The 57,671-nt window shown below is 42.0% G+C and carries 54 protein-coding genes (2 of these 54 cut by a window edge); 23 read left to right on the top strand and 31 right to left on the bottom strand.

The features are described from left to right. On the top strand, positions 1 to 324 hold the final stretch of the coding sequence (locus ABIC84_RS02345) for a cysteine desulfurase family protein (RefSeq protein ID WP_429262555.1). It extends 813 nt beyond the left edge of the window; 324 of the gene's 1,137 nt are visible here — the last part of the coding sequence; its start codon lies beyond the left edge, outside the window; the stop codon is at positions 322 to 324. A 124-nt stretch (positions 325 to 448) separates the two neighbouring features. On the opposite strand, the gene ABIC84_RS02340 is transcribed toward ABIC84_RS02345, so the two are convergent. Next, positions 449 to 754 carry a GIY-YIG nuclease family protein gene (locus tag ABIC84_RS02340; RefSeq protein ID WP_429262554.1) on the bottom strand — a complete coding sequence of 102 codons (306 nt, stop codon included), beginning with the start codon at positions 752 to 754 and terminating at the stop codon, positions 449 to 451. A gap of 235 nt (positions 755 to 989) precedes the next feature. Next, on the bottom strand, positions 990 to 2,465 hold the full coding sequence (gene rpoN / locus ABIC84_RS02335; RefSeq protein WP_426586923.1) for an RNA polymerase factor sigma-54: 1,476 nt from the start codon (positions 2,463 to 2,465) through the stop codon (positions 990 to 992). Between the two features lie 177 nt (positions 2,466 to 2,642). Here rpoN and mscL point away from each other — a divergent pair, with 177 nt between their 5' ends. Further along, positions 2,643 to 3,053 (top strand): large-conductance mechanosensitive channel protein MscL, encoded by a 411-nt coding sequence (gene mscL, locus ABIC84_RS02330; protein ID WP_429262553.1) that lies wholly within the window; start codon positions 2,643 to 2,645, stop codon positions 3,051 to 3,053. A gap of 71 nt (positions 3,054 to 3,124) precedes the next feature. On the opposite strand, the gene ABIC84_RS02325 is transcribed toward mscL, so the two are convergent. Next, positions 3,125 to 4,003, bottom strand: coding sequence for a ChaN family lipoprotein (locus tag ABIC84_RS02325; RefSeq protein ID WP_429262552.1), 879 nt, complete (start codon positions 4,001 to 4,003; stop codon positions 3,125 to 3,127). 372 nt (positions 4,004 to 4,375) lie between these two features. Here ABIC84_RS02325 and rpmH point away from each other — a divergent pair, with 372 nt between their 5' ends. The 4 genes from rpmH (at position 4,376) to tsaB (ending at position 5,973) form a co-directional block, all read left to right on the top strand. Beyond that, complete coding sequence (gene rpmH, locus ABIC84_RS02320; RefSeq protein WP_110583460.1) at positions 4,376 to 4,534, top strand: 50S ribosomal protein L34; 159 nt, start codon at positions 4,376 to 4,378, stop codon at positions 4,532 to 4,534. 76 nt (positions 4,535 to 4,610) lie between these two features. After that, entirely contained in the window at positions 4,611 to 5,015 is a 405-nt protein-coding gene (locus ABIC84_RS02315; protein WP_429262551.1) for a ribonuclease P protein component, read from the top strand. Between the two features lie 13 nt (positions 5,016 to 5,028). Beyond that, positions 5,029 to 5,271 (top strand): membrane protein insertion efficiency factor YidD, encoded by a 243-nt coding sequence (yidD, locus tag ABIC84_RS02310; RefSeq protein ID WP_429262550.1) that lies wholly within the window; start codon positions 5,029 to 5,031, stop codon positions 5,269 to 5,271. Between the two features lie 9 nt (positions 5,272 to 5,280). Further along, positions 5,281 to 5,973: a tRNA (adenosine(37)-N6)-threonylcarbamoyltransferase complex dimerization subunit type 1 TsaB gene (gene tsaB / locus ABIC84_RS02305; RefSeq protein WP_429262549.1), complete on the top strand. Its 693-nt coding sequence runs from the start codon at positions 5,281 to 5,283 to the stop codon at positions 5,971 to 5,973. Here tsaB and ABIC84_RS02300 read toward each other — a convergent pair. Both ABIC84_RS02300 and ABIC84_RS02295 read right to left on the bottom strand, forming a co-directional pair. Next, positions 5,970 to 7,424 carry a DUF5723 family protein gene (locus ABIC84_RS02300; RefSeq protein ID WP_426586913.1) on the bottom strand — a complete coding sequence of 485 codons (1,455 nt, stop codon included), beginning with the start codon at positions 7,422 to 7,424 and terminating at the stop codon, positions 5,970 to 5,972. The genes tsaB and ABIC84_RS02300 overlap by 4 nt on opposite strands. A 136-nt stretch (positions 7,425 to 7,560) precedes the next feature. Continuing rightward, positions 7,561 to 9,150, bottom strand: coding sequence for a hypothetical protein (locus tag ABIC84_RS02295; protein WP_429262548.1), 1,590 nt, complete (start codon positions 9,148 to 9,150; stop codon positions 7,561 to 7,563). Between the two features lie 86 nt (positions 9,151 to 9,236). On the opposite strand from ABIC84_RS02295, the gene ABIC84_RS02290 reads away from it, so the two are divergent. The 6 genes from ABIC84_RS02290 (at position 9,237) to ctlX (ending at position 15,934) form a co-directional block, all read left to right on the top strand. Next, positions 9,237 to 9,626, top strand: coding sequence for a DUF423 domain-containing protein (locus ABIC84_RS02290; protein ID WP_090527050.1), 390 nt, complete (start codon positions 9,237 to 9,239; stop codon positions 9,624 to 9,626). A 6-nt stretch (positions 9,627 to 9,632) separates the two neighbouring features. Continuing rightward, positions 9,633 to 12,122: a replication restart helicase PriA gene (priA, locus tag ABIC84_RS02285; RefSeq protein WP_429262547.1), complete on the top strand. Its 2,490-nt coding sequence runs from the start codon at positions 9,633 to 9,635 to the stop codon at positions 12,120 to 12,122. Positions 12,123 to 12,183: 61 nt separating this feature from the next. Further along, entirely contained in the window at positions 12,184 to 12,957 is a 774-nt protein-coding gene (locus ABIC84_RS02280) for a helix-turn-helix domain-containing protein (RefSeq protein ID WP_429262546.1), read from the top strand. A gap of 66 nt (positions 12,958 to 13,023) precedes the next feature. Then, positions 13,024 to 13,338 carry a hypothetical protein gene (locus ABIC84_RS02275; RefSeq protein WP_429262545.1) on the top strand — a complete coding sequence of 105 codons (315 nt, stop codon included), beginning with the start codon at positions 13,024 to 13,026 and terminating at the stop codon, positions 13,336 to 13,338. 142 nt (positions 13,339 to 13,480) lie between these two features. Continuing rightward, positions 13,481 to 14,926, top strand: coding sequence for an arginine deiminase family protein (locus ABIC84_RS02270; protein ID WP_429262544.1), 1,446 nt, complete (start codon positions 13,481 to 13,483; stop codon positions 14,924 to 14,926). Between the two features lie 90 nt (positions 14,927 to 15,016). Then, a complete protein-coding gene (gene ctlX, locus ABIC84_RS02265; RefSeq protein WP_429262543.1) occupies positions 15,017 to 15,934 on the top strand; it encodes a citrulline utilization hydrolase CtlX in 918 nt (305 codons plus the stop codon). A gap of 327 nt (positions 15,935 to 16,261) precedes the next feature. Here the strand turns inward: ctlX and ABIC84_RS02260 are convergent, their stop codons facing one another. From ABIC84_RS02260 to ABIC84_RS02230, 7 genes are all read right to left on the bottom strand, one after another. Further along, positions 16,262 to 16,783 (bottom strand): tetratricopeptide repeat protein, encoded by a 522-nt coding sequence (locus ABIC84_RS02260; RefSeq protein WP_090527040.1) that lies wholly within the window; start codon positions 16,781 to 16,783, stop codon positions 16,262 to 16,264. 342 nt (positions 16,784 to 17,125) lie between these two features. Then, positions 17,126 to 17,371: a hypothetical protein gene (locus ABIC84_RS02255; RefSeq protein WP_091162656.1), complete on the bottom strand. Its 246-nt coding sequence runs from the start codon at positions 17,369 to 17,371 to the stop codon at positions 17,126 to 17,128. A 34-nt stretch (positions 17,372 to 17,405) separates the two neighbouring features. Next, complete coding sequence (locus ABIC84_RS02250; protein WP_429262542.1) at positions 17,406 to 18,155, bottom strand: ABC transporter ATP-binding protein; 750 nt, start codon at positions 18,153 to 18,155, stop codon at positions 17,406 to 17,408. Further along, positions 18,152 to 19,021, bottom strand: a complete 870-nt coding sequence (locus ABIC84_RS02245) for an ABC transporter permease (protein WP_426586896.1) — start codon at positions 19,019 to 19,021, stop codon at positions 18,152 to 18,154. Before ABIC84_RS02245 ends, ABIC84_RS02250 begins: the two co-directional genes overlap by 4 nt. Beyond that, a complete protein-coding gene (locus ABIC84_RS02240; protein WP_426586894.1) occupies positions 19,022 to 19,996 on the bottom strand; it encodes an ABC transporter substrate-binding protein in 975 nt (324 codons plus the stop codon). Positions 19,997 to 20,244: 248 nt separating this feature from the next. Continuing rightward, positions 20,245 to 20,889, bottom strand: coding sequence for an HAD family hydrolase (locus tag ABIC84_RS02235; RefSeq protein ID WP_426586892.1), 645 nt, complete (start codon positions 20,887 to 20,889; stop codon positions 20,245 to 20,247). A 71-nt stretch (positions 20,890 to 20,960) separates the two neighbouring features. Next, positions 20,961 to 21,119, bottom strand: a complete 159-nt coding sequence (locus ABIC84_RS02230) for a hypothetical protein (RefSeq protein ID WP_429262541.1) — start codon at positions 21,117 to 21,119, stop codon at positions 20,961 to 20,963. A 253-nt stretch (positions 21,120 to 21,372) separates the two neighbouring features. Here ABIC84_RS02230 and ABIC84_RS02225 point away from each other — a divergent pair, with 253 nt between their 5' ends. Then, on the top strand, positions 21,373 to 21,675 hold the full coding sequence (locus tag ABIC84_RS02225; RefSeq protein ID WP_426586888.1) for a hypothetical protein: 303 nt from the start codon (positions 21,373 to 21,375) through the stop codon (positions 21,673 to 21,675). Positions 21,676 to 21,754: 79 nt separating this feature from the next. Here ABIC84_RS02225 and ABIC84_RS02220 read toward each other — a convergent pair whose 3' ends face one another. The 5 genes from ABIC84_RS02220 to ABIC84_RS02200 form a co-directional block, all read right to left on the bottom strand. Then, the gene (locus ABIC84_RS02220; RefSeq protein ID WP_426586886.1) at positions 21,755 to 21,907 is read right to left on the bottom strand and encodes a hypothetical protein; all 153 of its coding nucleotides are present in this window, start codon (positions 21,905 to 21,907) and stop codon (positions 21,755 to 21,757) included. 165 nt (positions 21,908 to 22,072) lie between these two features. Next, positions 22,073 to 22,480, bottom strand: a complete 408-nt coding sequence (locus ABIC84_RS02215) for a DUF983 domain-containing protein (protein ID WP_091162649.1) — start codon at positions 22,478 to 22,480, stop codon at positions 22,073 to 22,075. A gap of 4 nt (positions 22,481 to 22,484) precedes the next feature. Beyond that, a complete protein-coding gene (locus ABIC84_RS02210; protein ID WP_426586884.1) occupies positions 22,485 to 23,369 on the bottom strand; it encodes a helix-turn-helix domain-containing protein in 885 nt (294 codons plus the stop codon). Positions 23,370 to 23,459: 90 nt separating this feature from the next. Next, a complete protein-coding gene (locus ABIC84_RS02205; RefSeq protein ID WP_426586882.1) occupies positions 23,460 to 25,217 on the bottom strand; it encodes an ATP-binding protein in 1,758 nt (585 codons plus the stop codon). 275 nt (positions 25,218 to 25,492) lie between these two features. Continuing rightward, a complete protein-coding gene (locus ABIC84_RS02200) occupies positions 25,493 to 26,443 on the bottom strand; it encodes an aldo/keto reductase (protein WP_429262540.1) in 951 nt (316 codons plus the stop codon). A gap of 151 nt (positions 26,444 to 26,594) precedes the next feature. On the opposite strand from ABIC84_RS02200, the gene hscA reads away from it, so the two are divergent. From hscA to ABIC84_RS02180, 4 genes are all read left to right on the top strand, one after another. Next, a complete protein-coding gene (hscA, locus tag ABIC84_RS02195) occupies positions 26,595 to 28,451 on the top strand; it encodes a Fe-S protein assembly chaperone HscA (protein WP_429262539.1) in 1,857 nt (618 codons plus the stop codon). A gap of 37 nt (positions 28,452 to 28,488) precedes the next feature. Further along, positions 28,489 to 29,481: a hypothetical protein gene (locus tag ABIC84_RS02190; protein WP_429262538.1), complete on the top strand. Its 993-nt coding sequence runs from the start codon at positions 28,489 to 28,491 to the stop codon at positions 29,479 to 29,481. A 64-nt stretch (positions 29,482 to 29,545) separates the two neighbouring features. Continuing rightward, positions 29,546 to 29,785, top strand: coding sequence for a hypothetical protein (locus ABIC84_RS02185; protein WP_429262537.1), 240 nt, complete (start codon positions 29,546 to 29,548; stop codon positions 29,783 to 29,785). Beyond that, positions 29,785 to 30,078: a type II toxin-antitoxin system RelE/ParE family toxin gene (locus ABIC84_RS02180; protein WP_429262536.1), complete on the top strand. Its 294-nt coding sequence runs from the start codon at positions 29,785 to 29,787 to the stop codon at positions 30,076 to 30,078. The genes ABIC84_RS02185 and ABIC84_RS02180 overlap by 1 nt, the downstream gene beginning before the upstream one ends. Positions 30,079 to 30,124: 46 nt before the next feature. Here ABIC84_RS02180 and ABIC84_RS02175 read toward each other — a convergent pair whose 3' ends face one another. Beyond that, positions 30,125 to 30,412 carry a hypothetical protein gene (locus ABIC84_RS02175; protein WP_090527010.1) on the bottom strand — a complete coding sequence of 96 codons (288 nt, stop codon included), beginning with the start codon at positions 30,410 to 30,412 and terminating at the stop codon, positions 30,125 to 30,127. A 111-nt stretch (positions 30,413 to 30,523) separates the two neighbouring features. Here ABIC84_RS02175 and ABIC84_RS02170 point away from each other — a divergent pair, with 111 nt between their 5' ends. Continuing rightward, complete coding sequence (locus tag ABIC84_RS02170) at positions 30,524 to 31,666, top strand: hypothetical protein (protein WP_429262535.1); 1,143 nt, start codon at positions 30,524 to 30,526, stop codon at positions 31,664 to 31,666. Here the strand turns inward: ABIC84_RS02170 and ABIC84_RS02165 are convergent. Together ABIC84_RS02165 and ABIC84_RS02160 are read right to left on the bottom strand one after the other, a co-directional pair. Next, positions 31,663 to 32,247: a riboflavin synthase gene (locus ABIC84_RS02165; RefSeq protein WP_373613396.1), complete on the bottom strand. Its 585-nt coding sequence runs from the start codon at positions 32,245 to 32,247 to the stop codon at positions 31,663 to 31,665. The genes ABIC84_RS02170 and ABIC84_RS02165 overlap by 4 nt on opposite strands. 86 nt (positions 32,248 to 32,333) lie before the next feature. Next, a complete protein-coding gene (locus ABIC84_RS02160; RefSeq protein WP_175489979.1) occupies positions 32,334 to 32,831 on the bottom strand; it encodes an SRPBCC family protein in 498 nt (165 codons plus the stop codon). A gap of 86 nt (positions 32,832 to 32,917) precedes the next feature. On the opposite strand from ABIC84_RS02160, the gene ABIC84_RS02155 reads away from it, so the two are divergent. Further along, the gene (locus ABIC84_RS02155) at positions 32,918 to 33,379 is read left to right on the top strand and encodes an NUDIX domain-containing protein (RefSeq protein ID WP_429262534.1); all 462 of its coding nucleotides are present in this window, start codon (positions 32,918 to 32,920) and stop codon (positions 33,377 to 33,379) included. Here ABIC84_RS02155 and accC read toward each other — a convergent pair. The 5 genes from accC to ABIC84_RS02130 all read right to left on the bottom strand — a co-directional run bounded on the left by accC (position 33,376) and on the right by ABIC84_RS02130 (position 40,261). Continuing rightward, a complete protein-coding gene (gene accC, locus ABIC84_RS02150; RefSeq protein ID WP_429262533.1) occupies positions 33,376 to 34,860 on the bottom strand; it encodes an acetyl-CoA carboxylase biotin carboxylase subunit in 1,485 nt (494 codons plus the stop codon). The genes ABIC84_RS02155 and accC overlap by 4 nt on opposite strands. A 597-nt stretch (positions 34,861 to 35,457) precedes the next feature. Then, complete coding sequence (locus ABIC84_RS02145) at positions 35,458 to 35,943, bottom strand: c-type cytochrome (protein WP_413319130.1); 486 nt, start codon at positions 35,941 to 35,943, stop codon at positions 35,458 to 35,460. Between the two features lie 421 nt (positions 35,944 to 36,364). Continuing rightward, positions 36,365 to 37,357: a Hint domain-containing protein gene (locus tag ABIC84_RS02140; protein ID WP_429262532.1), complete on the bottom strand. Its 993-nt coding sequence runs from the start codon at positions 37,355 to 37,357 to the stop codon at positions 36,365 to 36,367. Between the two features lie 118 nt (positions 37,358 to 37,475). After that, positions 37,476 to 38,645 carry a pyridoxal phosphate-dependent aminotransferase gene (locus ABIC84_RS02135; protein ID WP_429262531.1) on the bottom strand — a complete coding sequence of 390 codons (1,170 nt, stop codon included), beginning with the start codon at positions 38,643 to 38,645 and terminating at the stop codon, positions 37,476 to 37,478. A gap of 32 nt (positions 38,646 to 38,677) precedes the next feature. Then, entirely contained in the window at positions 38,678 to 40,261 is a 1,584-nt protein-coding gene (locus ABIC84_RS02130) for an FAD-dependent oxidoreductase (RefSeq protein WP_429262530.1), read from the bottom strand. A 434-nt stretch (positions 40,262 to 40,695) separates the two neighbouring features. Here ABIC84_RS02130 and ABIC84_RS02125 point away from each other — a divergent pair, with 434 nt between their 5' ends. Together ABIC84_RS02125 and ABIC84_RS02120 are read left to right on the top strand one after the other, a co-directional pair. After that, positions 40,696 to 41,052, top strand: coding sequence for a BlaI/MecI/CopY family transcriptional regulator (locus ABIC84_RS02125; RefSeq protein WP_426586857.1), 357 nt, complete (start codon positions 40,696 to 40,698; stop codon positions 41,050 to 41,052). A gap of 11 nt (positions 41,053 to 41,063) precedes the next feature. Next, complete coding sequence (locus ABIC84_RS02120) at positions 41,064 to 42,920, top strand: M56 family metallopeptidase (protein WP_429262529.1); 1,857 nt, start codon at positions 41,064 to 41,066, stop codon at positions 42,918 to 42,920. A gap of 115 nt (positions 42,921 to 43,035) precedes the next feature. On the opposite strand, the gene ABIC84_RS02115 is transcribed toward ABIC84_RS02120, so the two are convergent. From ABIC84_RS02115 to ABIC84_RS02090, 6 genes are all read right to left on the bottom strand, one after another. Next, on the bottom strand, positions 43,036 to 44,121 hold the full coding sequence (locus tag ABIC84_RS02115; RefSeq protein WP_429262528.1) for a DNA topoisomerase IB: 1,086 nt from the start codon (positions 44,119 to 44,121) through the stop codon (positions 43,036 to 43,038). A gap of 666 nt (positions 44,122 to 44,787) precedes the next feature. Then, positions 44,788 to 47,064, bottom strand: coding sequence for a GH92 family glycosyl hydrolase (locus ABIC84_RS02110; RefSeq protein ID WP_429262527.1), 2,277 nt, complete (start codon positions 47,062 to 47,064; stop codon positions 44,788 to 44,790). 67 nt (positions 47,065 to 47,131) lie between these two features. Further along, positions 47,132 to 49,249 carry an alpha-L-fucosidase gene (locus ABIC84_RS02105; protein ID WP_429262526.1) on the bottom strand — a complete coding sequence of 706 codons (2,118 nt, stop codon included), beginning with the start codon at positions 49,247 to 49,249 and terminating at the stop codon, positions 47,132 to 47,134. A 17-nt stretch (positions 49,250 to 49,266) separates the two neighbouring features. Further along, positions 49,267 to 51,561 (bottom strand): family 20 glycosylhydrolase, encoded by a 2,295-nt coding sequence (locus tag ABIC84_RS02100; RefSeq protein ID WP_429262525.1) that lies wholly within the window; start codon positions 51,559 to 51,561, stop codon positions 49,267 to 49,269. 12 nt (positions 51,562 to 51,573) lie between these two features. Next, the gene (locus ABIC84_RS02095; protein WP_429262524.1) at positions 51,574 to 54,246 is read right to left on the bottom strand and encodes a glycosyl hydrolase 2 galactose-binding domain-containing protein; all 2,673 of its coding nucleotides are present in this window, start codon (positions 54,244 to 54,246) and stop codon (positions 51,574 to 51,576) included. Between the two features lie 256 nt (positions 54,247 to 54,502). Further along, positions 54,503 to 55,942 carry an alpha-L-fucosidase gene (locus ABIC84_RS02090; RefSeq protein WP_090526982.1) on the bottom strand — a complete coding sequence of 480 codons (1,440 nt, stop codon included), beginning with the start codon at positions 55,940 to 55,942 and terminating at the stop codon, positions 54,503 to 54,505. 182 nt (positions 55,943 to 56,124) lie between these two features. Here ABIC84_RS02090 and ABIC84_RS02085 point away from each other — a divergent pair, with 182 nt between their 5' ends. Both ABIC84_RS02085 and ABIC84_RS02080 read left to right on the top strand, forming a co-directional pair. Continuing rightward, complete coding sequence (locus tag ABIC84_RS02085) at positions 56,125 to 56,724, top strand: RNA polymerase sigma-70 factor (protein ID WP_090526980.1); 600 nt, start codon at positions 56,125 to 56,127, stop codon at positions 56,722 to 56,724. Positions 56,725 to 56,818: 94 nt separating this feature from the next. Then, on the top strand, positions 56,819 to 57,671 hold the 5' portion of the coding sequence (locus ABIC84_RS02080) for a FecR family protein (protein WP_090526978.1). Its footprint extends 245 nt past the window's final position; 853 of the gene's 1,098 nt are visible here — the first part of the coding sequence; it begins with the start codon at positions 56,819 to 56,821; its stop codon lies beyond the right edge, outside the window.

Here is a 57,671-nt window from a genome sequence, read left to right as displayed (position 1 = left end):
GAGCAACTGGTTGCTAACGTACCCGGTGTAAGCTTTAACGGCGAAACCGACCCCGAAAAAAGTTTGTATACAGTATTGAACGTGGCTTTCCCCGAGATGGAAATGAGCGATATGCTGCTGTTTAATCTTGATATTGCCGGTATTTCTGCTTCGGGTGGAAGCGCCTGCAGCTCAGGCAGCGATATTGGTTCGCACGTGTTAACTGCTATCGGGGCCAGTTCTTCAAGGCCATCGGTTAGGTTCTCGTTCTCAAAGTATAATACAAAAGAGGAAGTTGATTTTGTAGTAGCTAAAGTTCGCGAGCTTTGTGCTGTGAATGTATAAGTTGAAAGTACATATAATAAAAACGCCTTAAGGACTCGGTTCTTAAGGCGTTTTTATTAAAAGACGTCATTGCGAGGTACGAAGCAATCCCCAACCGTACAGAGTCGCTTCGAAAATCAGTTAGTTATTCTTTTGTTAAATCTTCATACAGATCTTTCCATTCAGGATTCAATTGATTGATAAGATCAACTTTCATCTGTCTATTTCCACCTTTTAGGGCCTTTTCAGCAGCAATAGCCTCTTCGATATGGGAATAGAAAATATAATACACCAATTTATTACAGTTGTATTTAGCAGTAAAGCTTTGGGGATAAGTTTTGTTCTTGTGATCCCAGATCCTGCCGATAATATCTGATGTAACCCCCGTATATAACACTGAATGCGTTTTATTTGTGACGATGTAAGTACATCCGCCGCGTTGCATAACCATTTAATAAATATATTCTTTAATATTTTGCTAACGCGAAAAAAGTATGATTTCTCTGCCAATTGGGGATTGCTTCGTGCCTCGCAATGACGTGGTGGAGAATGGCTTTGATAGTTTTTTTGTAAGTCGGGGATTACTACGTGCCTTATAATGTCGTGATTACAAGGTGTTGATTATCAAATATAATTTTCACACATCATTGCGAGTAACAGATGTCTTTTGAAGAATCTCTAAAAAGCTACAACTCCTTCCTCAACCTTGCTACCGGGATGTTCATTTGTTCGCGGTATTTGGCTACGGTACGGCGGGCTATGTTGTAGCCTGCATCTTTGAGTATTTCGGTCAATTTTTCATCAGCAAGCGGATGACGTTTATCTTCTTTGCCAATATGTTCTTCCAAAATCTTTTTAACCTCTTTATTGGATACTTCCTCACCGCTTTCAGTTTGGATGGCTTCGGAGAAGAAGGATTTTAACAGGAAGGTACCAAATTCCGTTTGTACATATTTAGAGTTGGCTACGCGCGACACTGTTGAAATATCCATACCAATACGGTCGGCAATGTCCTTCAGGATCATTGGCTTCAGGTTTTTATCATCACCGGTAAGGAAAAACTCATACTGATACTGCATAATGGCATTCATGGTTTTAAGCAGCGTTTGCTGGCGCTGTTTAATAGCATCAATAAACCACTTGGCCGAATCAAGCTTTTGCTTTACAAATTGCACTGCTTCCTTCAGTTTTTTATCTTTTTGGGAAGCCTTGTCATAATGCTGAAACATTTCCTGGTATGAGCGGCTTACCCTAAGTTCGGGCGCGTTTTTGGAGTTGAGAGTGAGGATGAGCGTGCCATCGTTGTTAGTGATATGAAAATCTGGGATCACCTGCATTTGCTTGGTGTTGATCTCGTTTGAATCGCCGGGTTTGGGATTGAGTTTTAAGATCTCATTAACAACGGCACGTAACTCAGCCGAGTTCATACTCAATGATTTTTCAAGCTTATCGTAATGTTTGCGGGTAAACTCATCCAAATAATGTTCAACAACTTGTATGGCTTTTTTTACGATCGGGTCGCTTGCGTCTTTTTTTCTAAGCTGGATCAGCAGGCATTCCTGTAAGCTGCGCGCGCCTACCCCAGGGGGGTCAAAGCCCTGGATCACCTTGAGCATCTCTTCTACTTCGTCATCCTCAGCCAATACATTTTGTGAAAATGCAAGGTCGTCAGTTAGCGACATAATGGGACGGCGCAGATAGCCGTCGTCATCCAGGCTGCCTATGATCTGCTTGCCGATCATGAAATCTTTATCACTCAGGGGAAGCAAGTCTAACTGTGCTTGCAGACTTTCAAAAAACGAACTTTGCACGGCAATAGGGATCTCTTTACGCTCATCCTCGTCATCACCATTTTGATCATAGCGTGATCCGTAATCATTTACGTTGTCTTCCTGCAGGTAGTCGTCAATATTAAATTCATCCATCTCGCCCTTTTCCTCATCGTTGTTATAATTATCTTCGTCGGGGTCGCGGTCGGGATATTGTTCTTCGGGCTCGTTTAGGTTGGTAAGGCTCAGATCTTCAAGTGCGGGGTTTTCTTCCAGTTCTTCTTTTATCCGGGTATCAAGCGAAACAGTAGGCACCTGCAGCAATTTTATAAATTGTATTTGCTGGGGCGAAAGTTTTTGTAAAAGTTTTTGTTGAAGGTTCTGTTTAAGCATAATTAAGATGTAGCCAAAAATACATCAAATTAATATCAACTAAAAATTACTTGAGGTATCTGCTTTTAAAGTTGTTAAATGTTTTAAGCATGCCAATTGTTTTAGGGCGAACAAAAAATCTATATAAATAGATAGTTTGAGTAATATTATTAACTTTAAGTAACCAAACTTTAATTTATGGCAATAGTAAAAGAGTTCAAAGAATTTGCAATGCGGGGCAACGTGGTTGACCTTGCTGTAGGTGTTATCATCGGTGCTGCCTTCGGTAAAATTGTTACGTCCCTGGTTACGGATATTGTAATGCCGCCAATAGGGTTAATTACCGGTGGGATTGATTTTAAAGATTTAAAGATACACCTGAAAGCCGCGGATGCCGTTGCTAAAACCCCGGCTGTCGATATCAATATAGGTAACTTCATCAATATCGTAATCGAATTTTTAATTGTTGCCTTTAGTATATTTATAATTGTTAAAGGCATTAATGCCCTTAAAAAGAAAGAAGAGGCCGCCCCGGCAGCACCACCTGAACCAACTAAAGAAGAAGTTTTACTTACCGAAATCCGCGATTTACTGGCTAAGAAAGCTTAATGGATCATAGTTCACGGATCATGGTTTTTTTCCATAATAGCTATGATCTATGAACTGTCAACAATGAACTGTCAAAAAGTTTTTGGCAACTTAGGATCAGTTAAAATAATATAGTCGGCCATGCCGGCTAATTTGCTCCAGTCGGGCTTGTCAAAACTATCATCCATGTAGGTTGCTATGTTAAGCACGCGTAATTTGGGTGCGTATTTTTTAAGTTGGGCTACCGCGCCCAGTTTTTCTTCACTGTGAAAGCCGCCGTTAAGCTGCAATACTTTAAAGCCGGAATGGTTTTTCAGGAATTTCGCTATCGACCAGCCCATCGTAGCATCCCAAAGGTTTTGCGATTGGTAAATCTGCATGCCCGGCATTGAGGCATGACCTCCCATTATTTTAGCAAATTTATCATAATAAGCTCCGGTAGCGGTATCGATAGGCAGCGGCGCAAGATAGCTTTTAGCCTGGGCATCAAGCTGCTTTAAAGCGTCAAGTCCGCCGCGTGTAACCATGTTGGTATAGCGGGTTGGGGCGTTGGCTGCTATTACCGGCAGATGATTGGATTTGGCAAGTTCAACAAGCGGTTTGTAATCCTTATAGTTAGGCCAGGTACGCGCATCTGTTACCAGATTTTTTTCGCGAATAAGCCCCGCGAGATATTCATTCAGCACCAGTTGACAGTCAGTTTGAAACATCTCCATGGAAAGCGCTGTTTTCTGCGGATATTTTTCCGAAAGCTTTTTGAACAAGCTAAACTCCAGATAGTGCGCCGTTGAATCATTATGCTCTTCGCCAAAGAAAAGCACATCAGCATTGGCCATGTCATTAACAATATCGTCGGGCGTGATGATCTTTTGTGCCGATGTGCTGTAAATTTTATAATGTGTTGCAGGTAGCTCCTGCGCTATGGTAACAGCCGATAGAAATATGAATATTGCGGAAAGGATTACTTTCATTTGCTGTTGAATTTACACTTTGTTAATGACTCAGCCCTGCTTATTCAGCGTTTTTTAACAAATGCCGTAGTTCGCGAGTGCACATTGTTGCAAAATCTGAATCTGTAACAAATAATTAATGTTTAAATTTAACTTTTTAATATGATTTGGAATGACAGCTTAGCGCTATTATTTAGTTCAGATAATGAACAGGATTTTGAATTTAATTATTGCGCATGCAATTAGTTTTTCAAAAAAAGAGCCGCTGATTCGTGGCTACCGGGCGGCAGCACACATGTTATTATAAATAAGAAAAATAGTGTTTGAATTATTAAATAAAATAACTACATTTGCGCTCTTGTTTTAAAAAGACGAATAGAATAAAATATAGCCATGAAAAGAACGTTTCAGCCTTCTCAAAGAAAAAGAAGAAATAAACACGGTTTCCGTGAACGCATGTCAACTGCTAACGGTAGGAGAATATTAGCAGCCAGAAGAGCTAAAGGCAGAAAAAGGTTAACTGTTTCTGACGAAGGCAGGCACAAAGCATAATTGAGGTTGCCCTACCCTATTTACAAGGGTCTGGAACCGCTTATCTGCTTTATCCTTCGGTTCAAAAATGGCAACTATGTATACTTTTAAAAAAGAAGAACGGTTATGTAACAAGAGGCTTATTGACAAGCTTTTTCATAACGGTTCTTCTTTTTTATGTTATCCCTTCCGGGTATCCTGGCTTGTCAATCCCGAGCCGCAGCCCCATCCTGTGCAAATTCTTTTTTCCGTTCCCAAAAAGCGTTATAAGCACGCCGTCGACCGTAATTTGGTAAAACGCCTGATGCGCGAAGCGTACAGGCTCCACAAACAGCAGCATCTTTATCATATTCTGCAGCAAGCGGATAAAAAGATAATTGTTTCGGTAGGCTATGTAGGCAAAGAAATTGAGCCATACCCTTTCATCGAAAAAAAAATGCTGAGGATGCTTGCCCAACTTTCCGGTGAGTTAACTGCTGCAATACCAGTCACGGCTAATTAACATGAATGGGCTTATGGATACAATCGCCAGGTTTTTAAAGGCAATAGTTGGGGGAGTTTTCATCATCCTGATCAAATTTTACCAATATTTTATATCGCCGCTTTCGGCTGCATCATGCCGGTATACACCCACCTGCTCACAGTACGGTGTTGAAGCCATCAGGAAGCATGGTGCTTTTAAAGGTGGTTGGTTAACCATAAAGCGCATTGCCAGTTGTAATCCCTGGGGTGGTCATGGGCATGATCCGGTACCATAAATTTATAATATGAGTCTTATACTTCAAATAGAAACAGCAACAACATCCTGCTCGGTAGCACTTGCCCGAGATGGCAAGGTTTTGGACTTTAAGCAAATAAACGCCCGTAATATCCATGCTGAAGTTATTACTTTATATATCAATGAATTACTGAATAATTTGGGAGTAAGTTATAACGAGCTTGACGCTATTGCTGTGAGCAGCGGTCCGGGGTCATACACCGGTTTACGGATAGGCGTATCTACCGCCAAAGGATTGTGCTTCGCCCTTGATAAGCCTCTCATAGCAATTGAAACACTTGAGGCTATGGCTCATGGCGTTATTAACAGCCCGGGGTTTGCTGCTGATGGTAATATGCTGTTATGCCCTATGATAGATGCCCGCCGAATGGAGGTTTACACCGCATTATTTGATGCAGCCGGCAACAGAGTGCGTGAAACAGCGGCTGATATTATAGAAGGAAACAGCTTTGCCAACTATTTGAAAGACCATCAGATCCTGTTTTTTGGTGATGGTGCCGAAAAATGCAAAGGTGTTTTAAGTGAAAGCCCCAATGCCTTGTTTTTGGATGATTTTGTAAACTCAGCAACATATCTTACCCAAAAAGCAGCTCAAAAATTTGCTGATGGCGCATTTGAAGATGTAGCTTATTACGAGCCTTACTACCTTAAAGATTTTATAGCCGGAAAAAAAGCGCTTTAATTATTAGTTTTAAAAATGCGGCCAAACAAACGGCCCAAAAATCCTTTTTCGCCCATTGGGATATAGCTGGAGTTCATGGGGTGTTCAATTACCCGTCCAAATTTAAGTGAAAAGCCCAAGAAGATATCCGCCCCGCTATAGTTGCCCACTCTATTTATTTGATTGGTATTATTTAAAGCGGCGAAGGTAAGGCGGCCTGTGTTTAGTAAGCGTTCGGAGCCTATAAAAAATTCGACATTAGGGGATTTTACCATAATTTGTGCGCCCAGATTAAATAATTTATAATCGTCATAAGTGGCCGTTAAGGTAGCTATCAGGTTGTTTTTTTGTACCGAGTTAACCATTGCACCGGTAAAACCGGAAAAGAACATTTCTTTTTGGGCTACAACCGTGGGAAAGTACCTAAATGTTTTTTCATCATCAAGCCAATAGCTTTTGGATACGCTCAATTCGGCTTTGGCATTGGTTTTTGTATTAAATGAGGTAACTACTCCGTTGGCTCTGAACAAGTCATATACAGCATTATATATATTCTCATCACGATGCTGAGATGTAATATCTGTTATATTTATTGTGTTATTAAAATCAGTAATGGTTGAGCGCTTGTTCCAGTGAATAAAGCCAAGGTCTTTTATATTTCCTTGTATCAGGATCCCATCCTCTGTTCGGTAAGTTGCCCCCATTGATATCGATGCGCCGGGGTTACGAAACGTTGGTAAAAAGTCACGCCCGTCCAGTCTGCCCGGCACATAGCTCCTGTAATACCGTCCCCTCATATAAACATCTGCATTGTCATTGTCAGGATTTGCCGCGTCCCGGTTAATTTGCAGGCTCGATTCCTCCACATCTATTTTGTTATACTGAACACCAGACAGGTAGCTCAGTTTAAAACCTAACGACAGTTGCTTATTAACCTGCTCCCGGTAAATATAACTTAACTGGTCGTACATCTGCACTCTATAATGATTGTTGAATATATTATCATAATTATCACGCGCAAAATTTGACGGTCCATCAAGAAAAGCTATCGATTCATCGGTGACCAGGCCTTTACTTTCTACTTTAGTTTGGGCCGAAAAGCCCATTTCAACATTACCGTTTAAGCTGGTGAAAAACTTGAGCATTACCGCATAGGCATTGGCATTTGCATTAAAATGATTTAAAGCATTTTGGCCAATCCGCAGTGATGAGGTATTATAATACGAAGGGCTTGCAAATGCACGGCTTTTTAGCGGCCGTTGTACGTCCCCCGTTATATAAAAATTAGCATCGAAATTAGGGATAAAAAAATTGAATGCTACCCCCCGGCTCGAATCAGGGATAAAGGCTCTTTGTGAAGGATTTTCAAATGAATCGTAAAGCGTGCCAGTATTATACTGCGAAAACTGTTGAGCCGATACGGATAAAGAATAAAAGATAAAGAAAAGAATAGTAAAGAAGATCTTATTCATAATTGGCTCACATATCTTGCCTCGAATTTTCTTAAAGAAAAGAACTCAAGGCTGATTGTCTGTAAATTTTTTACAAATTGCTTTTTGTAATGTTTTACGAAATTGGGCGGGTATTGTTGTGTAAACGTAAACAAATTTATTTTTTTACTGCACTTGTATCCGGCACATTCAGGCGCATGCAAAAATTGGTATAAAAGTTTTTGTCGGATGCGGTGAGCTGGAAGGCTGCACCATAGTAATTTTTCCAACCGGGGTCGCTGTTTTCAAAAGCATCGTAAAAAGACCTTTTTAAATCGCGTTTTAATACAGGCTGCATGTTTTTAAAGTTAATAAAGAAGGCCACATTGCTCCTTTCGGCCAGCAAATTATCAAACTGGGTATACTGATCGGTTTTGCCTATGAATTTGCGATTGAAGTAAGTGTCGTTATAGCTTTCCAACTCGGATATCGACGTGGCAAGTATGAGATAATTATCAATGATCATAAAGTAAGGTTTTCGGAAAATGCTGAAAGCATCGCCCAATAAAAAGAACGGCAGTTTTTCATAATTAAACTGGCCAACTTTATCAGTAACCATATTACTGATGTTCATCATCACCGGAAAAAGCTTTGAGCCATCTTTAACAGAAATGATGGCAAATTTTTCAAAGTATCGCGTTGTTACAATCGCGAACTCGTTACCAAGCAGCTTTTCAAACTCAGGTTTTACAAACAGCCCTGCTTCTGATTTTACCTTGTTCAAAAGTTCATTCTTTTCCCTGCCCACTCCCGCTTTATCGTGCCATTGTGAAAGGTCGGCCTCAAACTTTTTAGGATCTGAAACGGCGAAACTTGTGCTGTAGGCAGTTGTAGCCGGGAAGATATCTTTTAAATGATTCTCGACAGGTTGCTGGGCCGAAAAAATGTTTAAATAACTGGTTGCATTATTTCGTTTAGTGGTAAACCCGTTAAACATCAAAGCATCGCTTTTATAATTCAAGTTCAATGCCGCATAGGCCGGCAGCATTCTAAAGCTCTTAAAAAGATCGGTAGTTTTATTAAGGAACAGTTGATCAAAAAACGGATTAAGCTGGTTGTAATTAATATAAAGATTGGCAAGTGAATTGGCATTTTGCTGCTCAGGCAACGGTACAAAGCCATTATGGCCTTTATCCTGCTGGTAGATGGCGCTATGATCAACCAAATCTTTTGAAAAACTGCCCGAAAATATATTGTCGCCGGTTTTAATGAGGTAAAAATGTTTGTCGAGCGGCTTGACATATATATTATAACCCTGGCTTGCCGCTATCTGCATAGGCGCTATTTGTAAAGCGTTTTTGGCACTGCCTGTTAAATGATTAAACATAGTTGCTGAAAAAGCTTTTGATGCCGAAGTAGTTACAAGCAAATCTATATTATCATTATTTGTAGGATGAAGGGAAACGAAAATGTTTTGGCCTGCAAAAAACTGATCAAGCTGCGGAGAGGCAATGAGCAACTTGCGTAAGGTATCAAGTTCATGTAATTTGGCGGGGCCAACAAAAGTGCTTAAGAGCTGGTTGCCGGCAAAAATATCATAAAATCCCTTTTCATTACCAAACTCAAATACTGCCACCGCATTATCAGGAATAGCAAGCATAACCTGCCCGGTACGCACTCCCGGGGGACTTAAATTTTTAAAATATAACACCGTTATCAGCACGGTAGCTATAATCAAAAATATAGTGGTTACTATCAGTCGTTTCATAGCAGGGGGCGTGCAGCAAATATAGAATTTTACCCCACGGCGTTAAAGTAATACTTTCAATTGGTTAACTTAGCTTTTTATATCGCATGAACAAACAAATAATTATTACCGCTTCGTTTTTAGGTATGCTGGCCGTTATAACCGGCGCTTTTGGAGCCCACGGTTTAAAAGCATTGCTTGCTCCGGCCCAGCTTGAGGTTTGGCATACTGCTGTACAATACAACTTTTATCATGTATTTGCCCTGCTTTTTTTAGCGGTTTTTGCGCGCGAAAAGAGCGGGGGCTTAATATCAGCAGCTTACTACCTGTTCACTTTCGGCATTATATTCTTTTCAGGTTCGCTGTACCTGTTGTCATGTCGCGATCTGCTTGGCTGGAACTGGCTTATAGCCATGGGGCCAATTACACCCATTGGTGGTTTATTGTTTATTTTGGGCTGGTTGATGCTGGCATTAGCTGCTATCCGCAACAAATAATAAACGATGTTAGAGTTTGCCGAAATTGAACATACCGATCGTGAAACACTTTTTGCCGAAGTGATTTTGCCATTGGCTATTTCAAAAAATTACACCTACCGGGTTCCTTATGATCAAAACGATGCTATTGCCATTGGCAAAAGAGTGGTGGTGCAGTTCGGCAAAAGCAAGCTTTATACAGCTATTGTTAAAGAAATAGGTAAACTGGCGCCCGAAAAGTACGAAGCCAAATATATCATCGAAATCCTGGATGACCGCCCGGTTGTAACCCTTAAACAGCTCGAATTTTGGCAGTGGCTGGCAGATTACTATATGTGCAACATAGGCGAAGTTATGAACGCCGCGCTGCCATCGGCACTGAAGCTGGCCAGCGAAACCCGCATCATGCTTAACCGGGAATACGAGATAGATAAAACCACGCTTCACGATAAAGAGTTTTTAATTGTTGAAGCCCTCGAAATTCAGCCGGAGCTTACTATAAGCGATATTACCAAGCTTTTGGGGCAGAAAACTGTAATGCCGATATTGAAGCTGATGTTTGAAAAAAACATCATCAACATATCCGAAGAGGTAAACGAACGTTATAAGCCCCGCAAACGCACTTTTATTACGCTTAACCCGGTTTATAACAACCAGGATAATCTGAGGGAGTTATTCCCGATATTGGAAAAGCGCGCGCCTAAACAGGCCGATGCCCTATTAGCTTACATCAAGCTTTCCCGTCATCAAAAAAACATCACCAAAAACGAACTTATTGAAGAAAGCGGTGCAGGTGAATCAAGCATTAAATCGCTCATTGAAAAAGAGATCTTCTTTTCGGAGGACAGGAGCGTTAGCCGTCTGCATTTTGAGGAAGAAGGAGAAGAAGGCAATAACTTTGAATTAAGCGAACAACAAACGGAGGTACTTCAAAGTATCCGCGGGCAGTTTAAAGAAAAAGATGTAACGCTGTTGCATGGCGTAACCTCATCAGGCAAAACACAATTATATGTAAGGCTGATAGAAGAGATAGTTCGTAGCGGAAGGCAGGTACTTTACCTGCTGCCCGAAATTGCACTTACAACACATATTATTGAAAGGCTACGGATGTATTTTGGTGCTGATATCGGCGTTTATCATTCGCGCTTTAATGACAATGAGCGGGTAGAGGTTTGGCAGAAAGTTTTAAGCGGAGAGTATAAGATTGTGCTCGGCGCGCGGTCATCCGTGTTTTTACCTTTTGCCGATCTGGGATTGATCATTGTTGATGAGGAACACGAAACATCATACAAGCAATTTGATCCGGCGCCGCGTTACAACGCACGCGACGCCTCGATTTTTTTGGCTAACATGCACCAGGGTAAAGTGCTTTTGGGTTCGGCCACGCCATCTTTTGAAAGCTACTATAACGCCCGCACTCATAAATACGGCTTTGCAGAGCTTACCGAACGCTTTGGCGGCGTTGAGCTGCCCGATGTACAGGTGGTGAGCATCGCTCATGAAACCAAACAAAAAACTATCCAGTCGCACTTTACCAGCGTGCTGATGGAGGGCATTAAGCAGGCGCTTGAAAATAAAGAGCAGGTAATTTTATTCCAAAACCGCCGTGGATATGCTCCCATCCTGATGTGCAAAGTATGTGCTTATACCCCAAAATGTATCAACTGTGATGTAAGCCTTACTTATCATAAAAGTAGCGGCAAACTGCATTGCCACTACTGCGGTTATAAGGAAGATACACCATCCATTTGCCCCGCCTGCGGATCTACCCATTTAGAATATAAAGGCTTCGGTACCGAAAAAATTGAAGATGAACTGAGCGTTTTATTGCCCGAAGCCCGGATTGCCCGGATGGACCTGGATACTACACGGTCACGAAATTCCCTGCAAACTATCCTCAACGATCTGGAAGAAAAAAGGATAGATATCCTGGTTGGTACCCAGATGGTAGCCAAAGGGCTTGATTTTTCAGATGTGACACTGATTGGTATTATTAATGCTGATAGCCTGCTGAAATTCCCTGACTATAGGGCAAATGAGCGTGGGTTTCAATTGCTTGCACAGGTAAGCGGCAGGGCCGGCCGCCGGGGCAAGCAGGGCAAAGTAATTGTGCAAACCTATGATATTTATCACCGGGTGTTAAAGCAGGTGATTGATAACAACTACGCCGATCTTTATTTTACCGAGATGGAAGAGCGGAAAAGCTTTAAATACCCTCCCTTCTACCGGATCATCAACCTCGATATCAAGCATAAAAATCCCGATGTGCTCCATAACCAGGCCGAATATCTCGGCGCGCGTCTCCGGGAGCATTTCGGCGAGCGGGTGATTGGCCCGGAGCAGCCGCTCATCAGCAGGATCCGCAATTATTACATTAAAAGCATTATGCTCAAATTTGAGAAGGATGGGATCTCTATTATAAAGGCAAAAACTGTTTTAAGGGACGTGATCACTCAGTATTATACAACCAAACTTAGCACGGGCAGTATTGTACAGCCCGATGTTGATCCGTATTAATACAATCTTGAGTCGCGCCGGGCGGGAATTTTCTGATTAACAAATTCTGTATCTTAGTTAAATGCATATTGAACGCTTTACGCCCGGCGAAATACTAAAGCCTTTTATACGGCAATACGTTTTTATCGAGACTGCAAATGATCTGGTTAATCGTATTTTGCCCGATACATCGCTGGTAATGGCGTTCAGGTACGGTGGCAAGATCAGCGATATTACCCAGGCACATAGCAGTAAACTTCCCTCCTCTTTGATCACCGGCTTAAAAAAATCGCCGAGGCTAATTAATTACGCACCAGGCACAGGCAATATGCTGGTATTATTTAAAGCAGCCGGAGCGGCAGCGTTTTTCAAAAATCCACTTCATGAATTGTTTGAGGCAAGTGTTCCGCTTGATAATTTTATTGCACCGGATGAATTAGCGTTAATTGAAGAACAACTGGCAGAAGCACCCAATAATCAGCAAAGGGTAATCATCACCGAACAATTCCTGCTTAAACATATTGAGAACCACAAACAGGACCAGCTGATCATATCTGCCCTGCAAAAGATCCGCTTATCAAAAGGCATGATCAAAATTAAGGACCTTGCCGATACTCATTATATAAGCCAGGATGCGCTTGAAAAACGCTTCAGGCGAGTGGTTGGTACTTCGCCAAAGCAGTTTTCCAATATTATCAAGATCAGGTCGATACTTAATAGTAAACCTAAAAACGGTTCGCTCAGCCAGGTAGCTTTAGAAGCGGGGTACTTTGACCAGCCGCATTTCAATAAAGAATTTAAACTGTTTACAGGATTAAATCCCACCGATTTCTTTAAGATACCGCAAGCCTGGTAAATCAATGATTTTTTACAAGTATTGAGCTTCCATTATTCCGATTTTTGAAGAAAAACAAGGATTATCATGAAACAGATATTTATAGATCAATTTATTGTTCCCGCAACAGCTCAACAGGAATTTAAAGAACGAATGAAAATCAACAGGGACTTTATTAAAAAACTTGAGGGATTTATTGAAGACCGTGCCTTTGAGCGCCATGATGACCAAGGCAACCTCATTTGCATTACAACCGCCATTTGGCAAAACGAAGATGTTTTACAAAAAGCTAAAGAGGCAGTGCAGCAGCTGTATCAGCAACAGGGCTTTGATATGAAGGCTATGTTGCAAAGGCTAAACGTAAGCATGGAAAGGAACACTTACCGGGAGATTGCCGATTAGAAAGCAGCAACATATAATCGACACATAAAACGTTTTATATTGAATTAAAAGAACAGGCAAATATTAACCGGCCTAATTTTGCCGGGTAAGCCCGTTTTGTAATTTAATTTCTGATAGATTTGTGTTACGATTATAGTGTTTTATGACAATAACCAACTCCGATTTTAAAATAGATGTAACCTCCGAAATTGGCACACTCCGCACATTGCTTATTCACAGCCCGGATAGCGGCCTGGGCAAGGTTGTGCCTTCAAAGGCGCAGGACTGGCTTTTTGAGGATATAATCCACCTGGATACGGTACGCAGGAATGAATATGATTACTACGTAAAGCTGTTGCTCTATTTTCTTGATCCGGGTAAAATAAAAGGCAAGCTGCATCAAATTGATGATGAAGCTACCCGCCGTTCATTTTTTAAACCTGATAATGCTGGCTTCCATTCATCAGATAAGGTTATCGAGATCCAAACCCTGTTAGCCGATATTTTACAACAACCGGATATACGTAAAAAACTGGTAGCTGCTGTATGCGCGGTTGAAAGCTGCAATTACCGTTTACAACAGCAACTTACCGATACAGACCCAGTTGAGCTGGCCAAGATCTTTATTTCGGGCTCGTTAACAACCGAAGAAATGATCTTTGCCCCTATCCCCAATCTTATTTTTTCGAGGGATTTGGGTATAGCGGTTAATAATCATATGCTGCTCAACAAGCCGGCAAAGAAAGCCCGTTTCCGCGAAACTTTGCTGATGCGTTACATATTTTTCAATCATCCGCTGTTTGAAGCTTATCGCGATAATATTTTGGAGATCCCTGAAACCGCGCAGCATTTTTTACGCCCGGGCGAAGACGCGGAAGGCCGCACAACTTTAGAGGGCGGCGATGTGATGATGGTAAGTCCTGATCATTTAGTGATTGGCTGCAGCGAGCGGACATCTGTCAGCGGGGCTAATGAAGCTATCAGGCTGTTGTTTGAACATGATGTAGTGAAGAAGGTAACCATCGTAAAAATCCCAAACAAGCGTGATTATATGCATATCGATACTGTATTCACACAGGTAAAGCGCGATACCTGGGTGTTGCTCCGCTCGCTTGCGGTGGCCGAAGCCCCGATTGAGGAACGGGAGCCGATATCATGGTTTGCCGATAAAAAACAAAAAGAACGGGCGGAAATTGTACAGTTTGAAAAAGATGAAAAACCAAGGCTATTTGGTTGTATTGAGGACCTGCTTTCCGACATCAGCGAGAACGATCTCAAAAGCGGTGTAAAAACAAAGTTTATTTACTCGGGCAACAACACCTTTCCCTTTGATGCCCGTGAACAATGGACAGACTCCTGCAACCTGCTTGCACTAAAAGAAGGCGTTGTTGTTGGATATGATCGGAATGATAAAACTGTAGAGGCTTTTAAAGAAGGTGGCTTTAATGTGATCCGGGTAGCCGAATTGCTTCAAAAATTTGAGAATAATGAACTTGACCCGCAAAGTTTAACCGATACGCTGATATTAATGCCTTCAGCCGAGCTTTCCCGTGCCCGCGGTGGTTTCCATTGCATGAGCATGCCGGTATTCAGGGACGCTGTAATTTAATTTATCATTGAGTCATTGGGGCATTAAGTCATTGCTTCGCATGATTTAAAAAAAATGACTCAATGACCTAATGAAATAATGACAAAAACCATGAGTCAATCAACATCACATATATTAATGATCCGCCCGGTTAATTTCGGGTTTAACGAGGAAACCGCTGCAAGCAATGCTTTCCAAAACCCTGATGCCGAAAAAAATGGCGTACAGGAAAAAGCCTTGAGTGAGTTTAATAGTATGGTTAGCATTTTGCGCCATAATGGTGTAGATGTTACCGTTGTAGATGACACCCCACAGCCCTATACGCCCGATTCGATATTTCCTAACAACTGGGTATCTTTTCACAATGATGGCGGCGTTTTCCTTTACCCCATGCAGGCCGAAAACCGCCGGCTTGAACGCAGGGAAGATATCATAACTGACCTGGAGGATAAATTTAAAGTAGCCCATGTAATTGACCTAAGCCGTTTTGAGCATGACCACCGCTTTTTGGAAGGTACCGGCAGCATGGTGCTTGACAGGGACAATAAGATAGCATACGCCTGTTTGTCTCCTCGTACCGATAAAGAAGTCCTTAATTACTTCTGTGAGCAATCGGGTTATCAGCCCATTAGTTTTGAAGCTGTAGATGAAAAAGGCAAAGCTATATATCACACCAATGTGCTGATGTGCATCGGCAGCCGGTTCGCGGTAATCTGTTTGGATAGTATCCCTAACCCGCACGAAAGGATAACGGTTATCGAATCGTTAAAATCATCGCACAAAGAAATTATTGAAATCACTTTTGAGCAGATGAACCAGTTTGCGGGCAATATGCTGGAGGTGAAGAACAAAGCCGGTGATACTTTGATCGTGATGTCGCAAAATGCTTTCAGCGTTTTGACTGAAGCGCAGCGTTCCGCTTTACAACAGTATGGAGAGCTGGTTTATACTGATATCAATACCATTGAAACTAATGGCGGCGGCAGCGCGAGGTGCATGATGGCTGAGGTGCATTTACCGGCTATTTAAATTCATCTATTAACAGCGTACAACGCTATCAGATACTTGAAGAGGAAAACAATCACAGCTACAACTGCGAGTAATAACAATTGCTTCACTAAATATTTAGGCATGGCTAAATCACGATTAAGATGTAAAGAGGACAATTTAATTAATACAACGCAATTTATAGCCTCTGCACATTTTTCACAAAAATTGTGTCTTTATTGTATAACAGCAACTTACGACAATAGCTTATCTTTAAACATACGTTATTAATTATGATTTTTTTCTAACGAACAAGCCCCTTTATTAGGGGCTTGTTCGTTAAGTATCCAATTAAACAGCTATTTAAGTTTATTCTGTAATGAAATAGAGGTAAGCCTGTTTTTGCTTCATTTTTGAGCGTACGCGTTTAAAACTATCTTCAATGTCTTTACGCTCGTCTTTTTCGGTCACTTCCATAAAGGCTTCCTGGTAATAACCTAAGGATTTATTCCAGTCCTTTTGCTTTTCATAAAATAAACCAAGCAGCTCAAAGGTGCGGGCCTTGTTCACTCCCGGTGTGGTTAAAGCCTGGGCCGAAATTGTTGAAACCAGCTTATCCATTCCCAGGAATACTACCAGGTCAAGATAATGGGTATAATTATCCGGAAAAGATGGCTCCAGCTCCATACAGGTTTTAAAATGATAACCTGCGGTTTGGTAATCCTGGATCTTGTAATAGTAGATCATCCCCAACTGGTAATGTGCCCTTGCAAAAAATGGCTCATCTGTAATGATCTGGTTTAATATGTTTAAGCCCTTAGGTGTCTCTCCGAACGATAGTTCATCAACAGCCTGGAGGTACTTTTCTTCTATTGAATAATAATTGTCCATATAAAATTTCAAATTCAGTTAAGCTTACGTTTATGTAAGGCTTAATGTTATACTAATGTGGTAAATGCAGGATCGGTTCGGGTGCTTCAAAAGCACTACACCGGAGTAGAGAAGAGAATTATCGACACAAAACCCTTCTGCTGTGACACCATGGGCCACATTATTGTTGAGCAGATTGATTTATTAAACAGCATCGGTTTGTACTTTATGAATACAAACTTACAATTATTGAACGAGAAAAGCAAGAGAGGAAGTGTTCATGCACAGCCCAATACCCTGTGCATGAGGTTTATTGACTTTATATGACTTGAAAAAGCAATGTGAAAAAATAGCAGCCTAAAATCAAGCTGCTATTGCGTTTTGTTTAACTGCCTCAATCAGGAAGTTGTTTTTTAATTCTTTTTCAGAGATCATGACGCTGAAATCATCAAACTTAACGCCGTGTTCAAGCGGGTAAAGTACATAGCCGCGTTTAAGGGCATCATATGCGCCAAGTTCAAATATTTCGTCGTGCTTTTTGCCTTTTATTTTCGCACCGCTTACTAACTGGTAAGCGTCGGATATGGTTTCAAAATTATTATTTTTCATAGTACGGGTAGCTATACAATTACTTTGCCAATTTTTATGCAAACCAGTCGAACAAGTCGCTTTGTTTTAAAGAAGCTTTGCTCGCGTCAGATAAGTCGTTAATAATCAACCCCTCGCCCATTTGTATTATTCGTGTGCCATAATTAAAAGCGTCCCTTAAATTATGCGTGATGAATACAGCCGTCAGGTTAAAATCACGGATCAGTGTATCAGCCGTCCGCATTACTACATCGGCCGAACGTGGGTCGAGGGCTGCCGTGGGTTCATCGAGCAGTAAAACCTTGCAACTGTCCATTACGCTCATCAACAGGGTAAGCGCCTGCCGTTGTCCTCCGGATAAGGTGCCCATCGGCTGGTCTATCTTATCCTGCAAGCCCATACTAAGGCCGGCTACTTTTTCCTGCACCTGTTTTTTAAAAAAATCGTTTACCCCAACGGATAAACCTTTTCTTTTTGTGCGGATCGATGCCAACCGAAAATTATCTAAAATACTAAGATCTGGCGCAGTACCACTCAAAGGGTTTTGGAATACCCTCGCGATCCATTGACTGCGTTTATAATCAGGCAGTTTGGTTACATCGACGCCATCAATGCTTATTGCACCCTTATCAGGCAATACACTGCCGGCAATTAAATTAAGCAAGGTGGTTTTGCCTGAGCCATTCGAACCAACGATCACCAAAAATTCACCGCTTTGTATCTCCAGCGTAACGCCATTAACCGCGTTTACCTGGTTAGCCTTACCTTTATTAAATATCTTATGTATGTCGGTTATCGTTATCATGATGATCTTAATAAAGATAAACGCGGCAGGCTTACAATTACCAGCACAAAACCGGCAGTTACTATTTTAAGTAATTTAGGATCGACACCTACCGAAAGGGTAACCGCCAATACCAGCTGAAATATCACCGCCCCTGCTAATACCAATACCAGGCTTAACCATACCGAGGTAAGTTTAAACCAATTGATCAATGTTTCGGCTATGATCACCGATCCTAACCCTACTATTACAATTCCAATGCCCATGCTGATATCTGCAAAACCCTGGAACTGGGCTACCAGGTAACCGCTCAAAGCCGTGAGCGCGTTGGCCAAAGCCAGCCCGGTGATTTTCATCCTGTCGGTATTTACACCTAACGAACGAATCATTGATTCACTGTTACCTGTAGCCCGCATGGCTATACCAAAATCCGTTTTGAGCAGGTAGCCGATCAAAAAAGTGATCACGATAACAAAAATGGCCAGGATCCAGAATGTATTTTGATTGGGATCGCCCACAATATTTACTATAGTAAATAACGAAGGCAAATTGATAAGCGGTAAATTCGACCGGCCTAAAACAGTAAGGTTAACCGAGTAAAGTGCTGTCATGACCAGGATGCCGGCCAGCAGTGCATTAATCTTTAATTTGGTATGGATAATACCGGTAAGCGCGCCCGCTGTTCCTCCTGCCAAAATAACGGCAGGTAAAATAACATAGGTGGGCTGATGATTGGTCAACAATACAGCAGTTACCACACCACCAAGCGTATAAGTGCCATCGGTAGTGATATCCGGAATATTAAAGATCTTCATGGATATATAGATCCCCAGCGCTATGGCCGAAAAGCATAGGCCTTGCAGTAAAGCGGTAAGGTAAAAATCCATTTATTTTACAGGCTCAAAATTTGGCGGAATGGTAATATTGTATTTTTTAGCAGCAGCCGGGTTATATACCCTCTTTCTGATCTTTACCATTTCAGGCTGCAGGCCATCGGTTTTATGGGTTTTAAGAAATTGGGCTGCCTGCTCCCCTGCCTGGTATCCCCATTGATAAATATCAGCCCCAAAAGCAGCTACGGCGCCTCGTTGCACTAAGCCTGCTTCGCTTGTAAAAATCGGGATGTTTTTTTGATTACAGTTTTTCAGGATGGTTTCAAAAGATGCAAAAACGGTATTATCCGGATTAGCAAAAAAGGCGTCGATGTTTTTACTTAGCAGCGACTGCGTAACCAACTGCGCATCGGCAGATGTATTTAACGGAAGCGCTACAATATCAACATTCAAGCCCGCGGCCAATGTTTTAATACGGGTTAAGGCATCTGCCGATTGCGGTTCCGACTGGTTATAGATCATCCCGATAACCAGCTTCGCGCCTTTGGGCTTAAGCAGCTTGGGGATGATACTGAACGAAGTATCAATATAATTAAGATCCTCTACCGCGCCAAAAAGGTTGGCAGGAGCTTTACCGTTGGCATCAACAACCTTCATACGTTCGGCAGTTGGCGATACCATAGCAAAAACCGGGATATATTTTGTTTTTTGAAGCGCCGTTACGGTTGACAGCGTTGTACACGTTGCCAGCAGGTTAACACTATCAGTAACAAAGTGGTTAACTATCTGTGTAAGCGTTGGGATATCGCCCTGGGCATTGCTGTACTCAATCTGCACGGTTTTCTTTTCTTCGCTGAAACCATTTTTGCTCAGGGCATCTGTAAAACCTTTACGGGCCTGAGATATGGTGGCATCTTCAAAAGCATCAACAAAACCAACTACAGGCACCTGCATTGATTTGGTTTTGGGTTTACAGGATACAAAAAAAACAAGTAATATGGCTACCGGCAGATATTTGATAAACTTCATTTTACTAAATTAACTTTTTAGCAGTAAAGCTGAAAGTACAAAGGCAAAAGCCGAAAATTGTTTTACAATAGGATTATCATTATACGAAAGCTTACAGCGGAACGCACAAAGCCAAAAGCCAACGATCCGATTACCAAGTCGTTTAATTATATATAATACTTGATAGCATGTATATTATTGACTGCATTACCTTTCCAGGCAATTGGCCTAACAACTATTCAAACCCAATGTGATAAAAACACATAAGTTTAAAGCAGCTCTTTAAGCTCGGCAAAGTTACTGATGGTTGCTACCATGCCATCGGGTACAACGCCAAAACCATAATTTGCAAAAATAAAAGGTACACCGGCTTGCTTGGCGGCATTATAATCACCCATGGTATCACCTACGTAAACCGGGGCTTTCAATTGGTGATCGTTAACCACATCTTTGATATTATCGGCCTTAGGGTTTCCTTTTGTGCCAAAGCACTGGTGTCCAAGAAAATGACCATGCAATTGGTTCAGATCCAAAAACAGTTCGATGTAACCATTTTGGCAATTGCTTACAATATAAAGCTTATAGTTTGCGGCAAGATATTTAAGCGTTTCTTCTAACCCGGGGTACAGCTCCCCTCCTTTGGTATGTAATATTTCCAGCTCACTTACAGCACAAAGTGATTGTACTTCTTTACGTTGCTCTGCATTAAGCTCAGGGAATAATTTATCAAAAATGGCGTCATAGGTCATCCCTGTGATCGAACGCACACGTTCCTGCGTCATTTCCTCTTTAATATATTCTACCTTACTGATAGCCGCCTGCCATGCAAGGGCCACATTAGCGGTACTATCCCAAAGGGTACCATCAAGATCAAAAATTATGCTGTCGTATTTGTTTTTAAGCGAGTTATTCATATCGCCGGCAAAAATAAGTTTTTTTACCCCTGCCGGCTATCACATTGATGTTAATTTATAAAGGAAAATGGTCATTGCGCAGCAATTACCATTTTCAAATTATTGAAAGTATCGGCAATATAAACTTTTCCTGCGTCAACAGCCAGCCCGTAAGGAACCGAAAAGCTTGCTTTGGAACTCTTTCCATCTGCCAGGTCCCGAAAAGACCGTACCTGCAATTGCCGAAACATTATCGAATGCATCAACACCCGTTATGAAGCGACCACAAGGTAAAAGGTTTTAATTTTTTTTAAAGAAATATCAACGTTATATCAAATTTTCTTTCTACATTTAACTATTCACCTGTGTCTATTAAAAATTGCGTAAAACTACGTACGCAAAACGGTGAAATCCCTGATTACTTTTTATATAGCGTTGGTTATTTTTGGAGCATAATATGTTTCTGAACATCCGGAGGCATCTTTTAAAACTTATACCTTGCTTATGAAATTATTTTACCATTTTCTTGTTTTGGTTGCAGCATCTCTAATTTTGGTAGCTTGTGCCAATATGTTTGCCTCAACACCCGAAAAAAAATTCGACAAACCTGCGCAACGCAGCGGCATCTACTTAGGCAAAGATTCATTGTATAATTCAGAAATAAACACCCGGCTCACATTCTCGGATTCTTATTACTATGATGTTTTAAACCGATATGCGATCGGCAGCCACCAGGCCTGGCACAAAATCAATAACAATTTATTTTTTGCTGCAAATTACCTGGGCCTTAACCCAATCGAAAAGTAATTTAGTTTAATAGTTAGTTAATTAGTTAGAAACAGTTGTAAACAGTCGCCGCAAAACGCTCCGACTGTTTTTTTTATGATCAGAATTTGGGAAATGAGCCCAGGCCAAAAAATATCGCGAATAAAGGAATAGCCAGCAAAAAGTATGCTTTTGCCAATTGCTTGTCATCGGCATTCCCTACTACAAATACATTATATAGATCGGCTTTCAGTGATTTAAGTTTCGCTTTCATGATAATAGATTTTAAGTGATTATAAATAGCTTAATTTCAAATACTTATTTAATTTATATAAATCAAGCTTGTTATTATTATGACTGTAGCTGCAGGTTTTGGTTTAAATGAAAATGCCCTTAATTTTTCAATCAAGGGCATCTGTATGTATCTCAGTCAATTAAATTATTTCGTTTTATCCTCGCTCATCTCCGGATGATAATGTAAGCCCGGTGTAAGCCAGTGCAAAAGCATCACTCTTGAATACCTGAAATTAAATGGCGCTAAAACTACCGCTACACCTAAAATAATAGTTACATACAACCAGGGGTTACTGCTACCTGTTAAAACGCTGATAGCAACTGCCAGTGTAACCATCTCGGCAACGTTAAGCGCGTAGCTGGCAAACATCGCCACATAAAAATAGCCTGGTTCACGCTCATACACCAGGCCGCAGTGTGAACACGTTTTATGCATCTCCTGTCCTTTAAATTCATACATGCCGGTAGCAAACAGGTCGCCGCGCCTGCAACGCGGACATTTGGCGTTTACAAAGGCAGACCAGGCGGATAATTTATATTTAGGGGTTTCCATAATGTTATGATTTATTGTTTAAGGTTTTTTTTCTGAACTCTTCGGGGGTAATGCCCTCAATTTTTTTAAAGAACTTGGTAAAATAGGAGTTATCGCTAAAATTAAGGTTAAAAGCAATCTCGCTGATATTAAGCTTCGGATTAGTTAATAGTCTTTTTGCTTCAAGCAAAGTACGGTTACGGATCACCTCTCCTGCCGACAGGCCAAGTACATCTTTACATACCGCGTTTAAATGATTGGGGGTGATATAAAGCAGTTCTGCATAATCTTTAGGGAGCTTCACATCGATATAATGCTGCTCAATCAGTTTTTGAAAGTTGCGGATCAGGGTTTGATTATAACCCTGTTTCCCGAAGTTATCAGCCTTTCCCCCGCAACGGCTTATGAGGATAAATATCTGCAGCATAAGTAGTTTAACCATATCGCTGCCTAAAGCGGCCGGTTTTTCAACCTCGGCTAATATTTTCTCAAAAAGGGAAATTATCACCGATAACTGATCCGCTGGTAAATCAATCACTTCATCCTTCGGGTTACCGTTCAAAAAGAAAAAATTGTCAAAATACCCCGACCGCAATAAAAACGATTGGATAAAGGAGCTTGAAAAGTTAATAATATAACCATCGATAAAACCTTCAAAATCCCATGAATGCACCTGACCAGGAATCATAAAGTAAATCTGACCCGGTTTTACCTCAAAGCTTTCAAAATCTATGGTATGCGAACCACCACCATCAGTAAACAATACCAGGTGGTAAAACGAGTGGCGGTGCGGAAAGAAAAGGTTTTTGTGGGCATCCAGGTAAGGCGCAAACCTGCTGATCAGGACCTCATCCTGCTTTATATCATCGGCAAGTGTGCAAATATCAATTGTTGGAATGCTTTGTAACATATTACAAAACTACACACAATACTATCTTCCTTAATGGTACTATTTTTATTTTGTATGGTACTAATCAACGATTGACAAATTTTTGATAAATCAAGTCCATTTTTGGATGATATCTTCCAAACGCTCAAAAGTAAAAGGTTTACTTACAAAATCTTTCATACCGGCTTGGGTGCATTCACGCTCATTTTCGCTAAGCACATTGGCTGTCATGGCAATAATAGGCGGAGCGCCTTCACCGTGCTTGGTTAATATATGGCGGGTAGCCTGTAAACCATCCATTTCGGGCATTTGAATGTCCATAAATATCAAATCGTAGTTACACTGCTCAACCATATTTACAGCGGCCAATCCGTTTTCGGCAATATCAATATTATAACCAACCTTTTTAAAAATCTTACTGGCTATCAACTGGTTCATTTTATTATCCTCCGCTAATAAAATGCGTAACGGACGGTATTGAAAAGCTTCCTTTTCATCTTGCTGCATCTCCGGTTCGGTAATGCCATGCGTAACATGTAAGGGCAAGGTAAAGCTAAATAATGAACCCTGGGCTTCCTTACTTTCTACCCAGATCCTGCCGTGCATCATCTCTACAAGTTTTTTGCAGATGGATAAGCCCAGCCCCGTGCCGCCGTATTTGCGCAAAGCTGTAGTATTTACCTGCGTAAATGGTTTAAATAACTGTGCTAATGCCTCTTCACTTATCCCAATACCATCATCTTTGATACTAAAGGTTATGTCCTGGACGTTGCTCCTGATCTCAGATGCCGTGACGCGTAAACTTACCGAACCTTCGTCGGTAAACTTAATGGCATTTCCGATCAAATTAACCAGGATTTGCTGAAGCCTGCCCTCATCTGCAATTACATAATTTGCCACATTAGCATCAACATCATAGGTTAAGCTTAGGGCTTTGTGAAGGGAAGTAATGGCCGGTTCGGTAATTTCAATAACTGTTTTTATGCAGTTACGCAAATGCGTTGAAACCGGGTGAAGGACCAGTTTATCGGCTTCGATCTTTGAAATATCAAGAATATCACTAATGATGTTGATCAATAAATTACTGCTCGATTGCAAAGTTTGAAGCAGTTCCTGCTGCTCGGGCTGTAAATTAGTACGTGATAGCAATTGGGCGGTACCGATGATACCGTTAAGAGGTGTGCGAATTTCGTGGCTCATATTGGCCAGAAAGTTCGATTTGGCAAACGTAGCCGCCTCAGCCTGGTCACGTGAGGCCGAAAGCTCAATTTGTGAAGCTTGTAACTCTTCACTTTTACGAACCAGGTCACACTTATCGGTTTCGTGACTTTTTTTAATAAAACCTACAAGCAGCCCAACAGTCAATATGTTTACTACAGCCGAAGTGATGAGGTCAGATTCCTTTGACGCGGTACTATCATAAGCCTGTACTAAACCCGGAAAACGTTTTTCAATAGAGTAGCACCCTAAAAATATAGCTATTAACGCGCCAATAAAAATATAATGGTATCGCTTTTTTACAAGCAGGGTTATAAGTACAATAAAAAAAACTCCCGAAAGCGTTGTTGATCCCGTGATACCGCCATTGTAAAACCAGCCCGGAATAATTGCGGCCAACCCTAAGCAAATGTAAATGAGGGTTGCATCCTCTTTGTACTTTACGAACCTGCTCCTGTAAAAAGCCCAGCCCGACATCAGTATCACAAAAAGCTCCACAAGCTCAAGCTTATAACTTAAGCCTAAAAACAAATTGCAGATTAGCGAAAAAACGCTGCTGACACAAATGAATAATGAGAGCGCATTAAACAGCTTATTCTCCAGCGACAAATCAGGCATCCCGTAGCCAATAATCCGCTTCAGCTTTTCCATTTAAAATAAAAAATTAATTAGAGAGAACTCTTTATACTCAAAAACAGGGAGTTCGGTTTAGTAAATAAACTATTTTTTAGGAAATATTTAAAACTTTAGTGTTTAAAAAAGTAAAAAACAGGATATTATTGTTTAATAATTAATTTAAAAAATCAATGTAATTATTAAGTAATCCAAAGTAAGTGATTGGAATGCTAATCAGGCAACTAAAAGCAAACAGCGCAGCTTTCATTTAAAAAGCGCGCTGTTATATATAGTGAAATATAAATTAATATTTAATAAACACTGGCGATATTCAGCATTTCAATAGCTTCATTATTTAATTTCAAAGCAGCTGATTCCACAAGATCATTAAGCTGCTCCAAACTGGTGGCACTAACAATAGGTGCTGTAATACCGGGCCTCGCAATTAACCACGCCAGTGCAATTGCCGACTGACTGGTTTGATACTGCCCGGCAAGGTCGTCCAGGGCTTTTAATATCCTGTAGCCTCTTTGGTTAAGATATTTCTTAACCATCCCCGCGCGGCTGCTTCCCTTCAGGTCGGCTTCCGAACGGTATTTGCCGCTTAAAAAACCGCTGGCCAACGAAAAATAACTGATCACCCCAAGGTTTTGCTCTTTAATAAAGGGCTCGTAAGTGGTTTCATATTTTTCCCTGTCGAACAGGTTATATTCGGGCTGAAGCGTTTGATAAGCTATCAGGCCTTCTTCAATACTCGTTTTGAGCGACTCATGCAAACGTTCGACAGACATATTGGAAGTACCTATAGCCCTCACCTTACCATCCTGCACCAGTTGATCATAAGCACGCAGGGTTTCTTCAACCGGGGTTGAGGGATCGTCGTAATGGGTTTGATACAAATCAATGTAATCGGTTTGCAAGCGCTTTAATGAAGCCTCGGCCGATTTAATAATGTAATCCTTTTTAAGCCCTTTGCTACCCGAATCCATTTCGGCCCCTACTTTAGTGGCTATAACTACTTTATCGCGTTTGCCGCTTTGCCTAAGCCAGTTACCAATTTCGGTTTCCGACTCGCCGCCTTTATTGCCCTCAACCCAGCGCGAGTAAACATCAGCGGTATCGATAGTATTAAACCCGGCATCTACAAATGCATCCAATAAAAGGGCTGTATCTTTACCTTTAACAGTCCACCCAAACACATTGCCGCCAAAAACCAATGGCGCTGTATATAGTTCAGATTTGCCCAATTCACGCTTTTCCATATGTGATTATTTTTTATAAAAAGATGAATTAAGCTGTATTTGTTTGTCAGCTATATGAAATAACCTGGCGCTTATTTGTAATAAAACTGAATTAAAAACGACAATGCATCGCTTAAAACTAAGTACATTTGCCCTTTGTTAACTTAATATAATGGCTAAAGTTTCTATCAACCTGGCAACAGGCTCATTACAAAAAGAAGAGATCATTGTAGGCATCGATCTGGGTACCACCAACTCGCTGGTAGCATTCATTAATCCTGATAAAAATCCGCAGGTAATTAATGATGCCGGTAAAGGTGTATTGGTTCCATCTGTAGTTCATTTTGGCGATGCCGGCGATGTGCTGGTAGGTAATGAGGCAAAAGAATTCCTGATAACCGATCCTCAAAACACCATTTTTTCGGTTAAACGTTTGCTGGGCCGCAGTTACCACGATATTGAAAACTACAAAGACTTTTTTAGCTATAAAGTAATTGATGATGATACCGAAAGCCTGGTAAAGATCAAGGTAGGTGATAAATTTTACACCCCTATCGAGCTATCGGCCCAGATATTGAAAGAACTTAAGGCACGCGCCGAACATGCCCTTAAAACCCCGGTTAACCGTGCGGTGATCACTGTTCCGGCATACTTTAATGATTCGCAGCGCCAGGCCACCCGTGATGCTGGCAAACTTGCAGGGCTTGACGTGTTGCGGATAGTTAACGAACCCACTGCGGCAAGTTTAGCTTATGGCATAGGCCTCAACCCCGAAGAAACAAAAACCATAGCTGTTTATGACCTTGGCGGCGGCACCTTTGATGTATCCATATTGCAAATACAAAACGGCATTTTTGAGGTACTATCTACCAATGGCGATACTTTTTTAGGCGGTGACGATTTCGACCGCATTATTGTTGATTACTGGATTGAGAAAAACCAGCTTAATAAAGCCGAAGTACTTGCCAATACCGAACTGGCGCAGCAATTACGCTTAAAAGCTGAAGAAGCAAAAAAAGCCTTCGCACATCAAAGCCTGGTTAATGATAAAATAGGCGATATCTGGTGTACGCTTGACCGCACTACTTTTGAAGAACTGATATTACCTAAAGTACAGCAAACCATCACCAGTTGCCAAAACGCGCTCAAGGATGCTAAACTAACCATCGACCAGATTGATAAAGTAGTTATGGTAGGCGGCTCAACACGTACTGCTTTAGTTAAACGGATGGTTGCTGAGTTTTTCGGTCGCCCGGTGCATGATGATGTCAACCCGGATGAGGTGGTTGCTTTGGGCGCAGCTATACAGGCCGATATTTTAGCCGGTAACCGCAAGGATATCTTATTACTTGATGTTACTCCCCTATCCCTGGGCATTGAAACTATGGGCGGCCTGATGGATGTGATCATCCCCCGAAATTCTAAAGTGCCAACCAAAGGCGGCAGGCAATATACGACATCAATAGACGGACAGGTAAACATGAAAATTGCCGTTTACCAGGGTGAGCGCGATCTGATCAAAGAAAACCGTAAACTCGCCGAGTTTGATTTAAAAGGCATCCCTTCCATGCCTGCAGGTTTCCCTAAAGTTGATATTAACTTTTTATTAAATGCCGACGGCATCCTAACCATACAGGCCATCGAACTACGTTCGGGCGTAAAGCAGGAGGTTGAAGTAAAACCAACCTATGGCATTACCGACGAACAGGTGGAACAAATGCTGATGGACAGCATTACCCACGCCAAAGATGATGTAAATCAGCGGATGCTTATTGAGGCGCGCACTGAAGGCGAACAAATGGTATATACCGTTGAACGCTTCCTTCAAAAAAATGCCGACTACGTTTCCGTTACCGAAATTGCGGATACCACCAAACTTGTTCAGAAACTGAAAGAGGCCCTCACCAGCGGCGATAAAGACCTGATTTTAAAAACGATTGATGAGGTTAACGAGTTCACCCGTCCGTTTGCCGAACGCTTGATGGATCAGGCAATAAGTACAGCTATGAAGGGCAAAAGTATAGAATAGGCACAGATATTGCTCATTAAGTCAAAAATCTTAAAATTTGAAAAGGACAATTTCTGCTTTAGCCCTGTTTATTTTTATTGCCGTTGCTAATACGGCCTGTTCTACAACCCGCAAACATTTCCGCGATACGTCGGCAAGGTCATTCATGCTGGATACTTTAAAGTACGATTCGCTGATGAAAAAACTGGCCAACGGTGATAAAAGTGGTCGCTGGCCGGTAAAAACCAAAGAATATCCGCTTCCCGGAGCTATTTTACCATTTAACCGCATTGTAGCGTTTTATGGTAACCTCTATTCAAAAAACATGGGCGTGCTGGGCCAATACCCACGCAAAACCATGCTCAATAAATTAAAGGAAGAGGTAAAGAACTGGGAAAAGGCTGATACAGCTACTAACGTGGTACCGGCCTTACATTATATCTGCGTAACGGCCCAGGCCGATGCCGGTCGTAATGGCCTGCATAATCTGCGGATGCCTTTTAGCCAGATAGATACCGTGATTAGCTGGGCAAAAAGCATCAACGCACTTGTGTTTTTAGATATCCAGGTTGGCTTCAGCACAGTACAAACCGAATTGCCTTTATTAGAGAAATACATGAAGATGCCAAACGTTCATTTAGGCATCGACCCGGAATTTTCTATGAAGGAAGGCAGTGTGCCCGGCAAACGCATAGGTACCTTTGATGCCGATGATATTAACTACGTAACCGGCTACCTGGCCAAACTGGCAAAAAAGAATGATCTCCCACCTAAAATATTTGTTGTACACCGCTTTACCAAACGCATGGTAACCAACTATAAGGATATTAAATTACGTCCCGAAGTACAGGTAGTGATGGATATGGATGGTTGGGGTGGCCCGGAACTTAAAAAAAGCACTTACAAATATTTTATTTCAGAAGAGCCTGTACAGTTTACAGGGTTTAAGCTATTCTATAAAAACGATATTAAAAACGTACCTCACAGGATGCTTACACCTAAGGAAGTGTTAAGTCTGAAGCCTGCCCCTATTTATATTCAGTACCAGTAATATAAGCTACCTCTGCCAATAAAACACACTATCAGACTTTCATGTAAATTTCTTAAATTTGTTTATGAGCGTATTGGTAAACACACAAAATGAACAGCAGGAAAAAGTGCTATTAGCATTTTTAGACAGTCTGCATTATAGTTATCAATCAGGAATTGACGATAAAGCAGAGGAAGCAACGGCCGCGTTCATCGATAATTATAACAAAGAAATAGAACAGGCAGACGCCGAAATTGAAGCTGGCAACTACATTAAGCACGATGATGTTGAGCATTTTTTTCAAAAAAGAAGAAAAGCGCTTTAATGGAAATCAAGTGGAATAAATTAGCTGTTAAGCAGTTAGTGGACGCTATTCAATATTTAGAAGAAAACGAGTTTTCAGATTATGCCGAAAGGGTGGAAAAAGATATTATATCCAAAATAAAATCTTTATCCAAAAATTTCGCTTTCTATCAGTTGGATAGACTTAAGAGAAATAACGACGGTAGCTTTTATGCATTTGAGATTGACCATTACAGAATCTCCTTTCGTAAATTACCAAAAGAAATAAGGATTTTGCGGATTCGGCACACAAGCAGGAGGCCATTTACAAGATAACTTATAAAAAGAAAGTCCCCGGTTTCCCGGGGATTTTCTTTTTAACTTATTTTCCTAATGCTTCCTGCTCTTTCAGGGCGGCTATATTATTGCTATTGCTAAAGTTTTCAGTCTGATTAGCAAAATCCTCAAGGATGGCTGCAATAGTATCCAGGTTTTCGGATACGCGCTGGTGCATATCGGGCAGATCTTTTTCAAGGCGTTTATCACCAAGTTCGATATTATCAACTTCTATTTTAGTTAACTTAGCAATAATAGCCTGCTGGCTATTTTTCAAGTCTTCCAGTTCATGGACAATTTTTTCCATCAGTCCAAATTTCTTTAACTTATCCATAATGTGTGGTTTTAAGTATTACTTTACATTTTAACCACACCAATAAAAAATTGTTTCAGATTTGGAATTAACACCTATAACTAATAACTTAGTTTAACTAAATATTTAGTTATGAAAAACCTATTTATAACCCTAATCCTTATCCTATCAGCATCGCAATTATGCGCTCAGCAAACCGCTAATGATTCGCTCCTGCTTGATTATTATCAAAACCAGCGTTTTGCCGACGCAGCAGATTACCTCAAAAAAATATATCCCGAGCCTGTTACCGACATAAAAGTATTGGCTAAACTCGCCTATACTTCCAAAATGGCCTCCCGCCTGCCCGATGCTGAAAACTATTATCAACGTATTTACGCTACTGATACCACCAGCCTAACTAACTTGTATAACATGAGTGAGATCATTAAAAGGCGCGGTAATAATAAAAAAGCGATCGTGTTTGTAAAGAAGATCCTGTTGAAAGATACCACCAACTTTGATGTGTATAAGCAACTGGCAGACCTGTCGCAAAATTTAGGCGATATAGAGGGGAGCATCGTATATCTGCAAAAAGCCAATAAGATCAATCCGCTTAACCCTGATGTGGCGTATGACCTGTCGTCCTTCTTCATCAACCTTAAACTATATGGCAATGCTGAAAATATTATCGACAAAGCACTTGTTGCCGATACTGCCAATTTGCTGCTCCTGAAAGGCAAGGCCCAGGCCTCGTACGCATTAAAAAGATATCCGGTAACTATTGCTATTACTAAAAAACTGATGGATGCAGGTGAGCAGGCCGGCAGTATTGTATCCATGCTGGCCACTTCTTATTTCATGACCGGCAACTATCCGGATTGTATTAAAACTTTCAAAACATTGGAGGACGGCAATACCGGCACCGAAGCTTCATACTATTATACAGCCATGAGCTACAAAGCCCTGCACAATAACTCAAAAGCGATAACTTACCTGGATAAGGCCATTGAAGAGGCCATATCTACGGGGGTGAGCTCTTATTACAGTGAAAAAGGTGATTCGCACGACAGGCTGCACCAGCTTAAAAATGCAGTTCAAGCTTACCAGAAAAGCTTGCTTTATAAACCGGACCCTATTACCTATTATGCCCTTGCAACCCTGTATGATACCGAACTGAAGAATAAGGCAACAGCTATTAAGTACTATAAAAAGTACCTGGCAAGCAAACCAAAAGAGTCACAAAAAACTTATATCGCTTACTCCAAACAGCGCATTAAATCATTAGGGATTTAGCGTTGCATCAAGCGGGCAACGTATTTGCCTATGATATCGAACTCAAGGTTAACCTGGCTGCCAACTTGCACATTGTGCAGGTTGGTATGCTCAAATGTATACGGAATAATAGCTACAGAAAAACTATTGGCATGCGAATTAACCACGGTTAGGCTGATACCATTTACACAGATAGATCCTTTTTCTACGGTTACATTGCCGCTTGCTGCATCATATTCAAAGGTATATTCCCAACTGCCGTCAAGTTCTTTAAATGCGGTACAAACAGCCACCTGGTCAACATGGCCCTGAACAATGTGGCCATCGAGCCGGGCATTCATTTGCATGCAGCGTTCCAGGTTTATTGGGTCGCCAACTTTGAGCTGGGAAAGATTGGTTTTATTTAAGGTTTCCTCAATCGCGGTTACCACGTGCAAACCATCGGCTAAAGCTACCACGGTAAGGCATACACCATTGTGCGCTACCGATTGATCGATTTTAAGCTCGTGCGATATAGCCGATTCTACTGTAATATTAAGGTTGCCTTTTTCCTGCTGCAGATCGGTGATCTTCCCTAAAGTTTCTATAATTCCTGTAAACATATGCTTCCCGGCCCGTTGAACGGGGCTATTTTGATTGGTTCAAAGCTAAAATATTTTGCACTATGGTTTGTCAGCAGTAAATGAAATTATTTGAAACTTGAGAACAGGTCTTTACGCTTATTACGAAGATCTTTGCCACCCTCCAGCACCGATTTCAGGTTGGCCAGATAAAATGTCCAGCCAAGTTGGCATTGCACATAAAGGTTTTTTTCGGGGTCTGCTTCTTCGGGGATGTTTTCCTGCACCAGTTCAACAATAACAACGCCCAGTTTAGCAGTGATAGATACACTCACTATACTGCCGCCTGTAAAAGTAAATTTTATAAAATCGGCGCCGTTGGCTTCCAGCACCTGTCCGTTTTCAGAAATGGTATCATCAAACCCATGCCAATGCCAGGTATAAGTATCCTCTTTTTTTATAAACTCCTGCGGTTCGCGCTGACGGCCTGCTATGGCAAAAAAATCAGCCTTACGCAAAAACCAGGTTTCCAGGCCTTCGGGAGTAGCCCAGGCTTCATACATACTGCGTACGTCCGTATCAACATCAGCAGTTACTTTAAATTTGCTCCATCTGTTGTCTGCCATAATAATTGTATATCGGTTTGGGGCGTTTGTATCAAAAATAACAATTATAATTAAGCCTTTCATTAACTTGCCTTTAAATCTTAAACATGCCAAAGCAAAGCGCAGGGATCTTATTATACCGTAAAGCAGCTCATGGTTTGCAGGTATTTCTTGTACATCCGGGCGGGCCGTTCTTTAAAAACAAAGATGAAGGCTCGTGGTCGGTACCCAAAGGTGAATATCTTCCCGATGAAGATCCCCTGATGGCGGCAAAGCGTGAATTTCAGGAAGAAACCGGGCATGAAATAACCGGGGATTTTATTGCGTTGAACGCTATCAAACAAAAGGGGGGTAAAACGGTACTGGCCTGGGCTGTTGAAGGCTGTATTGATCCGGGAAATATCAAAAGCAATACATTTGAAATAGAATGGCCGCCGCGTTCAGGAAAAAAACAAACTTTTGATGAAATTGATCGTGGCGAATGGTTTGATATGGCTACAGCAAAAATAAAGATCAACCCTGCTCAGGCAGCTTTGATAGATGAACTGGCCGCGATCAACAATTATTAAATCTGCTTCCTGTTCTTGATCCAGTTGCTTGAGTTAGCTACCTCCACCGGAGCTGCAATTGAAACCTTTTTTTTGCTCAAGAGCTGTTCCATTACCATTGCTGCTACTATAGCTTCATCCTCGCGACTTTCGCGCAGCACCTCGGGCGAAAAATATTTTTTTACAAAATGGGTATCAAAATTGCCAGAGGTAAAAGCTTCGTGCTGCATTACAAAACGGCCGAAACCGAGGGTGGTAGTAATACCGGTGATTTGATATTCATCTATAGCCCTTATCATCCGCTCAATAGCTTCAGCACGGGTATCCGCAAAGGTTATCAGCTTGGCTATCATCGGGTCGTAATAAATGGGAATCTCCATGCCTTGCTCAAACCCATCGTCTACCCGCACGCCGGGCCCTTTGGGCGTTATATAAGTTTGCAGCGTACCAATATCTGGCAGGAAATTATTGACCGGATCTTCGGCATAAACACGCAGTTCGATGGCATGACCATGAATCTTCAGATCTTCCTGTTTAAAACTAATAGCCCCGCCCCTTGCAATTTTAATTTGCTCCTTTACCAGGTCAATACCGGTTATCAGTTCCGTAACAGGGTGCTCAACCTGTAAACGGGTATTCATTTCCAGGAAATAAAAATTTAACCCTTCATCCATGATAAACTCAACCGTACCCGCTCCTGTATAATTTACAGACCGGGCTACATCAACCGCACAACGCCCCATCTTTTCCCTGATTTCAGGCGTTAATATTGCCGATGGAGCCTCTTCAACTACTTTTTGATGGCGGCGCTGTACCGAGCAGTCGCGCTCAAACAGGTGCACGATATTACCATGCGTATCGCCAAGTACCTGGATCTCGATGTGTTTGGGTGACGATACATAGCGCTCAATGAAAACAGAGCCGTCGCCAAAGGCTGAGGTAGCTTCAGATACCGCTAACTGCATCTGCTCTTCAAAGTCTGCCGGGCTTTCAACAATGCGCATCCCTTTACCCCCGCCCCCCGCAGCCGCTTTGATCAATATTGGAAAACCTACCTCAATAGCCCGTTTTTTAGCTTCGTTAACATCAGTAATAGCTTCCTCCGTTCCGGGCACCATCGGTATATTATACCTGAGTGCCGCAGCTTTGGCCGCTAACTTGTTACCCATTACTTCCATGGCCTCGGGAGAAGGGCCAATAAGAATAAGTCCCGAATCCTTAACCAGCCTGGCAAAACCGGCATTTTCGCTCAAAAACCCATATCCCGGGTGGATACCTTCGGCCCCGGTTTGCTTACATGCAGCTATGATCTTTTCCCCAACAAGATAGGATTGACTGGATGGAGCTTCCCCGATATTTACAGCCTCATCGGCATAGCGCACGTGCAGGGCATCCCGATCAGCATGTGAGTAAACCGCAACGGTTTTAATACCCATTTCGCGCGCCGAGCGCATAATTCGTAAAGCTATTTCTCCACGGTTGGCAACCAGTATTTTCTGCATAAAACAAATGTAATTGATTTACACAAAAAGATACTATATACCCAATGCTTATAAAACGATTGAAATATTATTTGGGTGCCCACCTGTAGGTTTTACGGGAGCACTTATAACAGATATATTTTTTAAAGGGTAAACCCAACAATAAAAATTTGGCAAGGCTGCTCCGTTTGATACGGCTCAACCGGTTTTTGCAATTCCGGCAAAATAAATCGCTGGAATTTGTTGAGATATTAGCTTGCTCCTGTGGCTTAATCCGAAACTCAGCAGTCATTTATTAATTATGATAATATTAAAGGTTACAATAATTAGTCCCCGGTTTCATAAATCAAACATCGCAAATTTGATCATAGATCAACCAGCAATTCCTAAATAAAACCAACGAATCTTTATCGTGTATAAAGATCGTTACCAAGCATGAATTTTTCATGAATACAGTTTGAAGCTATCTGTCAAAAAGGATAAATATTCAACAGTTAAATACAAAATCCTTAACCTAATTTTTACTTTGCAGGTAAACACAGCTGATAATAACGCTATAAAACAAAAATGCCCCTGGGATTACCAAAGGCATTTTAATTATACTAATACACTTGTTAATTATGGCTTAGTTGGCGCAGGGCTGCCCGGAGCAGGACCAGCAGGCGGCGGACCAGGCTGACCACCCGGACCTTTTCCGTCAGGTACCATAACCTCAGGATGAGCTGTACCACGGTGACAGGTATTGCAGTTAACACCACTTTGCATAATCATGCCTAAAGAATCCTTTTTGGCATGAAAATACTTCTGGTTAATTTTGTTCATCATTTTATACATATCGCGCGCCATTGCTTTTTCAGGCTTGGCATCGCTTGCCCAATCCATCTTTTTAGTTTCTTCATTACGGGCATGGCAAAAGTTGCAATGTACACCTAATGAATGCTCCCAATCTTCCATAACCTTGTGCAGGTTCTCGCCCGAAATGTTTTTTGGCAAAACCTTAAGATTTTTAAAACCTTCGTCCTGTGGTTTAATGTTGGTCATTGCGCCAAACACTACTATGGATAGCAGACCGAGTGTAACTAATAATTTTTTGTTAACAGGCATAATTGTCATGTTTAAGTCATCTAAATTAAATCATTGGTTTTAATGTTGCAACATTTTTAAGCAAATGATTGAATTATTCACGGTAACTTCATTATTACAGAAGCATGTTTCGCGATAGTTATCCCGGCCGGACTACGCATTGCTGCCGACATTGTTAAGAAACTAAGTATTTTAGGAATAACTGAAGGTTCCTCCACGAGTTTAAGTTTGCTCACAAAATTGCTTGTCGTTTAAACAACAAGTCGTCGTGTTTTGCCCCTCTGGGGCAAAGGGTGTTCTATAACTTTACGAGCTACAAACCTTTTGCACCTCTGGTGCATCTGTCCTTGGGCAATTAATACATGTTTATTAAATTGTAAAATCCCCCAGAGGGGGAACAGGTTTGTAGAAATTGATTAAAGCAGAGAAAGGGAACATTAAATTACTTCTGCATCACCATTACACCGTTCATGAGCAGGGTGCTGCCGCCATCGGCAACAATGTTATATACTCTTTGTACACCGCCCGCGTGTTCTGATTTTTGCAGGACGGTGAAAGTTTCATATTTGCCGGTTTGCTCGTTCAGGCAAAGTACTTCCTGGCCGGTTGCTACCTCTCCTATTTTAATGTTACCTTGTTTGGTTAACATAGGGTGATTAGGAGTTGCCTGTAACACTTTGCTATTCAGTTTTACCTGCCTGCCTTCGGCCGTGTTTTTTGTTTGGGCCGATACCAGTACCAGTTGCGTTAAAGCATAGTTTTTGGCCTCATGTACGGTAAGCTTTTTTACTTTTACAGCGGCACTTTTTTTAGTTAACGGATCAACCGTTATTACCTCATCGCCACTTTTCACGGCTTTAAGCATCTTTTTATCACCATTAGCCATGGTAACCAGTTCTTCACCCGGGAAACAGATGTCATTGCCATAGGTAGCTGCCTCTTCCTTCAGATCCTTACCCGCGTTAAGTGCCTTATATTGTTGAAAGCTAACTTCCTTTGACAGCACGTACGACAGCTTCAGGATAAAGTTCTGCTCCACTTTGTTGATATTATCAATATCCTGAAAATACTGCTCCCAAACTTTAGCATCGGCAGTAAAATCGGGCACGAGGGCTTTGTAAAGCTTGCCTTTTTCGTTGGTATAAAACACCATGAGGCCTATTTCCTGCATACCTTCTTTGGCAACCAGTTTATACAGGTCGATACGTTTTTTCAAGCCGTCGGCCCCGGTTATAAAATAAGGCTTACGGTTTTCATAACGGTCAAGTACGTAGGTATTTTCAAATTTAACGTAGGTGTCATTATCCAAATTAGCAATCGTGAATGATTGCGCCTTTTTATACTCATCCATAGTAAGCGGACGAGGGTTTACAGTTTGCGCCTGGGCAAAGTAAAGTGATGAACTTAGTAGTATTGTTAATGTTAATTTACGCACTTTGTTTTAGAGATTAGAGGTTGGAGATTAGTGATTAGGGAATGGTCAGAAATTGAAAGTTAGGGTTATTTGTATAAAACTATTGAAACCTAACCTCCAATCTCTAACCTCCAATCACTTAAGATAACTGTTTAAACGCATCGGCAAAGGCTTCCATTTCGTCCATGCGGCCAATACTTACGCGGCACCAGTCTTTGCCGTTAAATTGCCAGTTACGAATACCTACGCCGCGCTTCATCATTTCGCCGACAAATTTTTTGCCGTCCATTTTAAGCGGGAACATCACAAAGTTCGCCGATGAGGGGATGTATTCATATCCTTCTTTTTTAAGCACCGAGTACAGATATTCCTTAGAAGCATTTGTTTTTTCCAGGGTTTCTTTCAGAAATGCTTCTTCGCGATAACCCGCTATGGCGGCGGCGAGTGTAGTTGCGCTAATACTCCAGGCCTGGGTAGTATATTTTTCAAATGTTTTGATGGTATCCGGCTGCGATATAATATACCCGAGCCTTAAGCCGGCAAAGCCATAAAGTTTTGAAAAGGTACGTGCAACTATCACATTATTACCCGATTTGACAGAACTTATCATACTTACAGCCTTCGGATCAGGCAGGTAATCTATATAAGCCTCATCGACAAAAACGGTTGTTTTTTTTGATACCCGCTCGCAAAAGGCCTTTAACTTTTCGGTGTCAACCACGGTAGCGGTTGGGTTGTTGGGATTGCATATATAAACCAAACCGGTATTGTCATCAACCTTTGCTTCCATGGCGTCCAGGTCGAGTTTATAATCGGCGGTCAGGGGCACTTTTACCCACTTTCCCTCAAGCGCCTGTGCCCTGCCCGGCAGGTCATCATATGAAGGGTCGCCGGTGATTACGCTTTTACCACCTTTGGTAAAATGCATGGCAGCCGCAAGTAAAAGCGGGGTTGAACCTGCATCCATCAGTATATTATTTGAGTTTACGCCTTCGTATGCAGCAATTTTCCCATAAATCTGGGACAGCTGCATAAAAGGGTACTGATAACTTTTATCAATAGCATCCTGAATGGCTTTTTTAACCGTAGCCGATGGACCAAACGGATTCTCGTTAGCAAGGAGCCTTGCTTTTAATTCAAAGCCTGCATTGGTAATAGCTTCCTGATCGGTTAGGCCGCGGGTTAATGGCTTAAATACACGGGCCGGCATGGCTGCCAGCTTACCAATTGTTCCTGAAAAAAGGGCCAGTCCCCCGGCCATAAATGCGCTGGATTTAATCCAGTTTCTGCGGTTAATTGTACTTGACATGGTGGTGGTATTTAATGTTTTTTAACGTCGTTTTATTTTTGAGCCGGATATTGGGTACGCTGACCTGTAGCCCTTGCATGTACAGCGGCAACTGTGCTCCTGGCCGATTCAAAAGCACCGGCCATCCAGGCATTCAGGTATGTCAAATGCTCACCTGCAAAATATACCTGCTTATCGGGCTTTAACAGTACCGGGTATTGTGTTTTGCGAGTTTCTGTGGTATAAACCGCCCATCCGCCTAAATTATATTTTGTTTTATGCCAGCTTACCGAAAACGAGCTTTCAAACTCCTTGTCATATTGCGGGTGAATCAGCCTGCCTTTTTCCAGCGCGAACTTCTCCCTTTCGGCATAGCCTAAAGCGCCGATCTTTTGCGCTTTTTCGTTAAAGTTATAATATCCAATCAAGATACCCTTTTTTCCCAAATAATCATAACTCGGGTAAAATATTTGCGTTAAATCATTGTTAGTGTGCGTTATACCACCATAAATATGCTCATCCTCCTCCCAAAACCTGCGTTTAAACTGCAGGCCTATTTTGCCCGTTTGATTATAGCTGATATAATCAATAGCACGGCTAACATCGCCGCTAAAATTATTGCTGATATTGCTTAGCACAGGCAGCGGAATGGTGCAGATACACAGGTCGCCATTTAAGGTATGCTCCCCTGTAGCGTCTTTATAAGTTATCTTAACGCCATCAGGCACATTATTAATAGCGGTAACCTCCGCTCCCATTTTAACTGATTGCGCCACTTTCTTTTCCAATGCTTTAGCTATCTGATCCATACCGCCCACGGCCTGGAACATGGTCATCTGCAGTTCATAGGTATATTCGGCCACATTATAAAAATCAGGATCCATCAAACCTGAATGCAACAGATCGGCCAGTTTATGCGGATCAGCAACTTTGCCGGGCATATTACCTGCACCGGGCGATTCCGCATATCCCCGGCGCGCGGAAGCTTTGTACAGTTTATCGATATCCAATCCGCCTTCGGCCTGCAGGTATTCAATGATCTTTTCGCCATCCTCTTTGGTAAAACTGCTGTCGAGACTACCGTGGTCAATACTTTTGGCCAGCATTTCGGTCATATAACCACGGATGTCGTTATGCACCTCCCGTACCTTTATTTTTTTATTGGATAAAGGACCTTTGCCTTCAGCAAAATAATAAGCGCCTTCATTTACGTTATTATAAACCTGAATAGGTATACCCAGTTCTTTACAGTAATGCAACGTTAGCTCATGATTATGCGGAATGCGCGATGGACCTGCATTAAAATATTGACCTGCATCAAAACGGGCTGTAGCGGTGGGTTTATCAATTTCGGTATTGGTGCTACCATTGCGGATACTGAAACAGCGACCGCCGGTACGCTGCCGGGCCTCCAAAATAGTACATTGATAGCCGAGCTTACCAAGCTCGTAGGCACAGGTCATGCCGGCTAAACCCGCGCCTAAAATAATAATGTGTTTGCCTTTGCCGCTGCCCTCAAGGTTGAAAGCATGTGCGGGTGATGGTTTTAACAGGCCAAGGGCAAGCATGGCGGGATATGCTCCGCCAGCCAGCATGGCACCTTTGCTTAAAAAGTCCCTGCGGGTAATAGTTTTCAATAAGCGCGTATTTATGTTTTACAATCAACTCAGGCCTAAATATAGTTTTTTGTTTGCGTTTATGTTAAGCGCAGATCAACTTTTGTTACAGCTTTTATAAAATTAACAGCGTTGTTTTGATGACCGAGGGATTTATGTTAAGATATGGTTGGTGGTTTTATCTAAACTCGAATTCAGTCTGAACTCGAATTTATAGAATTTAATGAATTAACAGAATACTAAGCAAATCAATCAATTCCAATAATTCGTTTAATTCGAGTTCAGACAAGATTCTGTAAATTCTAAAATCCTGTTAATTCTGATTCAGACAACCTCCTAATCACTGATCTCCAGCCACTACCCCCTCCAACCAAACGTTAAATTCTGTTAAAAAGTTAAAATAAATTTGCATTACTACGAATAGTTCGTAGATTTACGAAATAATCGTAAATACAATGGAAAAACTATCGCAACAAGAGGAAGAAGCAATGCAGGCAGTGTGGCAATCGGGCCCGGGATTTATCAAGGATTTTTTAGATCAGCTGGCCGAACCTAAGCCCCCCTACACCACCCTTGCCTCTACCATAAAAAACCTGGAACGTAAAGGATTTTTGAAAAGCGAAAAATTAGGCAACTCATTCCGCTACCTGCCAATGATACAGGAAGAGGAATATAAAAAGCGCTTTATGAGTGGTTTTGTAAGCGACTATTTTCAAAACTCCTATAAAGACCTGGTGACGTTTTTTGCCAACGAAAAAAAGATCAGCGCTACCGACCTGAAAGAGATCATTAAACTCATTGAAAAACAATAAACCTTACAACCATGCCGGCAACATTTGTTTTTTTACTGAAAGTGAACATAGCCCTGCTATTGTTTTGCGCGGGCTATTACCTGGTGCTAAGGCCCCTTACCTTTTATACACTTAACCGGATCTATTTGCTTACGGCTATTCTGTTTGCAAGCATTTACCCGCAGATCAATTTTTCGGCCTTTGTGCAGCGGCACGAGGAACTGGCCAAACCTATGGAGCAAATAGCCATCAACTGGCAGTCGCCGGCTCAGCTGGTAAGCCAGCCGGTTCAAACTTTTGATTATTGGTACTGGCTAAGCATTATATTCTGGACAGGTGCCGGTTTGCTGTTTATTCGGTTGGCAATGCAGCTTTTATCTCTTTTACGATTGTATAAAAACTCCAAACCTCAATACATAGGCGAACATTTGGTAAGGATAATGGATAAGGATGCAGCCCCATTTTCGTTTTGGCGAAGCATTTACGTAAACCCCGCAAAGCATGAGCCTTCCGATTTAAAATCAATCCTGCTGCATGAACAGGTACACGTAAACCAATGGCATACTGCCGACATTTTGTTAGCTGAGCTCAGCAGTATTTTTTATTGGTTCAACCCGGGCATCTGGCTTATTAAGCGGGCGGTAAGGGAAAACATCGAGTTTATTACCGACAGGAAGATCCTTAAAAACGGAATTGACAGTAAAACGTACCAATACAGTTTGGTTAATGTGAGCTTTAATAATAGCCAGCCCAGCATTGTAAACCATTTCAATATTTCAACTATAAAAAAACGGATAATCATGATGAACGCGAAAAGATCGTCGAAACTTAACCTCACCCGCTACGCTTTTGTAGTGCCGGCCGTTATGGCCCTGTTGCTGGTATTCAGCATTTCAAAAGCTGACTTTGCCAAACCGGTGAGGATCACCCTTGCCGCCGCGGTACAACCACTGGCCAGGATCATTAACATCAATGCAGAGGAAATTCCATCTGCAAAACCGGTAAAAGCAGGTAAACCAATTCACAAAACACCTGCTGCAAAACCAATGGTTACACCCGCGGCCGTGCCTCAACCCTCACTTACACCATTAATAGCTATCGCGCCAATGGCCGTCAAACCGGATACTAATAAAGAGCTAAAGATATCTTTTGCATTCATTAAAAAAGATTCTTTGGTATTTGTGATAAATGGCGTGGTATCTACCAGTAAAACCCTCGATCCGACAAAAATCGAGAACATGTATATACTTACCGGCGATAACGCCCGGAAGTTTGTAAAAATTGATGATGACAAACCTGTTAAAGTTGCTTACATAATTACTAAAGACGCTCCTAATAAGGACGAGCTCGAAAAAGATGTACCCAACATTACTTTTAAAAAGGTTAACACCAACCTAAGCGGCTATACTGTGCTAAATGACAATGACAATATTAACGTAGTAACTGTTGGTCCGGTTAGTAAAAGTGGTGGTAAAACTTACAGCAATGTAAAAACTTACATTTCAAAAAACACTACCAGCTCATCAAGCGGAACTGGCAGTAGCAGCATAACCATAAACGGCGTAAAAGCTAAACCAACGGCCCTTTCATACAGCATAAAATCCGATGATGACGCGATAGTGGCAAATGGAGGCGATGTGGTTGTTACCGGCTACGGCAAAAAAGCAAACGTTAAGGCGTTAAACGTAAACGGAATGAGCATTATGACTAATGGCGATAAAGACCCATTAATTGTAATAGACGGTAAAACCAGTTCCACAGAAGCCTTTAAAAAACTTAATCCCGACAAAATAGAAAGCATTTCGATATTGAAAGGCGATGACAGTACGAAAAAATACGGCGATAAAGCCAAAGACGGTGTAGTAGTGATTACCACCCGTAAAAAGTAAAGTAATTGGTTGATTAAGTTGGATTAGGTGAGTAGTTTTATTTCGATAAGATAAGATCAGTTAATATTTAATAGAAATAACCACTCTCTTAAGCAACTTTAAACATAATCAACCTTCAACTGGCCTCGGCCAGTTTTTCCGTTTCCAGTAGGTTGAGTAAGGCTTTCTCAGCAATATTAAGTTCGGCGGCTTTTACCTCTTCGCGTTCATCAAGCTGGCTGATATACTTAAAAATGGTGCCTTCTTCATAACTTTTAATAACCGATGGGTGCACGTAGTACTTTTTGCACACAGTACGTGTGTTCCCAAGGTTTATAGCAACTTCATCCAAAACGCTCACAATCTTCTTTTTGCATTCGGTTATACTATTAAACTCCCCGGCTTCTTTAAAGGCGTATAGCGCACTCACACTGCCGGCCCAGGTACGGAAATCCTTGGCTGTAAAATCCTCGCCGGTTATTTCGTGCAGGTAATTATTGATATCGCCTGAACCAACACTGCAACGGGTTCCATCCTCATTATAGTATTGAAAAAGCTCTTTTCCCGGGATATCCCTGCATTGCTTTACTAAACGGGCCAGCTTGCGGCTCTGGAGCGATACTTTGTGAAACACCCCTTTTTTGCCTTTAAACTCAAATCGTAAATTAGAACCTTCAACCTTTACATGCCTGTTTTGCAAAGTTGTTAAACCAAATGATCCATACAACTTTTTGTACGACTCATTCCCTACCCTGATACTTGTCAATTCCATTAACCTTACCACAAGTGCCACTACCTTTTCATGACCAAGATCACGTCTTGCCAGATCTTTATCTACCTGCTCACGAATTGCCGGTAAGTGCGCGGCGAAAGACTGCATGCGATGATATTTGGATTGATTGCGGATCTGGTTCCAATAGGTGTGGTAACGGTATTGTTTGCGCCCAGCGGCATCTGTACCGGTAAATTGCAGGTGACCGTTTTCATAAGGCGAGATCCAAACGTTGGTATAAGCCGGGGGGATCACCAGCTTGTTAAACCTTGCTATCAGCTCCTTGTCCTTTATAAGGTTACCATCCGCATCATAATAACTCCAGCCCTTTCCCGATTTTTTGCGGGTATATCCCGGCGATGAGTCAGAAACATAACGCAGGCCAACTGCTTTTGCGGTGATCTTGGGATCGCGGCCAATTTTTTCGAGCTTTTTAAGGAGACGGTTCATGTTGAGATAACATGTCAAGGCAAGATTAAGTTTTAATTAGGGATTTATCTTATGGAGATATTTCTGCAAGCTCAAGCGTGCTAACACCGGCCACAAGCTGAATTATTGCAAATCTTTCGCGTAACCCCAACATCTTATTAAACAATTGACAATCAATAATTTATTTTAATAATTTTCAAATTATGTTAACCCTGTTAACCCCCTCCTGCTGCCTGTGTTATCATGCTATCGCATAATTTGATAAATTCTGTTTCATTGGAAAAGGTAAGCAGCCTGCTGGTGCGGTGATAATACCATAAGTGTTCGGAAGAAATAACAGAGCGTGGGATTGTGCGACTCCCTCCTTTGGGAGGGTGCAGGGAGGTGTTTCATTGACGTACTTATTCGTTTGAAATAGCGGATAAACCCCTCCCTGCCACCGCACATTTCCAACACACCCCTCCCAAGGGGGGAATTTGAAATCTTCCGAACACTCATAGTGATAACACCGACCACGCGCAAAAATTAAAAAGGGATGCCGCCGGGCATCCCTTTTTAATTCAATAAACTCATGTCATTGCTGTAAGGTACGAAGCAATTGCATGCTGTACATGGCGGCTCTGCTTCCGTGCGATTGCCGCGCTACGCTCGCAATGACGTAGCAAGATGATCTACTTCCAAGAGGATCTACTTCAACACCGAGACCGCTTTGTTAGCTTCCCCAACGCCCCAAACAGTACCGGGCTTATCGCCCATGGTAATCACCAGTTCACCGCCTTGCATCACATCAGTGTGCTTGATATAAGTTTTGGTGTAATTAGCTCCATTAAGCGTCATGGCCTGGATATACTTATTTTTAGGACCATTATTTTTAACTACTACATGGAATTTCTTGTTTCCCTGCAATTGCAGTGTAGCCTCGTTAACCACCGGGCTGCCAAATACGTACAGGCCGTTAGCCGGGTTAACCGGATAAAAACCAACTGCGGATAACACGTACCAGGCCGACATCTGGCCAACATCTTCGTTACCGATAATACCATCTGGTTTATCTGTATAAAAATCATCAAGGATGAACCTTACCTTTTCGGCTGTCTTCCATGGCTTGCCTGAGTAAGCATAATAGTAGCTCATCGGGTGGCTTGGCTCGTTACCGTGGGCATACTGACCTATCAAACCAGATACATCCGGCGATTTAAATTTGCCCATATCGCCTTGCGCAATAAACAATGAGTCGAGTTTGGTATTGAATTTATCGACACCACCAAGCATATCAATCAAACCTTCTACATCCTGCGGAACAAGGAAGGTGTATTGCCAGCCGTTACCTTCAGTAAAGTCGCCGGTTTCATGGATGGAGATAAACGGGCTGTAAGGAGTGCGCCATGCATCCTGTGACAAACGGCCACGCATAAAACCTGCTTTGGCATCGTAATAGTTTTTATAGTAGGCGCCGCGTTTGCTGAAATAGGCATAGTCTTCAGTTTTGCCCAGCTTTTTAGCTACCTGTGCCAGGCTCCAGTCGTCAATAGCATATTCAAGACCCATCGAAACAGATTCGCGGCTGCTATCGGCCGGGATATAACCATATTTTTTAACGTATTTGATACCACGGTCATCACCCATGGAGGTGGTTTTCATGGCTTCATAAGCTAAATTGGCATCAAAGCCTTTGTAACCTTTTAACAAAGCATCGGCAACAACAGGTACTGCGCTGTAGCCCACCATACAATTGGTTTCGTTAGCCATTAAATGCCACACCGGCAAGCTGCCCTGTTGCTGATAAATGGCCAGCATAGAGTTGATCATATCATTCACATGTTCCGGGTGGATAATGGTTGACAGCGGGTTATTTGAACGGTAAGTATCCCATAATGAAAACGTAGTTACATTATTAAAGCCCTCGTTTTTGTGCACCTTTTTATCGGTTCCCCAGTATTCGCCGTTCACATCGTTAAAGATAGACGGCGCTATCATGGTGTGATAAAAAGCTGTATAAAACTTCTTCATTTGCGATAATGAATCAGCTTTGATCACAATTTTTTGAAACTGCTTATTCCAGGCTGCATCGGCATCTGTAACTACTTTATTGAAATCCCAGCCCGGTATTTCGGCTTTAATGTTTAGCATAGCATTCTCTGCACTTACCGGTGAGATGCCCACCTTGGCATAAACAACTTCGCCTTTGGCAGTAGCAAAGCTGATAACACCTTTCACTTTTACCCCTTTAAGCTCGGTACCTTTTACGTTAGCTGTACTATCATAAACAGCGAAAGTTTTAATAGGCTTTGAAAACACAGCGGTAAAGTAAATACGCTGATCATTTGCCCAGCCTTTTGAAAAACGGTAACCGCAAATGGTGTTTTTATCAACCTGTTTAATATAGGTTTCCATTGGCCTGTCCCAGCCTATACCTTCCTGCAGATCGATGAGGATGTGCGCATCTTTTGTTGCCGGGAAAGTGTACTTATGCATCCCAACGCGGGTACTGGCAGTAAGCTCAACACCGATATCGTATTTTTTAAGTTTTACCTTGTAATAACCTGGTTTTACGACCTCATCCTTGTGGCTGAACAACGACACATAACCACTTTTTAAATTCTTGTTGCTGCCTTTGTATACGTTAATAGCGCCGGTTGTCGGCATGAAGGATATATCGCCTAAATCACCAATGCCCGTACCGCTCAGGTGGGTATGCTGGAAGCCGATGATGGTAGAATCAGAAATGTGATAGCCCGAACACCAGTCCCAGCCCTCAGAAATATTGGTTGGGCCTAACTGTACCGCACCAAAGGGGACACTTGCCCCCACAAAAACGTGACCGTGGAAACCGGTGCCGATGTACGGATCGACATATTGCGTTAAACCGCCGGCCTTTTTCATTGGCTGCGATTGATGCCTTTGTGCCTGGGAGCTTAAATTAACCAGGGCCAGTAAACCGGCCAAAACGAATTGCTTTTTCATTCTTTATTTAAATGATGGTATTGAGGCTTATTTTGTTGCCAATTAAACCTCAATACTTAATAGATTATTAATAAACGCTTAATTCGGCTACGGCAATACCATTGCCTGCAATTACATGCGCGGCTTCAAATTTTAAATAACGTGCGCTAACCTCCTGCTTTAATACTACAGGCTGCTCAATTGGATTCGATTTGATATTTGAGAACTCGCCCGATGCCACCTTTTCCCAGGTTTTGCCATCGTTGCTGATATAAAACACATAGCTATCAACAATGCCCTCGGCTTGCTTATCCTGCCTTGGCAAATAGCCGAATGCTTTTATTTTCTGCTCTTTTCCTAAATCAACGCTGATCTGCTGCGGGAATTGCGCGCTTTCTTTTTTTAGTGTGCTGTAAAGACTACCGGTATTTTCATCAAAGGCATTTTCGGCCTTGTTCCATTGGTCATTAGCCGCAGTGGCATCCAGTACTTTCCAATCGGTTTTAGCAAAGCCGAATTCCGCGTAAGTACTTTCGCTTTGGTGCTCCTTACCTTCAAAGCTGCGGGCTTTGACTACTCCGCCTTCATTAAGCGTAAACGGTTTACTGTAAACCGGCGAATTTAGCGTTGGCTCGTGCCCGTCAAGCGTATAGCGGATAGCGCTTACCGGCGCTTCGGTAGTAATGCTTATCTCGCCTTTTTTATTGCGGGATATCTTTGGCGCAGTTAAATGTACCGGCTCTTTATAAATCCCGAAATCACTCAAGGTAATAGCCACCGGCGAAGCAGTAATCTTCAGCCTTAACTTGCTTGCAGTTATATTTTGCGTTAAACGGATCAGCCTGTTACCGCCAATGCTGGTAGCTTCACCTATTTGTTCCCACTTGCCATTTAAGTAAGCATCTACAGCAACAGCTTCAATACGCTGCCCAAGCTTAATATTTTCGCGCAGGCGGATCACGTTAAATGTTTTTGGCGAATGCAGATCGATAGTTAATTCAGGAGTAGTCACCTTATCGTCAGTTGCCCAATAGCTGTAACGGTTGTCATCTACTAAAAACTGCGGACCGAACTTGGCTTTGTTACCGCCACGCACATTACTTGCCGTTAACGTTGCGCCTTTTGCCAAATTAACCGCGAAGGTTTGTTTAAGAAGGTTACCGAACTCGGTTAATGATTTTACGTCGATCTCATTAATAATACCACGCTGGTCGGGAGATAAGCCCAAATCAAGCGCTGCACCACGGCCTACGCTTTTGTAATACAGATCAAGCAAGGTATAAGGCGATTTTACACCTTCATCCTGTGTTTTATGATAAAACCATCCCGGGCGTAACGACACGTCGCATTCGGCAGGCATCCAGTACTTACCGTTACGGGTACCTTCGTTGCCTTCATAATCTTTCACATAACCATTGGCAGGTGCTTTGCCCTCATCAGGAGCATGTGGCGTATAGGTTGCCCAGCAGGTTTCGCCTGCATGGCCTTCCTCGTTGCCAACCCAGCGCACATCCGGACCAACATCGCCAAATAAAACAGCATTCGGTTGAAGTTTACGTGTAATGGCCCAGGTAGTATCCCAGCCATAATAAGTTGAACGATCTATTTTTCTTACTTCGCGCTTGCCACCATAATAGCCATCGCCGCCGTTAGCACCATCATGCCATGAAATAAACAACGGACCGTAATTGGTATACAACTCTTTCAATTGCGCACGATATGTCTTCACATATTCTGCAGTACCGTAGTTAGGATTGTTTCTGTCCCACGGCGAGCAGTATACCCCCAGTTTCATGCCCAGCTTATCGCAGGCTTCGCGGTATTCTTTCAACATATCCCCCTTGCCATTTTTATAGGGGCTTTTAGTGATATTATGCTCCGTAGTTTTAGTTGGCCAAATGCAAAAACCATCGTGGTGTTTTGCAACCACAACTACGCCCTTAAAGCCTCCTGCTTTTGCGGCGGCTACAATTTGCAAAGCACTAAACTGTGACGGATTAAAAATCTTCGGATCTTCATCGCCAAAGCCCCACTCCTTGTTGGTGTAGGTATCCACCCCATAGTGGATAATGCAATACATACCTGTTTCCTGCCAATTAAGCTGTCCTTGAGTAGGTAACACACCATAAGGTTTGGGTGCCGTTTGACTAAAACCATTTAAGCCGGCGGTCAATAACAATAAGGCAATGCCTGTAAACTTCTTCATAATTGGTTATTAGATAATTAGTTTTTAAGCCATGATGACGGCACATCCTGCGGGGCCGAGCCATTAACACTATATTTTAGCAACAGTTTAAAGCCGCCGCCACCTTCAATAAAATCAAGCTTAAACGGATGCGCACCGATTTTTAGCGCGACTTGTCCGCTGCGTTCCTGAGCCGAGTGATTACCATCGTTATCCACAACAGTTTTATCGCCAATGTACAGTACACCGCCATCATCGCAGGTTAAATAAAAGCTGTAAATACCGTCAGTTGGCACATCAATGTAACCTTTGTAGGTGATACCAAACGATGGTGCTTTAACTGTAGCAGGCACTTCTATCTTATCGGTAGTGAAAGTGCTGTCAACTTTCGCATCTTGCATTAAGGCAGTCTTTTTGAAAAAAGCCTTGTAATAAGTAGCTGTAAGTCCGGGTTTTGGCGGGGCGATTTTTACCGGGCCAAGCATTTGCTGTTGTGTGTAGTTCAGGTTATAAACGTCACCACGGGTACCGGTTGGTGTAAAAGCGGCAATCCTTACCAATTGTGATTTAGAGATAGTTAATGGCGATGGCAACACCGGCGATTTGGCATCAGGCAGCGTGCCATCCGTAGTGTAACGAATAGTCAGGCCCGGCAATGGAGACACGATGCTCAACTTACCTTCGTCTGTGAAAACATATTGATTAAGCAAATTTGGAAGATCAGGCAAACGATAGTTAACCTTCATGGCGTCCATACGTTTGTATTGCTCTGTTAAACGCTGCAAGTATGAATCGTATTCACTTTCCTTATGCGTCCACAGCATTTCAGACAATGCGGTCATGCGCGGCATATACATATAATCCGCGCGTTTTTCAGACGGGATCATTTCTGACCAGAGATTAGCCTGTGCGCCAATGATTGATTTTGCTTCTTCGGCATTCAGCACTTTTGGTACCGGGTTAAAGTGATATACCTTGCTAACAGAATACTGATCTGGCTGGTTATCAAAATAAAGCGGTTCGCCGGGCGTCATGATCACAGTATTGCCATTCTTCACAGCTTTAACCGGTGCATCAGGAACCCATGTGCGCCAGTACATAATAATAGCTGTTGGGCTAATGCCTCCTTCAATTACCTCGTCCCAACCAATCAGTTTGCGGCCTTTCGAGTTGAAGAATTTCTCCATGCGGTTGATGAAGTAGCTATGCAATCCGGCCAGATCTTTGATACCTTCTTTGGCCATTAAAGCTTTACAGGCATCTGATTTGCCCCAGTTTGTGCGGTCAACCTCATCACCGCCGATGTGAATGTATTTTGAAGGGAAGATCTGCATGATCTCGGTAAATACATTCTCGGCAAATTCAAAAGTACTTTCGTTACATGGACAAATGGGTTTGGTGAACAATTCGCCCCATTTATTTTCGCCATCGCAGGTTAAAAAAGGATATGAATTAATGGCAGCCATCATATGTCCCGGCATATCTATTTCCGGAACAATATCGATATGTCTTGCTGCTGCGTAAGCTACCACGCCTTTCATTTCATCCTGGGTATAAAAACCGCCGTATAATGTTTTACCATTTTTTTGGATGATGTGCTCTTTATCGATCACAAAATCAGGATTATCCTTAGCCTTTTTCATACAGGCCGAATCCTGGTTATTGAATGTACGCCATGCACCGGCTTCAGTAAGCAGCGGGTATTTTTTTATTTCGATGCGCCAGCCCTGATCATCGGTTAAGTGCAGGTGCAGCTTATTCATTTTGTACAAAGCCATCCGGTCGATAAACTTTTTCAGATAGCTCACTGAGAAAAAATGCCTCGATACATCCAAATGCATACCGCGCCATCCGTAAACCGGTGCATCTTCAATAGCTACAACCGGTAAAGACAATTGCTTTTGCACAACACCGGCTTCAATACCAACAGGCAATAACTGATGAATAGTTTCTACCGCGTGAAACACACCGGCCGGGTCTTTTGCACGGATAACAACCTGCTCCTTAGTAACGCTCATACGATACGCTTCAGGAGCAGTTATACTTGCGTCATAAACCAGGTTAATAGCGTGAACTTTCTTTACCTTGCTTATTTCAATAAGCTTACCTAAACCTTTACGCAACATATCTTTCAAGGCATAAGCCTCGGTATTAAAAGCATTGGAAGTTACTATGCCGGTTTTTGATGTTATAGTAAATGAACCTTCACCAGCTGTTAATTGAGCCGGGTAAGGGATCAACGGAAATTTTGCCGCTGTTTCCTGAGCACTAACAGCACCTGTACAGATAAAGGCCAATGCCGCTGCTGACAAATATTTTGAAATAGTATTCATTGTCTGTGTTTATTATTTGTCGATAGATATGGTTCTTTCAGTTACGTTCCAGCCGCCGATGCTTACTGCAAGGTTTTTATCTGCACCTGGATTATGGTCGATAACAACTTTTTTAGTTTGGCCCGGCAGCACCGTTACATAGTTATCGCTGTAAAAGGCCGGTAGAATGCGTTGTTTCGTATCAGCATTAACTAAAGACAGGCGGTTGAAAAATGCAAGCGCGCCATTACCTTCGTTGGTCAGCGTTACCTCAACCTTGCCGTTCTTTAAATATTTAGCTGTTGCACCTAAATTACCTTTAGGCATTTTTTGTAAGCCCGAGAAATCTCCGTTAGCATCAGGTAACCAGTAAATATTCTCGCTAATTACTTCTTTATCTGATTTAAGCAATTGCAGGCAAAGGAAAACACCATTGTCTTTTGCTTCTTTCTCAATCTCTCTTTTCAGTGATAAATAGCGTTTGGTAGTAGTCGGTGTTACATCGGCAAAAACCTTTGTTAATACTTTCTCCTTACCATCCATATCATAGGTTTTGGCTACCAGCAGCATATTGCTATGCGTTTTAAAAGTATTATTGGCTACCATCACCATACCATCCGTTTGGTTATACATGATGTGTAAAGGTTCACTACCGTTATGCAAGCCATAAAGACAAGCATTAGGATCAAGGTAATAATCATACATCTGGCCGCGCATGGCTGTCCATGGGTTTTGGGTTTTCCAGATGATGGTACCTGTATACCAATCCCACATGTGCGAGCTAAAGCCTTCCATTAATGCACGATACTGATCATAGTTTACCAGCTGGGCTTTGGTTGCGAAGTCTTCAACGTTTTTAGCTTTTCCGTATTTATCAATAAAACCATCGTAGCCAATATACTTGTGATACTCCCAAACCGGATCAGTTTTGGTTTTGCCGGTTGAGGCATCAAACTCGGGCACCACCATGTTTTCGGCAGGAATAAAGCGTTTTAATGATTCATAATCGCTTACTCCAACCGAACCAACTTCGGAATTGAAAGGATAGGTTCTATAATCCCAGAAAGTTGAGAGGCTTTGAACCCCGTAAGGACCATCGCCATTGCCGCCCTGTACATTACGCGACATTTCTTCGGAGTTTGAATACGGGATAAACCAACGGGTATTATCGAGCTTAGGCATAATGGTATCACGCAGGGCCGCAAAAATATCTTCGGGCGGAGTGATCTCATTACCACCACACCAGATAGCAAGCGATGGGAAGTTACGCACCAGTTTAACCTGATCGGCAACCGATTTTAAATACAGGTCATGATCATCAGGGTATTTGCGGCGGGTCCATTGGTCATCAGCCTTCATCGGATCTATCCAGCGACCATTGCAATCGCCCGATCCCCACATATCCTGAAAAACCAGCATACCGTATTTATCGCAAGCCTCATAAAACTCCGGGCGTTCAATCAGCGCACCACCCCAAACACGGATCAGGTTCAGGTTCATATCACGGTGAAAACGAACTTCGGCATCATAACGGGCATCGCTGAAACGTAACATCTGATCAGAGATGATCCAGTTACCGCCTTTAATAAATACCTTTTGGCCGTTCACATTAACCTGGCGACTTTCGGTTTTATTGTTCCACTCGGTAGTGATCTGGCGTACGCCAACTTCAATGCGTTTTTGGTCGGATACCTTGCCACCTGCTACAAACTGCAAATTAAGCTTATACAAATTTTGCGGACCATAGCCATTAGGCCACCAAAGCTTAGGGTTTTTAAGGCTGTAATCCGCCAGTTTAACTTCCTGTTTTGAATTGGCTTTCAGGGTAACCGGATGTGACACCAGCTTGCCATCTAAATTATATTGTAAAGTACCACTTACTGCAGTACCTGTAGTATTTTCAACTTCGGCAGACACCTGTACAATAGCCGGCTGCTGCGCACCTTCCGGCTGACGAACACCCGGAACAAGGGTAACTACATGGGGATCTTTAATAACTACCGCGCCGGTATGCTCAATAGTTACCTTATCCCAAATGCCTGTGTTACGGTCACGAATAGGCTGGATCCAATCCCAGCCTGCGGTATATTGAATACCTACGCCACGTGCAATAGTGCCATCGCCACCCTGGCCCCCATTGGGGTTACCAACCACATCCGGAGGATAGACAACCACCGCTAAACGGTTATTACCATTTTTACTCAGCCATTTCGTAATGTTATAGCTCTGGCGCAAAAACATACCTTTATGTAGTTTGCTGTTAAGCTTATGCCCGTTAAGAAAAACATCGCAACTGTAATTTACACCCCTGAGGTTAAGGTAAGTTTGATTGCTGCCGGTTGGCGCGGCCTCTTTAAAATCTTTGGCGAACCAGTAAGTATAATAATCGCGGCCTACCTTATAGATATCAGGGATCTTCTCATTATTCATCCCGTAAAATGGATCAGGTACCTGTTTGTTGGCTACCTGGGTTGTAAGCACCGTTCCAGGCACAACTGCAGGATTCCATGCAGCCAGATCATAATTGGCTTGAGATATAATAGTGCCATTATCTTTAACACTATTCATTGACGTACATTTCCAGCCGCTATTAAGCTCGTAGCTGGTTTGCGCCCCTGCGTTTTGATAAACGCCAGAAGCAAGGACGGATAACACTAATGAAAATTTAAACAATGCAGATCTGCCTGCCGAACGGGTTGTTGTCATTTATTTGGGTTGGATGGATGATCAAAATTAAAAACTGCAAAATCATTTTAGCTGTAAAAACTTGGCTATATAATATGGGATTTTGTCGGTATAATTGTCATTTAGACGAGTATACAAGGCGTATGTGGTAGTAATCAGGAGAAATCTTGTACACCCTGTAAATTTGCCCGTCGCTTGTACAAGATTTCTCCTCGCCTTTCTTAGCCCTACCCTATTCGTCGAAATGACATTGTGGTTATTTGGTTGTTATGAAATATTAATAAACTATTTTAAAACCGGCCGCTTCATTAAGCCCGCTCGCTTGTTGTAATTTTGCCGGAATACTGATATCAATACCATCAGTCACCCGTTTCCATTTAAGGCTTTGAGTGCTGCCAAGCAAGGTCACTTTCTTTACCCTTTTTATATCCTTTAATTTTATAGATACTGTAGCAGGTAAAACCACCTTTTCCTGATCACTCAAAGCGAAGGCATAAATAGTGTTGCTGTTTTTAGCTTTCGTATAGTATATATTACCTGTTGAATATGGTGCAACCGACTGGCTGGCATAAATACCTTCACCGTTGATTTTCATCCAATTGCTAATACCTTGCAGGCGTTCATAGGCAACCGGATCCCAATCACCATCAGGGCCGGGGCCAATATTCATGAGCAGGTTACCACCGCGCGATACGATCTTCACCAACAACTGAACTATTTGCTGTACCGATTTATAATGATCGCCGGGAACATAGCTCCATGAATTACCCATGGTTATGCAGCTCTCCCAGGGATGATCAAGCGGTACTTCGGGTACTTCCTGTTCGGGAGTAGTGTAGTTTTCATATTTGCCTGCAACGGTACGATCAACCACAATCAAGCCTGGTTGCTTTTGCCTGCCCATAGCGGCTATTCTTGGCATGTCAATATCCTGGTCAAACTTAATTCCTCGCTGCCATTCTATGGTAGTATCAACACTGCTTTTCGGGCGTACCCATCCCCCATCAAGCCATAAAATATCAACCTTGCCATAATCGCTCATGAGCTCGCTGATCTGGTTATAGGTAAAATCTTTAAACTTTTGCCAGCGTTCAGGATATTTTTTCGGATCGTAATTTACGTTACGATCTTTAGGCGGGAAGTATGGCCACCAGTAATTTTCGGTGTGCCAGTCGGGCTTTGAAAAGTAAGCGCCAATCATAAAGTTATCTTTACGGAAAGCGTTGAAGATCTCCTTAGTTACATTGCTCCTTGGATTGCTTGAAAAAGGTGTTTTGCTGCTGGTGATCTTATAATCGGTTTCTTTGGTATCAAACATGCAAAAGCCATCGTGGTGCTTGGTAGTGAAAATCACATATTTCATTCCGGCATCTTTGGCCGCCTTTACCCATTTTTCGGGATTGAATTTGGTTGGGTTAAAAGTTGTTTGGAGATTTTCGTATGCCGCCTTATAACCATTATAGGTAGCGCCGTACGGACCGCGGCGTTGTGTCCAGCCTTCATCCTCGGGGCAAATACTCCAGCTTTCAACTACACCCCACTGGCTGTACGTACCCCAATGCATAAATAAACCGAACTTGAGATCCTGCCAGTTTGCAATTTTTTGCTCAACTGCAGGGTCGCCGGCAGGAACATATTGTTTTGACATATTGTGCTGTTGTCCAAACACTTCAAAGCCACCCAAAACCAAAAGAAATACTGTAAATAATCGTTTCATCAAGCTATTATTTTATTAATTACTGACAATTTTATATGGTGTATTGCTTACACACTTTTTAAAATTTTTTAAAAAACATCGCAACTTACATCATAAAATTTTATTTTTTGGTATTAATATGTTATTATTGTTACACCATTATTAAGTTTTAAATTTAGTTGATTAATTAAAAATCCTTCGGTTTGAGAGACAGAAAAGTTGATACGCTGAAATTATGGAAACTCATTTGTAATAATGATGATGAGAATGCTTTTGAGCTGTTTTTCCATATCCTTAACAACTCGCTCATTAAATTTTGTGTGTTATACGTACATCAACGGGAAATTGCCGAAGAGATAGTGTCAGATGTGTTTGTAAAGTGTTGGCTTAACCGTAAAAACCTCATCGAAATTCAAAACCCCGAAACCTACCTGTTTGTAGCGGTAAAAAACCAGTCGCTAAACCACATCAAAAAATACTCAACCATTCATCTTGTACAAATTGAAGAAACCAATTCGGTAGAATTTGTAAATACCTATAATCCCCAAAAAGAAATTGAAAACAAAGAGCTTATTTTTAGGATGGACCAGGCCATAGCCGGTTTACCGCAACAATGCCGCATTGTTTTCAGGCTGATAAAAGAGGATGGTATGAAGTATAAGGAAGTGGCCGAAATTCTTAATATTTCGCCCCGTACAGTACAAACGCAACTTTTCAGAGCGATCAAGAAGCTTAGTGTCGTTTTGACACAATATAACAAGCACCACGAAGCTGTATTAAAACCAATACAATCAACATTTTAGGAAGCACAATTGTAATTTTCAATTATTTTTTTTAACCTTGTAAGTAATTAACCTAAATAAGTTGTCCTATCATAAATAAGGATGCAATTATACGATGGGCAATGATAAATTTATAGAGCTGGTGGGCAAAAAACTGTCGAATGAAATCAGCTCTGATGAAAATAATGAATTTCAGCGTTGCTTAGCTAATGATGCTTCCCTTCGTGAACAATACGAAGCCCTTTCTGCTTACTGGAAACATAGCGATGCCCAATATGCCGACAATGCCCTCGCCTTTCAAAAAATAAAGTCAAAAATTAAAGCACAGGAAGTTATTGAACCTGCAACGGCCATTAACCCCGTTAAAAAGGGCACGATGCATTATCTTTGGCGTGCTGCGGCCGCTGTTGTTCTAATAGCAGGTTGCGCGTACCTTTTTTATTCAAAAACAGTTACTTTGGGCCACGGAATTGCAAGCGCAACATCCGGCGCCTGGCAAAATAAAAACACTTCTGCCCGCGATAAATCAACCATTGTATTAACCGACGGTACGCGTATCACCCTTAATTCGCAAAGTTCGTTAAGATATCCAACAAACTTCACAGGCAAAACCCGCGAAGTTTATTTAAGCGGCGAAGCCTTTTTTGATGTACATAAAGATCATGAACATCCGTTCATTATCCATACCGAAAAAATGAACATTAAGGTGCTGGGTACCGCTTTTAACGTTAAATCATACCCCGATGATCCGTCAAGTGAAACAACCCTGATCAGGGGCGCCATTGAAGTTACCCTTGACGACCGGCCATCGGACAGGATTATTTTAAAACCAAGCGAAAAACTGATTGTTAAAAAGGGCTCGTTTACTACTGTACGTAAAAACCAGGCTAAGCTTTCACCAGCTACCGACAGCAGTGCCGGTACGCAATATGTCTTAACCAGCTTTACCCGTCTTCACCAGGACGACA

Origin of the sequence: Mucilaginibacter sp. 3215 (assembly GCF_050433785.1) — a bacterium.
GTDB lineage: Bacteria > Bacteroidota > Bacteroidia > Sphingobacteriales > Sphingobacteriaceae > Mucilaginibacter.
Note: the sequence above shows the minus strand (reverse complement) of the source record. Positions and strands in the feature narration are given on the sequence as shown.

Coding starts and splice junctions, on each gene's coding strand:
- priA (WP_429262547.1), top strand. CDS start 9,633: ATGTTAGAGTTTGCCGAAATTGAACATACCGATCGTGAAACACTTTTT.
- ABIC84_RS02225 (WP_426586888.1), top strand. CDS start 21,373: ATGAAATTATTTTACCATTTTCTTGTTTTGGTTGCAGCATCTCTAATT.
- ABIC84_RS02155 (WP_429262534.1), top strand. CDS start 32,918: ATGCCAAAGCAAAGCGCAGGGATCTTATTATACCGTAAAGCAGCTCAT.
- ABIC84_RS02245 (WP_426586896.1), bottom strand. CDS start 19,021: ATGGATTTTTACCTTACCGCTTTACTGCAAGGCCTATGCTTTTCGGCC.
- ABIC84_RS02170 (WP_429262535.1), top strand. CDS start 30,524: ATGAAAAACCTATTTATAACCCTAATCCTTATCCTATCAGCATCGCAA.
- ABIC84_RS02250 (WP_429262542.1), bottom strand. CDS start 18,155: ATGATAACGATAACCGACATACATAAGATATTTAATAAAGGTAAGGCT.
- ABIC84_RS02220 (WP_426586886.1), bottom strand. CDS start 21,907: ATGAAAGCGAAACTTAAATCACTGAAAGCCGATCTATATAATGTATTT.
- ABIC84_RS02280 (WP_429262546.1), top strand. CDS start 12,184: ATGCATATTGAACGCTTTACGCCCGGCGAAATACTAAAGCCTTTTATA.
- ABIC84_RS02145 (WP_413319130.1), bottom strand. CDS start 35,943: ATGCCTGTTAACAAAAAATTATTAGTTACACTCGGTCTGCTATCCATA.
- rpmH (WP_110583460.1), top strand. CDS start 4,376: ATGAAAAGAACGTTTCAGCCTTCTCAAAGAAAAAGAAGAAATAAACAC.
- ABIC84_RS02325 (WP_429262552.1), bottom strand. CDS start 4,003: ATGAAAGTAATCCTTTCCGCAATATTCATATTTCTATCGGCTGTTACC.
- ABIC84_RS02105 (WP_429262526.1), bottom strand. CDS start 49,249: ATGAAGAAGTTTACAGGCATTGCCTTATTGTTATTGACCGCCGGCTTA.
- ABIC84_RS02125 (WP_426586857.1), top strand. CDS start 40,696: ATGGAAAAACTATCGCAACAAGAGGAAGAAGCAATGCAGGCAGTGTGG.
- rpoN (WP_426586923.1), bottom strand. CDS start 2,465: ATGCTTAAACAGAACCTTCAACAAAAACTTTTACAAAAACTTTCGCCC.
- ABIC84_RS02160 (WP_175489979.1), bottom strand. CDS start 32,831: ATGGCAGACAACAGATGGAGCAAATTTAAAGTAACTGCTGATGTTGAT.
- ABIC84_RS02165 (WP_373613396.1), bottom strand. CDS start 32,247: ATGTTTACAGGAATTATAGAAACTTTAGGGAAGATCACCGATCTGCAG.
- ctlX (WP_429262543.1), top strand. CDS start 15,017: ATGAGTCAATCAACATCACATATATTAATGATCCGCCCGGTTAATTTC.
- ABIC84_RS02240 (WP_426586894.1), bottom strand. CDS start 19,996: ATGAAGTTTATCAAATATCTGCCGGTAGCCATATTACTTGTTTTTTTT.
- ABIC84_RS02290 (WP_090527050.1), top strand. CDS start 9,237: ATGAACAAACAAATAATTATTACCGCTTCGTTTTTAGGTATGCTGGCC.
- yidD (WP_429262550.1), top strand. CDS start 5,029: ATGGATACAATCGCCAGGTTTTTAAAGGCAATAGTTGGGGGAGTTTTC.
- ABIC84_RS02110 (WP_429262527.1), bottom strand. CDS start 47,064: ATGAAAAAGCAATTCGTTTTGGCCGGTTTACTGGCCCTGGTTAATTTA.
- ABIC84_RS02270 (WP_429262544.1), top strand. CDS start 13,481: ATGACAATAACCAACTCCGATTTTAAAATAGATGTAACCTCCGAAATT.
- ABIC84_RS02090 (WP_090526982.1), bottom strand. CDS start 55,942: ATGAAACGATTATTTACAGTATTTCTTTTGGTTTTGGGTGGCTTTGAA.
- mscL (WP_429262553.1), top strand. CDS start 2,643: ATGGCAATAGTAAAAGAGTTCAAAGAATTTGCAATGCGGGGCAACGTG.
- ABIC84_RS02200 (WP_429262540.1), bottom strand. CDS start 26,443: ATGGAAAAGCGTGAATTGGGCAAATCTGAACTATATACAGCGCCATTG.
- ABIC84_RS02100 (WP_429262525.1), bottom strand. CDS start 51,561: ATGAATACTATTTCAAAATATTTGTCAGCAGCGGCATTGGCCTTTATC.
- ABIC84_RS02235 (WP_426586892.1), bottom strand. CDS start 20,889: ATGAATAACTCGCTTAAAAACAAATACGACAGCATAATTTTTGATCTT.
- ABIC84_RS02275 (WP_429262545.1), top strand. CDS start 13,024: ATGAAACAGATATTTATAGATCAATTTATTGTTCCCGCAACAGCTCAA.
- ABIC84_RS02340 (WP_429262554.1), bottom strand. CDS start 754: ATGGTTATGCAACGCGGCGGATGTACTTACATCGTCACAAATAAAACG.
- ABIC84_RS02315 (WP_429262551.1), top strand. CDS start 4,611: ATGTATACTTTTAAAAAAGAAGAACGGTTATGTAACAAGAGGCTTATT.
- ABIC84_RS02215 (WP_091162649.1), bottom strand. CDS start 22,480: ATGGAAACCCCTAAATATAAATTATCCGCCTGGTCTGCCTTTGTAAAC.
- ABIC84_RS02205 (WP_426586882.1), bottom strand. CDS start 25,217: ATGGAAAAGCTGAAGCGGATTATTGGCTACGGGATGCCTGATTTGTCG.
- hscA (WP_429262539.1), top strand. CDS start 26,595: ATGGCTAAAGTTTCTATCAACCTGGCAACAGGCTCATTACAAAAAGAA.
- ABIC84_RS02120 (WP_429262529.1), top strand. CDS start 41,064: ATGCCGGCAACATTTGTTTTTTTACTGAAAGTGAACATAGCCCTGCTA.
- ABIC84_RS02210 (WP_426586884.1), bottom strand. CDS start 23,369: ATGTTACAAAGCATTCCAACAATTGATATTTGCACACTTGCCGATGAT.
- ABIC84_RS02180 (WP_429262536.1), top strand. CDS start 29,785: ATGGAAATCAAGTGGAATAAATTAGCTGTTAAGCAGTTAGTGGACGCT.
- ABIC84_RS02295 (WP_429262548.1), bottom strand. CDS start 9,150: ATGAAACGACTGATAGTAACCACTATATTTTTGATTATAGCTACCGTG.
- ABIC84_RS02115 (WP_429262528.1), bottom strand. CDS start 44,121: ATGAACCGTCTCCTTAAAAAGCTCGAAAAAATTGGCCGCGATCCCAAG.
- accC (WP_429262533.1), bottom strand. CDS start 34,860: ATGCAGAAAATACTGGTTGCCAACCGTGGAGAAATAGCTTTACGAATT.
- ABIC84_RS02185 (WP_429262537.1), top strand. CDS start 29,546: ATGAGCGTATTGGTAAACACACAAAATGAACAGCAGGAAAAAGTGCTA.
- ABIC84_RS02095 (WP_429262524.1), bottom strand. CDS start 54,246: ATGACAACAACCCGTTCGGCAGGCAGATCTGCATTGTTTAAATTTTCA.
- tsaB (WP_429262549.1), top strand. CDS start 5,281: ATGAGTCTTATACTTCAAATAGAAACAGCAACAACATCCTGCTCGGTA.
- ABIC84_RS02175 (WP_090527010.1), bottom strand. CDS start 30,412: ATGGATAAGTTAAAGAAATTTGGACTGATGGAAAAAATTGTCCATGAA.
- ABIC84_RS02255 (WP_091162656.1), bottom strand. CDS start 17,371: ATGAAAAATAATAATTTTGAAACCATATCCGACGCTTACCAGTTAGTA.
- ABIC84_RS02300 (WP_426586913.1), bottom strand. CDS start 7,424: ATGAATAAGATCTTCTTTACTATTCTTTTCTTTATCTTTTATTCTTTA.
- ABIC84_RS02260 (WP_090527040.1), bottom strand. CDS start 16,783: ATGGACAATTATTATTCAATAGAAGAAAAGTACCTCCAGGCTGTTGAT.
- ABIC84_RS02230 (WP_429262541.1), bottom strand. CDS start 21,119: ATGTTTCGGCAATTGCAGGTACGGTCTTTTCGGGACCTGGCAGATGGA.
- ABIC84_RS02135 (WP_429262531.1), bottom strand. CDS start 38,645: ATGTCAAGTACAATTAACCGCAGAAACTGGATTAAATCCAGCGCATTT.